49 protein-coding genes and 2 pseudogenes (1 of these 51 running past the window's edge) are annotated in these 55,628 nt (G+C 72.4%); 20 read left to right on the top strand and 31 right to left on the bottom strand.

Features of this window, described 5'->3' with window-relative positions; translation table 11 throughout:
• Nucleotides 1-310: the beginning of a bifunctional lysylphosphatidylglycerol synthetase/lysine--tRNA ligase LysX gene (lysX, locus tag ACSNOG_RS04895; RefSeq protein ID WP_436751266.1), read on the bottom strand. Its footprint begins 3,050 nt before the window's first position; only the first 310 of its 3,360 coding nucleotides appear in the window; its start codon is at nt 308-310; its stop codon lies beyond the left edge, outside the window.
• Nucleotides 311-464: 154 nt separating this feature from the next.
• On the opposite strand from lysX, the gene ACSNOG_RS04890 reads away from it, so the two are divergent.
• On the top strand, nt 465-659 hold the full coding sequence (locus ACSNOG_RS04890) for a hypothetical protein (RefSeq protein WP_436751265.1): 195 nt from the start codon (nt 465-467) through the stop codon (nt 657-659).
• A gap of 113 nt (nt 660-772) precedes the next feature.
• Here ACSNOG_RS04890 and ACSNOG_RS04885 read toward each other — a convergent pair whose 3' ends face one another.
• The 3 genes from ACSNOG_RS04885 to ACSNOG_RS04875 all read right to left on the bottom strand — a co-directional run bounded on the left by ACSNOG_RS04885 (nt 773) and on the right by ACSNOG_RS04875 (nt 5,078).
• Nucleotides 773-2,179 carry a family 2B encapsulin nanocompartment shell protein gene (locus ACSNOG_RS04885; RefSeq protein ID WP_436751264.1) on the bottom strand — a complete coding sequence of 469 codons (1,407 nt, stop codon included), beginning with the start codon at nt 2,177-2,179 and terminating at the stop codon, nt 773-775.
• A gap of 131 nt (nt 2,180-2,310) precedes the next feature.
• Nucleotides 2,311-3,723, bottom strand: coding sequence for a family 2B encapsulin nanocompartment shell protein (locus ACSNOG_RS04880; RefSeq protein WP_436751263.1), 1,413 nt, complete (start codon nt 3,721-3,723; stop codon nt 2,311-2,313).
• 134 nt (nt 3,724-3,857) lie between these two features.
• Entirely contained in the window at nt 3,858-5,078 is a 1,221-nt protein-coding gene (locus ACSNOG_RS04875) for a phosphodiester glycosidase family protein (protein WP_436751262.1), read from the bottom strand.
• 250 nt (nt 5,079-5,328) lie between these two features.
• Between ACSNOG_RS04875 and ACSNOG_RS04870 the strand changes: the two genes are divergently transcribed.
• Nucleotides 5,329-6,213: a phosphatidylinositol-specific phospholipase C/glycerophosphodiester phosphodiesterase family protein gene (locus ACSNOG_RS04870; protein WP_436751261.1), complete on the top strand. Its 885-nt coding sequence runs from the start codon at nt 5,329-5,331 to the stop codon at nt 6,211-6,213.
• 118 nt (nt 6,214-6,331) lie between these two features.
• Nucleotides 6,332-6,757 (top strand): hypothetical protein, encoded by a 426-nt coding sequence (locus ACSNOG_RS04865; RefSeq protein WP_436751260.1) that lies wholly within the window; start codon nt 6,332-6,334, stop codon nt 6,755-6,757.
• Between the two features lie 54 nt (nt 6,758-6,811).
• On the opposite strand, the gene ACSNOG_RS04860 is transcribed toward ACSNOG_RS04865, so the two are convergent.
• The 3 genes from ACSNOG_RS04860 to ACSNOG_RS04850 all read right to left on the bottom strand — a co-directional run bounded on the left by ACSNOG_RS04860 (nt 6,812) and on the right by ACSNOG_RS04850 (nt 12,008).
• Nucleotides 6,812-7,693 carry a YceI family protein gene (locus ACSNOG_RS04860; RefSeq protein ID WP_436751259.1) on the bottom strand — a complete coding sequence of 294 codons (882 nt, stop codon included), beginning with the start codon at nt 7,691-7,693 and terminating at the stop codon, nt 6,812-6,814.
• Nucleotides 7,694-7,794: 101 nt separating this feature from the next.
• Complete coding sequence (locus ACSNOG_RS04855; RefSeq protein WP_436751258.1) at nt 7,795-9,105, bottom strand: SWF or SNF family helicase; 1,311 nt, start codon at nt 9,103-9,105, stop codon at nt 7,795-7,797.
• A 20-nt stretch (nt 9,106-9,125) separates the two neighbouring features.
• Nucleotides 9,126-12,008 carry a DEAD/DEAH box helicase gene (locus ACSNOG_RS04850; RefSeq protein ID WP_436751257.1) on the bottom strand — a complete coding sequence of 961 codons (2,883 nt, stop codon included), beginning with the start codon at nt 12,006-12,008 and terminating at the stop codon, nt 9,126-9,128.
• 239 nt (nt 12,009-12,247) lie between these two features.
• Between ACSNOG_RS04850 and ACSNOG_RS04845 the strand changes: the two genes are divergently transcribed.
• Both ACSNOG_RS04845 and ACSNOG_RS04840 read left to right on the top strand, forming a co-directional pair.
• Nucleotides 12,248-13,279: a fatty acid desaturase family protein gene (locus tag ACSNOG_RS04845; RefSeq protein WP_436751256.1), complete on the top strand. Its 1,032-nt coding sequence runs from the start codon at nt 12,248-12,250 to the stop codon at nt 13,277-13,279.
• A gap of 81 nt (nt 13,280-13,360) precedes the next feature.
• On the top strand, nt 13,361-13,543 hold the full coding sequence (locus ACSNOG_RS04840) for a hypothetical protein (protein WP_058042796.1): 183 nt from the start codon (nt 13,361-13,363) through the stop codon (nt 13,541-13,543).
• A 79-nt stretch (nt 13,544-13,622) separates the two neighbouring features.
• On the opposite strand, the gene ACSNOG_RS04835 is transcribed toward ACSNOG_RS04840, so the two are convergent.
• The 4 genes from ACSNOG_RS04835 to ACSNOG_RS04820 form a co-directional block, all read right to left on the bottom strand.
• On the bottom strand, nt 13,623-14,639 hold the full coding sequence (locus tag ACSNOG_RS04835; RefSeq protein WP_436751255.1) for a TolB family protein: 1,017 nt from the start codon (nt 14,637-14,639) through the stop codon (nt 13,623-13,625).
• A gap of 31 nt (nt 14,640-14,670) precedes the next feature.
• Nucleotides 14,671-15,957 carry an MFS transporter gene (locus ACSNOG_RS04830; RefSeq protein ID WP_436751254.1) on the bottom strand — a complete coding sequence of 429 codons (1,287 nt, stop codon included), beginning with the start codon at nt 15,955-15,957 and terminating at the stop codon, nt 14,671-14,673.
• Nucleotides 15,958-15,959: 2 nt separating this feature from the next.
• Entirely contained in the window at nt 15,960-16,721 is a 762-nt protein-coding gene (locus ACSNOG_RS04825) for an alkaline phosphatase family protein (protein WP_436751253.1), read from the bottom strand.
• Between the two features lie 215 nt (nt 16,722-16,936).
• Entirely contained in the window at nt 16,937-17,200 is a 264-nt protein-coding gene (locus ACSNOG_RS04820; RefSeq protein WP_436751271.1) for a hypothetical protein, read from the bottom strand.
• A 124-nt stretch (nt 17,201-17,324) separates the two neighbouring features.
• On the opposite strand from ACSNOG_RS04820, the gene ACSNOG_RS04815 reads away from it, so the two are divergent.
• Nucleotides 17,325-18,239, top strand: a complete 915-nt coding sequence (locus tag ACSNOG_RS04815; RefSeq protein WP_436751252.1) for an oxygenase MpaB family protein — start codon at nt 17,325-17,327, stop codon at nt 18,237-18,239.
• Here ACSNOG_RS04815 and ACSNOG_RS04810 read toward each other — a convergent pair.
• A complete protein-coding gene (locus tag ACSNOG_RS04810; protein ID WP_436751251.1) occupies nt 18,222-18,749 on the bottom strand; it encodes a PadR family transcriptional regulator in 528 nt (175 codons plus the stop codon). The two genes, ACSNOG_RS04815 and ACSNOG_RS04810, sit on opposite strands and share 18 nt — an antisense overlap.
• A 102-nt stretch (nt 18,750-18,851) precedes the next feature.
• Between ACSNOG_RS04810 and ACSNOG_RS04805 the strand changes: the two genes are divergently transcribed.
• Nucleotides 18,852-19,622 (top strand): alpha/beta fold hydrolase, encoded by a 771-nt coding sequence (locus tag ACSNOG_RS04805; RefSeq protein ID WP_436751250.1) that lies wholly within the window; start codon nt 18,852-18,854, stop codon nt 19,620-19,622.
• An 86-nt stretch (nt 19,623-19,708) separates the two neighbouring features.
• Here the strand turns inward: ACSNOG_RS04805 and ACSNOG_RS04800 are convergent, their stop codons facing one another.
• Nucleotides 19,709-20,368, bottom strand: a complete 660-nt coding sequence (locus ACSNOG_RS04800; protein WP_436751249.1) for a class I SAM-dependent methyltransferase — start codon at nt 20,366-20,368, stop codon at nt 19,709-19,711.
• A gap of 125 nt (nt 20,369-20,493) precedes the next feature.
• Here ACSNOG_RS04800 and ACSNOG_RS04795 point away from each other — a divergent pair, with 125 nt between their 5' ends.
• On the top strand, nt 20,494-20,880 hold the full coding sequence (locus tag ACSNOG_RS04795; protein WP_436751248.1) for a roadblock/LC7 domain-containing protein: 387 nt from the start codon (nt 20,494-20,496) through the stop codon (nt 20,878-20,880).
• 150 nt (nt 20,881-21,030) lie between these two features.
• The gene (locus ACSNOG_RS04790) at nt 21,031-22,008 is read left to right on the top strand and encodes a DUF6397 family protein (protein ID WP_436751247.1); all 978 of its coding nucleotides are present in this window, start codon (nt 21,031-21,033) and stop codon (nt 22,006-22,008) included.
• Between the two features lie 27 nt (nt 22,009-22,035).
• Here ACSNOG_RS04790 and ACSNOG_RS04785 read toward each other — a convergent pair whose 3' ends face one another.
• Nucleotides 22,036-22,899, bottom strand: a complete 864-nt coding sequence (locus ACSNOG_RS04785; protein ID WP_436751246.1) for an acyl-CoA thioesterase — start codon at nt 22,897-22,899, stop codon at nt 22,036-22,038.
• A 49-nt stretch (nt 22,900-22,948) separates the two neighbouring features.
• Nucleotides 22,949-25,462 (bottom strand): DEAD/DEAH box helicase, encoded by a 2,514-nt coding sequence (locus tag ACSNOG_RS04780; protein WP_436751245.1) that lies wholly within the window; start codon nt 25,460-25,462, stop codon nt 22,949-22,951.
• 134 nt (nt 25,463-25,596) lie between these two features.
• Between ACSNOG_RS04780 and ACSNOG_RS04775 the strand changes: the two genes are divergently transcribed.
• Complete coding sequence (locus ACSNOG_RS04775; RefSeq protein ID WP_436751244.1) at nt 25,597-26,388, top strand: metal-dependent hydrolase; 792 nt, start codon at nt 25,597-25,599, stop codon at nt 26,386-26,388.
• A 40-nt stretch (nt 26,389-26,428) separates the two neighbouring features.
• Here ACSNOG_RS04775 and ACSNOG_RS04770 read toward each other — a convergent pair whose 3' ends face one another.
• Together ACSNOG_RS04770 and ACSNOG_RS04765 are read right to left on the bottom strand one after the other, a co-directional pair.
• Nucleotides 26,429-28,210: an ABC transporter ATP-binding protein gene (locus tag ACSNOG_RS04770; RefSeq protein WP_436751243.1), complete on the bottom strand. Its 1,782-nt coding sequence runs from the start codon at nt 28,208-28,210 to the stop codon at nt 26,429-26,431.
• Complete coding sequence (locus tag ACSNOG_RS04765) at nt 28,207-30,030, bottom strand: ABC transporter transmembrane domain-containing protein (RefSeq protein ID WP_436751242.1); 1,824 nt, start codon at nt 30,028-30,030, stop codon at nt 28,207-28,209. The genes ACSNOG_RS04770 and ACSNOG_RS04765 overlap by 4 nt, the downstream gene beginning before the upstream one ends.
• A gap of 149 nt (nt 30,031-30,179) precedes the next feature.
• Between ACSNOG_RS04765 and ACSNOG_RS04760 the strand changes: the two genes are divergently transcribed.
• Complete coding sequence (locus tag ACSNOG_RS04760) at nt 30,180-31,796, top strand: peptide-N4-asparagine amidase (protein ID WP_436751241.1); 1,617 nt, start codon at nt 30,180-30,182, stop codon at nt 31,794-31,796.
• 34 nt (nt 31,797-31,830) lie between these two features.
• On the opposite strand, the gene ACSNOG_RS04755 is transcribed toward ACSNOG_RS04760, so the two are convergent.
• Nucleotides 31,831-32,271: a MarR family winged helix-turn-helix transcriptional regulator gene (locus tag ACSNOG_RS04755; RefSeq protein WP_436751240.1), complete on the bottom strand. Its 441-nt coding sequence runs from the start codon at nt 32,269-32,271 to the stop codon at nt 31,831-31,833.
• A gap of 112 nt (nt 32,272-32,383) precedes the next feature.
• Between ACSNOG_RS04755 and ACSNOG_RS04750 the strand changes: the two genes are divergently transcribed.
• Nucleotides 32,384-34,210: an ABC transporter ATP-binding protein gene (locus ACSNOG_RS04750; protein WP_436751239.1), complete on the top strand. Its 1,827-nt coding sequence runs from the start codon at nt 32,384-32,386 to the stop codon at nt 34,208-34,210.
• 64 nt (nt 34,211-34,274) lie between these two features.
• Nucleotides 34,275-35,657, top strand: coding sequence for an MFS transporter (locus ACSNOG_RS04745; protein WP_436751238.1), 1,383 nt, complete (start codon nt 34,275-34,277; stop codon nt 35,655-35,657).
• Here ACSNOG_RS04745 and ACSNOG_RS04740 read toward each other — a convergent pair.
• From ACSNOG_RS04740 to ACSNOG_RS04720, 5 genes are all read right to left on the bottom strand, one after another.
• A complete protein-coding gene (locus ACSNOG_RS04740) occupies nt 35,636-36,853 on the bottom strand; it encodes a CaiB/BaiF CoA transferase family protein (protein WP_436751237.1) in 1,218 nt (405 codons plus the stop codon). The two genes, ACSNOG_RS04745 and ACSNOG_RS04740, sit on opposite strands and share 22 nt — an antisense overlap.
• Before the next feature lie 103 nt (nt 36,854-36,956).
• Nucleotides 36,957-37,625 (bottom strand): LutC/YkgG family protein, encoded by a 669-nt coding sequence (locus ACSNOG_RS04735; RefSeq protein WP_436751236.1) that lies wholly within the window; start codon nt 37,623-37,625, stop codon nt 36,957-36,959.
• On the bottom strand, nt 37,622-39,109 hold the full coding sequence (locus tag ACSNOG_RS04730; protein WP_436751235.1) for a lactate utilization protein B: 1,488 nt from the start codon (nt 39,107-39,109) through the stop codon (nt 37,622-37,624). Before ACSNOG_RS04730 ends, ACSNOG_RS04735 begins: the two co-directional genes overlap by 4 nt.
• A complete protein-coding gene (locus ACSNOG_RS04725; protein ID WP_436751234.1) occupies nt 39,106-39,903 on the bottom strand; it encodes a (Fe-S)-binding protein in 798 nt (265 codons plus the stop codon). Before ACSNOG_RS04725 ends, ACSNOG_RS04730 begins: the two co-directional genes overlap by 4 nt.
• Before the next feature lie 35 nt (nt 39,904-39,938).
• Complete coding sequence (locus ACSNOG_RS04720; protein WP_436751233.1) at nt 39,939-41,033, bottom strand: NAD(P)-binding domain-containing protein; 1,095 nt, start codon at nt 41,031-41,033, stop codon at nt 39,939-39,941.
• A gap of 86 nt (nt 41,034-41,119) precedes the next feature.
• Here ACSNOG_RS04720 and ACSNOG_RS04715 point away from each other — a divergent pair.
• From ACSNOG_RS04715 to ACSNOG_RS04705, 3 genes and pseudogenes are all read left to right on the top strand, one after another.
• Nucleotides 41,120-41,281, top strand: a pseudogene (locus ACSNOG_RS04715) (YjbQ family protein); the annotation flags it as partial.
• Nucleotides 41,282-41,359: 78 nt separating this feature from the next.
• Nucleotides 41,360-42,073, top strand: a complete 714-nt coding sequence (locus ACSNOG_RS04710; protein ID WP_436751232.1) for a recombinase family protein — start codon at nt 41,360-41,362, stop codon at nt 42,071-42,073.
• Complete coding sequence (locus ACSNOG_RS04705) at nt 42,049-42,294, top strand: hypothetical protein (RefSeq protein ID WP_436751231.1); 246 nt, start codon at nt 42,049-42,051, stop codon at nt 42,292-42,294. Before ACSNOG_RS04710 ends, ACSNOG_RS04705 begins: the two co-directional genes overlap by 25 nt.
• Before the next feature lie 1,356 nt (nt 42,295-43,650).
• Here the strand turns inward: ACSNOG_RS04705 and ACSNOG_RS04700 are convergent.
• The gene (locus ACSNOG_RS04700; protein ID WP_436751230.1) at nt 43,651-44,073 is read right to left on the bottom strand and encodes a YjbQ family protein; all 423 of its coding nucleotides are present in this window, start codon (nt 44,071-44,073) and stop codon (nt 43,651-43,653) included.
• 55 nt (nt 44,074-44,128) lie between these two features.
• Nucleotides 44,129-44,383, bottom strand: coding sequence for a hypothetical protein (locus ACSNOG_RS04695; RefSeq protein ID WP_436751229.1), 255 nt, complete (start codon nt 44,381-44,383; stop codon nt 44,129-44,131).
• A gap of 27 nt (nt 44,384-44,410) precedes the next feature.
• Between ACSNOG_RS04695 and ACSNOG_RS04690 the strand changes: the two are divergent.
• Nucleotides 44,411-44,650: pseudogene (locus ACSNOG_RS04690) on the top strand (YjbQ family protein); the annotation flags it as partial.
• 60 nt (nt 44,651-44,710) lie between these two features.
• On the opposite strand, the gene ACSNOG_RS04685 reads toward ACSNOG_RS04690, so the two are convergent.
• The 6 genes from ACSNOG_RS04685 to ACSNOG_RS04660 form a co-directional block, all read right to left on the bottom strand.
• The gene (locus ACSNOG_RS04685; RefSeq protein ID WP_436751228.1) at nt 44,711-45,631 is read right to left on the bottom strand and encodes a D-alanyl-D-alanine carboxypeptidase family protein; all 921 of its coding nucleotides are present in this window, start codon (nt 45,629-45,631) and stop codon (nt 44,711-44,713) included.
• A 138-nt stretch (nt 45,632-45,769) separates the two neighbouring features.
• On the bottom strand, nt 45,770-46,252 hold the full coding sequence (locus ACSNOG_RS04680) for an Lrp/AsnC family transcriptional regulator (RefSeq protein ID WP_436751227.1): 483 nt from the start codon (nt 46,250-46,252) through the stop codon (nt 45,770-45,772).
• A 70-nt stretch (nt 46,253-46,322) separates the two neighbouring features.
• On the bottom strand, nt 46,323-47,876 hold the full coding sequence (locus ACSNOG_RS04675) for an ABC transporter ATP-binding protein (protein WP_436751226.1): 1,554 nt from the start codon (nt 47,874-47,876) through the stop codon (nt 46,323-46,325).
• A gap of 130 nt (nt 47,877-48,006) precedes the next feature.
• Complete coding sequence (locus ACSNOG_RS04670; protein ID WP_436751225.1) at nt 48,007-48,870, bottom strand: ABC transporter permease; 864 nt, start codon at nt 48,868-48,870, stop codon at nt 48,007-48,009.
• The gene (locus ACSNOG_RS04665; RefSeq protein ID WP_436751224.1) at nt 48,867-50,114 is read right to left on the bottom strand and encodes an ABC transporter permease; all 1,248 of its coding nucleotides are present in this window, start codon (nt 50,112-50,114) and stop codon (nt 48,867-48,869) included. Before ACSNOG_RS04665 ends, ACSNOG_RS04670 begins: the two co-directional genes overlap by 4 nt.
• On the bottom strand, nt 50,111-51,664 hold the full coding sequence (locus tag ACSNOG_RS04660) for an ABC transporter substrate-binding protein (RefSeq protein WP_436751223.1): 1,554 nt from the start codon (nt 51,662-51,664) through the stop codon (nt 50,111-50,113). Before ACSNOG_RS04660 ends, ACSNOG_RS04665 begins: the two co-directional genes overlap by 4 nt.
• A gap of 353 nt (nt 51,665-52,017) precedes the next feature.
• Here ACSNOG_RS04660 and ACSNOG_RS04655 point away from each other — a divergent pair, with 353 nt between their 5' ends.
• The 3 genes from ACSNOG_RS04655 to ACSNOG_RS04645 all read left to right on the top strand — a co-directional run bounded on the left by ACSNOG_RS04655 (nt 52,018) and on the right by ACSNOG_RS04645 (nt 55,563).
• Nucleotides 52,018-53,010 (top strand): TauD/TfdA family dioxygenase, encoded by a 993-nt coding sequence (locus tag ACSNOG_RS04655; protein WP_436751222.1) that lies wholly within the window; start codon nt 52,018-52,020, stop codon nt 53,008-53,010.
• Between the two features lie 124 nt (nt 53,011-53,134).
• Nucleotides 53,135-54,181: an ornithine cyclodeaminase family protein gene (locus tag ACSNOG_RS04650; protein WP_436751221.1), complete on the top strand. Its 1,047-nt coding sequence runs from the start codon at nt 53,135-53,137 to the stop codon at nt 54,179-54,181.
• A complete protein-coding gene (locus tag ACSNOG_RS04645; protein ID WP_436751220.1) occupies nt 54,178-55,563 on the top strand; it encodes an alanine racemase in 1,386 nt (461 codons plus the stop codon). The genes ACSNOG_RS04650 and ACSNOG_RS04645 overlap by 4 nt, the downstream gene beginning before the upstream one ends.
• Nucleotides 55,564-55,628: the final 65 nt, after the last annotated feature.

Below are 55,628 nucleotides of genomic sequence, written 5' to 3'. Positions count from 1 at the left end.
TGACCCGCTTGCGGGCGGCCATCGCCGTCGCGAGGAGCAGCAGGAAGACCGCGTAGGCCAGGTTCGGCGCGGTGGGGACGGTCAGCGTGTCCAGCGCCTCCGTCAGCGGCAGCACCGCGCGCCGCAGCGGCATGATCAGCGAAGTGATCGCACAGAACAGTCCGAGGGCACCGAAGAAGATCGCGAATCCGTTCGGCACCCGGTGCAGCAGCCGCCGCCACGCGGACTCGCGCTCCCCGCTCTCCCGGCCCTGCTGAACCGGTGCGGGCCGCTCCGCGGAAGGCCTGCTGTCGGCGGCTGTGCGGCTCATTCCGCCAGCCTAGGCACCCCGCGGACGGCTTGCCTGCCGAGAGCACCGACCCGGATGGCGACGCTCGTACCTGAATGGAGTACACCCGGTGGCCCGGGCCGGGGCGCTCAGTGGGCCAGACTGACGCACAACCGCTCCGCCGAGGAGGTTCGCCATGGCCATTTCGATCTCCGTGGTCCTGTTGTTGCTCGTCCTGGTGGTCGTGTTCATGCGCAGCGGCTCGCTGCGCATGTCGAACGCCCTGGTCTGCGTCCTGCTCGGGTTCCTCCTCGCGAGTACGAGCGTCGCGCCGACGATCTCCGACGGGCTGTCCACCACCACACGCATCGTCAGCGGCGTACGGCCCTGACACGGGCTGCGGCTCCGTGACGCGGCCCGCGGCCCTGATGCGGCCCCGACGACGCCCGGGCCGGGCCCCCGCTGTCAGGGGGACCCGGCCCGGGATGCCGCCGTGCTGCGCGCTTAACGCCCGATCTCGACGTCCTCCAGGACACCGAGGGCGTCGGGCACCAGGATCGCCGCCGAGAAGTACGCGCTCACCAAGTACGAGGAGATCGCCTGCTCGTTGATGCCCATGAACCGGACGTTGAGGCTCGGCTGGAACTCGTCCGGGATGCCGGTCTGGTGCAGGCCCACGACACCCTGGTTGTCCTCGCCGGTCCGCATGGCGATGATCGAGCTCGTCCCCGACTCGCTCACCGGGATCTTGTTGCAGGGCAGCAGCGGCACTCCGCGCCAGGAGCGCACCGAGGAGCCCAGGACGTCGAGGGACTGCGGGTACAGGCCACGGCTGGTGCACTCGCGGCCGAAGGCGGCGATGGCGCGCGGGTGGGCGAGGATGAACTGGGTCTTGCGGCGGCGCGCGAGCAGCTCGTCGAGGTCGTCCGGGGTGGGCGGGCCGCTGCGGGTGTGGATGCGCTGGCTGATGTCGGCGTTGTGCAGCAGGCCGAACTCGCGGTTGTTGACGATCTCGTGCTCCTGGCGCTCGCGCAGCGCCTCGACCGTCAGGCGCAGCTGCTGCTCCAGCTGGCTCATGGGCTCGTTGTAGAGGTCGGCGACGCGCGTGTGCACCCGGAGCACGGTCTGGGCGACGCTCAGCTCATACTCGCGGGGGGAGAGCTCGTAGTCGACGAAGGTGCCGGTGATGGCGGGCTCGCCGGCGTGGCCCGAGGTGATGGCGATGTCGGCCTCACCGCGCTTGTTCTGCGGCCGCGCCGGGCGGGACGCGTACGCCGCGACGTGCTCGCGCAGCGCCTCCGACCGCTCGGCCAGCTGCTGGAAGGCCTGCAGAGGGAGGGCCAGGACCGTACAGCGCGTGACGGCCCGGACGGTGAACCCCCAGGTGCCGTCCGGCTCCAGGGGGACCTGCTCGCCGAAGTAGTCCCCGTCGGCCAGCACGCCGAGCACGGTCTCGTCGCCGTACTTGCCGGTGCCCGTCTTGTTGAGCTTGCCGTGGGCGACGAGGAAGATGTGGTCGGCCGGGGTACCGGCTTCGACGAGGGTGTCACCCGCGGCGTACTCGCGCTGGACGAAGCCGTCCGCCAGCGCCTCCAGCGTGTCGTTGTCGCCGAAGTCCCGCAGCAGCGGGAGCTCCCCGAGCTCCGGCGGGATGACCCGGACCTCCGAACCCGTGGAGATGAACTCGACCCGGCCGTCCCCCACGGTGTACGTGAGTCGCCTGTTCACCCGGTAGGTGCCGGCGGACACCTGCACCCAGGGCAGCACGCGCAGGAGCCAGCGGGAGGAGATCCCCTGCATCTGCGGTACGGACTTGGTCGTCGTGGCGAGCTGGCGTGCCGCTGTGGTGCCGAGGCTGAGCTGTGCCTCCGTGGCCGATGCGACCTGGCCGGACTCCACTGACGTGGTCATAGCTGGTGATCACCCATCTGTATGCGGTACGGGGCGCGGATTCGCGGTGCGGGACGTGCTGCGAGCGGTCCCCGGCTGCTGCGGCCGGGGACCGGCGGCCAGGGACCGGCGGCCGGGACGAGAGGCCGGGGTCAGTGGCCGATCTCGACGTTCTCCAGAATTCCGAGGGCGTCCGGCACCAGCACGGCGGTGGAGTAGTAGACGCTCACCAGATAGGACATGATGGCCTGCTCGCTGATGCCCATGAAGCGCACCGAGAGGCTCGGCTTGTATTCATCGGGAATTCCCGTCCGGTGTAGCCCGACGACGCCCCGGGATTCCTCTCCGGTGCGCATGAGGAGCACGGAACTGGTGCCGTTCTCGGAAATCGGGATCTTGTTGCACGGGAAGATGGGAATTCCACGCCAGGCGGGCACGGAGTGGCCGCCGACCGCGGCGTTGTCCGGATAGACCCCGCGGCGGTTGAACTCCCGCGCGATGGCCGCGATCGTGCGCGGGTGGGCCAGCAGGAAGCTCGGGTCCTTCCAGACCGTCGCGAGCAGCTCGTCGAGGTCGTCCGGGGTGGGCGGGCCGCTGCGGGTGTGGATGCGCTGCTTGAGGTCGGCGTTGTGCAGCAGGCCGAACCGGCGGTTGTTGACCATCTCGTGCTCCTGGCGCTCGCGCAGGGCCTCGATGGTCAGGCGCAGCTGCTGCTCCACCTGGTTCATGGGCTCGTTGTAGAGGTCGGCGACGCGCGTGTGGACGCGCAGCACGGTCTGGGCGACGCTCAGCTCGTACTCGCGGGGGGAGAGCTCGTAGTCGGCGAAGACGCCGGGCAGCGCCGGCTCGCCCGAGTGGCCGGAGGCCACGTCGATCGCGGACTCGCCGTGCTCGTTCTGCGGGCGGGAGGTGGAGCTGCGGAACGCCTCCACGTGGGACCGCAGCCCTGCCGCCCCTTCCAGGATTTCCTGGAACGCCTGGCGGGGCATGGTCAGCACGGTGCAGGCGGTGACGGCCTTGACGGTGAAGTCCCAGTTGCTCTCCGACGCCGCGGCCAGGGCGCGGTCGCCGAAGTAGCCGCCGTCGGCCAGGACGCCGAGGACGGCCGGGTCGCCGTACGCGCCCTCGCGGATCTTGTTGAGCTTGCCGTGGGCGATGAGGACCACCTGGTCCGCCGGCTGGCCGGCCTCCACGACGACGTCGCCCGGCCGGAACTCCCGCTGGGTGAAGCGGCCGGCGAGCGCTTCGAGGACCTCCGGGTCGTCGAAGCCGCGCAGCAGCGGGAGCTCGCCGAGCTCCGCCGGGATGACCCGGACGTCGGCACCGGTGGAGACGAACTCCACCCTGCCGTCGCCGAGGGTGTGCGTCAGGCGCCGGTTGACCCGGTACGTACCGCCCGGGACCTGCACCCAGGACAGCATCCGCAGGAGCCACCGCGAGGTGATTCCCTGCATCTGTGGAACGGACTTTGTCGTGGTCGCCAGATTCCGTGCGGCCTCGGTGCCCAGGCTCAGCCGGACGGCACCGTTATTGCCGTCGTTACCGGTCTCCACTGACGTCGTCATATGCGAATGCCCACCCATCCGTTATGGAAACAGGCCGCTGCGGACCTGCCGAAGAATTCCCCTGGCCGCCCCCGAAGTTATCAGTGGGATATCGGTGGGCGCAGTCACTCAAAAGGGTGGATTGATCGATGATGTTACGTTCGGAGGAAAACGCCGATGCCGTTCGCCACCGGCCGCTCCGCCCCGCCCGACGGATGATTGCGCACCGCCGTCCGGCCGCTGTCCGGATCGCGCGTGACCAGCGTGCTCGAGCCGCCGCCGTCCAGGTTGACGGCGTCGTCCGCGCCCAGGTCGCGCATCAGGTCGGCGAGCTCCGCGACCGTGAGACCCGTCCGGTAGTCGGCGGCGCCGTCCAGCGCCAGCAGGTAGAACAGACGCCCCTCGTCGCCCAGGCCCGCTGCGGTCCGCACGGCGGAGGTCGCACCGTCCAGCCCGGAGAGCGGCCGGCCGTCGCGCAGCACGGGGAAACCTCCGACGGCGAAGCGCAGCGCGCCACGGTGCGCCGCCTTCAGCCGGTCCTCGACGCGCACGGCGTCACCGACCTTGAACCTGCGCAGCTCCCGGGCCCCCGCGTCCCGCCCGACGAGCACCAGCGTGCCGGAGGCGATCGGACCCCCGCCGGGCTTGTGCGCCGCGGCCGTCACCTTGCCGTGGCGGACGGTCAGTTCGTGGGTCTCGTCCGTGCAGGGCGCGGCCCTGTTGGCGTCCGTACCGCAGGTGGCGCGCAGCCGTGAGGCCGAGCCCCAGGAGGGGGTGTACGCACCGATGCCGCCGACCGGAAGGGCGTACTGGTTGAGGCCGCGCAGCGGCAGCGTCCTGCCCTCGGCCGTCACCGTCCCCTCCAGCGTGAGCCGGTCCAGTCGGCCCCTGTCGTCGCTGCCGAGGCCGATGACGTCCCGGGTGGTCGCGCCCGGGGGCATCGCCGGCCCGAAGCGCTGCCCGTTCGGCACGGCCGCGCCGAGGCTGCGGCCGCCCGCGACGGACGGCCCGACCGGTGCGCCCGTCGCCTCGACCCCCGGGTGCTGGGTCTCCGTGATGTTGAAGAAGTCGCCGTTCACCCCGGCCACCGCGCCACGGGCACCCGCCATCCGGGAGACCGCCGACCTCGCGGCCACGGAGCCCGGGTGCAGCAGGTCGAGCGAGATACCCGGCCGGCTCAGATCGACCCTCAGCACGTGCCCGTACGCCGGGCCGTGGGAGGCCGGCAGGGAGAACTCCCGGTACTCCACACCCGGCGCGATCGGGTCCAGGGACCGGTACTGCAGGGCGGGCGGGTCGCTCGCGTCCGCCAAGGCGGTGCCGCCACCGCCGATCAGCGAAGTCCACGCCACCAGAACCGTCAGCACCGAGCGCATGCGTCTTCTGCGTCTCTTCACAGTCACCCCAGAGGTCCCGTCAACTCTGGCACGGTGCAGAACAGTTCACCATGCCCCGAAAGAACGACAGGGAACACGCCGACGTCGACGCGGGCAACTCTCGGCACATCCCTCCCCAGAGGCCCGCCGGGCCCGGATACTCACGGGTGCCGGCACGTGCGGACGGACCGCGGCCGCACACTGGCACCCACACCGACCCGGGACTGCCCGGAGAACGGGGAGAGCCGCCATGAGCCTTCGTACGCGCCGCGCAGCCGTCGTCGGCCTCGGAGCCGCCCTCGGCGGCGCGCTCACGGGGTCCTTCACCACCCGGGCCTCCGCCGGGGCGCAGCCCGCGGCGCGCGACGAGTCCGGCGCGCCGGGCATGCCGCCCCTGCGCCGCGCGCACGCCCACAACGACTACGAGCACACCCACCCCCTCGCCGATGCGCTCTCCCACGGTTTCGGCAGCGTCGAGGCGGACGTCCGGCTCGTCGGGGGACGGCTCCTCGTCGCACACGACGCCTCGGGCCTCGACCCGGCCCGCACCCTCGAAGCCCTCTACCTCGACCCGCTGGAGCGCCGGGTCAGAGCCGGCCACGGCCGCGTCTACCCGGGCCACGACCTCTCGCTGCAGCTGCTCGTCGACATCAAGACCGACGGCGCGGCGACGTACCGGGAGCTCTCGCGACGCCTGCGCCGCTACGGCACGCTGTTCACCTCCTGCGCTGACGGCCGGATCCGTCGCGGCGCCGTCACCGCGGTCGTCTCGGGCGACCGCGGCGCGCGGGGGCCGATGGCGCAGGAGCGGCTGCGGCACGCGTTCTACGACGGGCGGCTCGCGGACCTCGGTGGCGGTGCCCCCGCATCGTTCATGCCTTTGGTGAGCGACAACTGGAGTGCCACCTTCGGCTGGCAGGGCGTCGGCCCGATGCCCGCGTCGGAGCGGGCGCGGCTGCGGCGGATCGTGTCCGCCGCGCACACCGAGGGGCGGCGCGTGCGGTTCTGGGCCACGCCCGACCGGCCGGGCCCGGCCCGCGAGGCCGTGTGGCGGGAGCTGCTCTCCGCCGGTGCGGACCTGCTCAACACCGACGACCTGGCGGGGCTGGAGGCGTTCTTGCGCGCGGCCGGTTGAACAGCGATGGCGGAGCACAGAGCTGGGCGTCGGGCGGAATGTCCTGGTCCCGGGTGGAACGTGTGGCGGTTCCGTCACCGCCCGCCGGTGAGCCCGCCTCCAGCGGGAGGCTGGCCGCATGGCCACTCCACCTGGACCGCCGTACGGGCCGCCCGCGGGTCCGCCTCCGGGCGGCTTCGGGCCCGCCCAGCCGCCGTGGGGCGCGCCGCCGCCTCCGCCGCCTCGCCGGGGCGGCGGCGGACGGCGCGCCGTCCTGCTCGTCGCCGTGCTGGTGGCGGTGGCCGGGCTCGCCCTGGGCGCCGTCCTGTTCGTCGGAGGCAGGGGCGGGGAGACGGGCAAGCCGGGCGACGGGAGCGAGCCGGGCGGTCCGGGCGCGGCGACGTCGTCGCCTTCGCTCACCTTCCCGAGCGGATTCCCGTCGCAGTGGCCGAGCGGACTGCCGTCCGGTCTGCCCAGCGGCCTGCCCACGTCGTTGCCGACGAGCTTGCCGAGCGGCTTTCCTTCGGAGCTGATCCCGTTCGCCGGCGACGGCGGGCGGGGCTGACGGCCGGGCGTACGGAGCGGCGCGGGCCGCCCCGCGGGACACGTCTGCGGGGCGTCAGCCGGCCGGCTGCTGCTGGGGAACGGCCTGGATGTCCAGTTCGATCCTGATGGTTGCGCCGATCATGGCGATGCCCCGCCGGAGCATGGAGCGCCAGTCCAGGGTGAAGTCCTCGCGGTGCAGCTCGGTGGAGGCCGAGCAGGCCGTGCGGGTCTCGCCCATGATGCCGGTGCCGATCCCGAGGTAGCGGGTGTCGAGAGCGATGTTCCGGCTGACGCCGTGCAGGTTCAGCACGCCCTGCACCGTCCACCGGGAGCCGCCGCGGTGGACGAAGCGCTCGCTGGTGAACTGCATGTACGGGTAGTTGGCGACGTCCAGGAACTCCGGCGAGCGCAGGTGCTCGTCGCGCTGCGCGACGCCGGTGTCGATGCTGGCCGTGTCGATCACGACGTCGATGCGGGAGTGCCGGAGGTCCTCCGCGATCCAGAGGGTGCCTTCGAAGCGGTTGAAGCGGCCGTGCACCTCGGCGAGGCCGATGTGCCGGGCGATGAAGCGCACCGCCGTGTGGTCCGGGTCGATGCGCCACGCGCCCGGCGCGGGCATGGCCGGCGCCGGGGCGGGCTCCATCGCGAGCGTGCCGAGCGACGCACGGGTCTGCTCGGTGCAGGTGACGGAGCGCACGATGGGCAGGAAGCCGTCGGCCGTCACCGCGACGCTGTACTCGCCGGGGGCGACGGTGGTCGCGAAGCGGCCGTGCGGGTCGGTCTGCCCGCGCACGATGTCCCGGCCGCCCGCGTCCCGCACGGAGACCTCGGCTCTGTGCATCGGTGACTGCATCGGCTCCACGACGACGCATTCGAGAGCCCCCGCCCCGAGCGGAATCGGCGCGGTCTCCTGGCGGGAGGGGCGCGTGAACCGGCGGAGCAGGGCGAAAGCCATCCCAAAGGGCCTTTCGGTGACGAGAAGGTGATTGAACTGTAGATCACCCTATTCGGTCACTGATAGGCAAAACCCTTGGGGTGGTTATGAAAGGTCCCTTTTTATCCCTCGCCGTCTTCGAATCGTTGGTTATCGGAGAGGAGTGCGGCGAACGCGGCCGCCGGATCGTGGTCACACGGCCCCGCGGGCCACCAGCGGCCGCCCTCCTTGCGGTAGGGCCACCAGCGGCCGTCCCTCCCGTAGCGCAGCTGTGCGGGGGTGCCGACCGCGGTCCACCGGTTGCGCACGGCCCGCAGCTGCGGAGCCTCTTCCTCACCCCAAGCAGCGGCAAGCTGGGCCCGGGCGCGTGCGAGCCCCTCGCCCTGCGGGGTCCATTCCTCCTCCAGTACCGAGAGGGAGGCCCGGCCGCCGTGCTCCCAGGCGCGTACCGCTCGCGCGAGCTCGGCACGCTCCCGGTGGCAGCCCGCCGCGAGCCGCGCGGCGACGTGGTCGTCCGCGCCGGCCGCCGCGAGGCGCACGGCGTCCTCCCACAGCGTGAGCTCCCCGGCCGCGGGAGTGTCCTCGTGACCGGTGGTCAGCGCCTCGGCCAGCAGCTGCCGGGCCCGGGCCGCGGCGGCCGCGACCAGGAACTCCAGCGCCGAGGGATCCAGCCCGGGCGCGGGCGCCACGTCGCCGCCGAGCACCGGAGGGCGGCCCGGGCTCTCCACCATGGGCGGCGGATCCGGCAGCGGGGCTACGAAGGACGCCGTGGCGAACGCCTCTGCTGCGGACACCCCGGAGGGCCTTTCGGCTTCGGCGCCCTCTCCCGGAGCGCCACCGGATCCGCGTGCGGCGTTGCGTGCCTGCAGCTCCTCCAGCAGCTCGCGCTCCCCGCGGCCGCGCATCAGCAGCAGGACGAACGGGTCCTGGTCGAGCAGCCGTGCCATCCGGTGGCACAGCGCCGCCGTGTGTGCGCAGTGGTCCCAGCCCCCGCACGTGCACTCCGGCTCCAGGTCCCCGATGCCCGGCAGCAGTTCCACACCCGCCGCGAGCGCGTCCTCGGCCAGGTGCGGCGGCAGGTCACGATCGAGCAGCGCGGCTATGTACCCCGCCTGACCCGCCACCAGGTCCAGCAGGCGCTCCCAGTCGGCCGTGCCGAACTCCTGCACGACGACGTCGGCACGGTACGGCGTGCCGTCGCGGTCCCGTACGACGGCCGTGATGCGCCCCGGCCGCACCGAAACGGCGCCCACCGCGCCCGCGCGCGCGTGCCTGCGTCCGGCTTTCACCTGCTGTCCGTCCAGCGCCGTGTCCTCCAGCGCCTGCAGCCACGCCCGGCCCCACCAGGTCCGTGCGGAGCTCCCGCCGGGCTCGGGCGGCAGCGCCTCGAAGGTGCGCTCCGCCCGGCCGGTGACATCCTGTCCGCTCGACATCCGTTCCCCCTTGGCGTGACTCAACGTCCGTTCCCCCTCAGTGCGACGAGATCCGCCAGCTCGGCGTCGGTCAGTTCGGTCACGGCCGCGTCGGCCGTGCCGAGGACGGCGTCTGCGAGGGCCTGCTTGCGGGTGAGCATCTCGGCGATGCGGTCCTCGACCGTGCCCTCGGTGACGAACCGGTGTACCTGCACCGGCTGCGTCTGGCCGATCCGGTACGCGCGGTCGGTCGCCTGCGCCTCGACGGCCGGGTTCCACCACCGGTCGAAGTGCACGACGTGCCCGGCCCGCGTGAGGTTCAGGCCCGTGCCGGCGGCCTTGAGCGACAGCAGGAAGACGGGCACCTCGCCGTCCTGGAAGCGGCGCACCATCTCCTCGCGGCGCGGGACGGGCGTCCCGCCGTGCAGGAGCTGCGTGGGGACGCCGCGCGCGCCCAGGTGCTGCTCCAGGAGGCGGGCGGTCGCCACGTACTGCGTGAACACCAGCACGCTCGCGCCCTCGGCGAGGATGGTGTCGAGCAGCTCGTCCAGGAGCTCGACCTTGCCCGAGCGGCCGGCGATCTTCGGGGACTTCTCCTTGAGGAACTGCGCCGGGTGGTTGCAGATCTGCTTCAGGCCGGTCAGGAGCTTGACGATCAGGCCGCGCCGTTCGAAGCCGTCCGCGCCCTCGATCTCGGCGAGGATCTCCCGCACCACGGCCTCGTACAGGCCCGCCTGTTCCTTGGTGAGCGTGACCGCGCAGTCGGTCTCGGTCTTCGGCGGCAGCTCCGGCGCGATGCCGGGGTCGGACTTGCGGCGGCGCAGCAGGAACGGGCGGACCAGCGCCGCGAGGCGCTCGGCCGCGGCGGGGTCCGCGCCGCCTTCGACGGCCTGCGCATAGCGTTTGCGGAACCGGCTCAGCGGGCCGAGCAGCCCGGGTGTCGTCCAGTCGAGGATCGCCCACAGCTCGGAGAGGTTGTTCTCCACCGGCGTGCCGGACAGGGCGACGCGCGCCTTCGCGCCGATGGTGCGCAGCTGCTTCGCGGTGTCGGAGTACGGGTTCTTGACGTGCTGGGCCTCGTCCGCGACGACCAGGCCCCAGGTGGTCGCGGCCAGCCGCCGGGCGTCGAGCCGCATGGTGCCGTACGTCGTCAGGACGAACTCCCCGTCGGACACCCCCTCCAGGGTCCGTGCCGGGCCGTGGAAGCGGCGTACGGGGGTGCCGGGGGCGAATCGTTCGACCTCCCGCTGCCAGTTGCCCATCAGGGACGCCGGGCAGACCACCAGCGTGGGGCCGGCGGCCCCGGGCAGCGTCTGCCGGTGCAAGTGGAGCGAGATGAGAGTGATGGTTTTGCCCAGGCCCATGTCGTCGGCCAGGCAGCCGCCGAGGCCGAGGGAGGTCATCCGGTGCAGCCAGTCCAGGCCGCGCAGCTGGTAGTCGCGCAAGGTGGCGGCGAGGGCGGCGGGCTGGGGGACGGGCTCGCGGGACCGCTCGGGGTCGGCGATGCGGTCGCGGAGCGCCGCGAGCCAGCCGGTGGCCCGGACGTCGGCTTGGGGGCCGTCCTCGTCGCCCTCCTCCACGGGCGAACGGCCGGTCAGGGCCGCACCCAGAGCCTCGACCGGCGTGAGCTTGCGGTCCTGCCGCTCACGGGCGCGGCGCACCGCACCGGGGTCGACGAGCACCCACTGGTCGCGCAGGCGCACGGCGGGGCGGCCCGCTTCTGCGAGCCGGTCCAGCTCGGCCTGCGTCAGCTCCAGGCCGCCGACGGCGAAGCGCCAGCTGAAGGTGAGCAGCGCGTCGGCCGAGAGCAGCGAGGGCATGCCGGACCGCTCGTGGTCCGGCTCCGTGCCGTCGCCCTCCGGGGGCCCGACTTCGGCCCGCGCGGTGAAGTTGCGGACGAGTTCCTTGGGCCAGTGCACCTCGACCCCGGTCGCGTCCAGCGCCACGGAGGCCGGCCCCAGCAGCTCGCCGATTTCCTCGTCGGCGAGGTCGACGGCATCGGGGACCGCGGCGGAGAGCAGCGGCGTGAGGGGCTGCCAGGCGCGGGCGGCCCTGCGCAGCGCGAGGAGAGCCTTCATCCGTGCGTCCCGGCCGAGCGCGGCGGCCGCGGACGACTCTCCGGACCAGACCTCGGCGGCGTCGGCGACCAGCGCGGGGTCGGAGAGGCTGTGCAGCTGGAGCACGGCCCGGAAGCGGGGGGCCGCGTCCTCATCCGCCAGGGCTCCCAGCACCTCGACGCGCAGCGAGAGCCGTACACCCGCGTCGTGGCCCGCGGCGACGTCGGCGGCCCACGCGCGCTGCTCGGGCAGGCGGCGCGGTTCGGGCGCGGCGAAGGCGGGGCCGCCGGCGGCGAGGGCCGCTGCGGGCGAGCGAGGCAGCCCGTCGGCGACGGCGTCCAGGAAGGAGCGCACGAGCAGCTCCGGCTCCGGCAGCAGCAGGGGCCCGGGGCCCGGGAGCGGCACGGCGTGCGCCGCGGGCGGCATCGCCGCGGCCAGCTCGCGCACCCGGCCGAGGTCGTCGGCGGTGAGCGGGCCGACCCGCCACGCGTCGTGATCGGTCTCCGACAGTCCGGGCAGCAGGCGCCCACGCGCCGCCAGCTGCAGGGCGAGCACGGCTGCGGCACCCCAGAAGGCGGCCGCCTCGTCGGCCCGGGCGGCCCGGGCGCGGGTGAGGACGGGCAGGGCGTCGCGTACGGGCAGCACGGCGGCCCGCACGGTCGTGGTGGTGACGTCGGTGCCGTCCGGGACGGTGATGGTCAGCTCCTGGACGCCGCCGGGGGAGGCGGGCGGTTCCTCGTCCGGGAGCCAGAAGGCCACCCGGCCGGTGCGCGCGGGGTCTCCGGGGAGGAAGACGGCCGAGCAGCGGGCGAGCCGGGCGATTTCGGAGGGTGTTGCGGCAGAGGGCGGTGTCACAGCGCTGCGCATTCCTCAAATTTGACTAGTCGGGGTCCGGGCGCCCGAGGGTACAGGACGCGCGCTCCGGACGAAGGCCTCCGCAGAGTGAGCCGCGCCACACACAGGAGCCGGGGTGCGCTCAACCCCCCGGGCGTCACGGGGGCTTGCCCCAGCAGGAACCGGGTGGTGACTCCATGGCCCCGGACCGGCCCCCGTCCGTACGTTCGGTGAGGTCAGCCCAGCCTGCCTGCCGACCGTCCGGAGACCCCATGCCCCAAGCCGCCACTCTGCTCGCGGAACCCGCCGCAGGCAGTGACTTTGCCCCGCTCCTCCGCCAGGTCCGGGGACAGGGCCTCCTCGAACGCCGCAGAGGCTGGTACGCGCGCAGCATCGCCGTGAACCTCCTCGCGCTCGCCGCCACGGCCGCCGGGATCGTGCTCAGCGGCGACTCCTGGCGGACCGTCCTGCTGGCCGCCCCCGCCGCCCTGTTCTGGGCCCGCACCGCCTTCGTCGGGCACGACAGCGGGCACGCCCAGATAGCAGGCACCCGGCGCACCGGCCGGCTGATCGGCCTCGTCCACGCGGACCTGCTGCTGGGTATGAGCTACGGATGGTGGAACGACAAGCACAACCGCCACCACGCCAACCCCAACCACGTCGACAAGGACCCCGACGTCGGTGTCGGGGCGCTCGTCTGGACCCGGCACCAGGCCGCGCAGCGACAGGGCTTCACGCGGTGGCTCACCCGCAACCAGGCCCGCCTCTTCTTCCCGATGCTCCTGCTCGAAGGCATCAACCTGAAGATCTCGAGCGTGCGCGACCTCAAACGGCGCACCCCGGCCGAGCGGCGGACGGAAGCCGTGCTCCTGGCCCTCCACGCCGCCGGCTACGCGACCCTGCTGCTGTCCGCGATGTCCCCGGGCAAGGCCCTCGCCTTCGCCTTCGTCCACCACGCCCTCTTCGGCCTCCACCTCGGCATGGTCTTCGCCCCCAACCACAAGGGCATGGAGATGCCGGACCCGGACGGCCCGCGCTGGGGCCACCTCCGCCGCCAGGTGCTCACCTCGCGCAACGTGCGCGGGGGCCCCGTCACCGACTGGCTCATGGGCGGGCTGAACTACCAGATCGAGCACCACCTCTTCCCGAACATGCCGCGGCCCCACCTGCGCCTGGCCCGGCCGCTGGTCCGCGCGCACTGCCGCGCGTCGGGGCTCCCGTACACGGAGACTGGAATCGTCGACTCGTACCGCGAGGCGCTGCACCACATGCACGCGGTGGGCGCCCCCCTGCGGACAGGATGAGCCAAAACGAGCGAGGAACCAGGCGCAGCCGCCGGGCGTTCTCACGGACAGAGCGGCAGCCGTCGCGAAGGAGGCAGGGACATGAGCAACAGGACCAAGGTCGCCGTCGGAGGCGTGGCGGTCGGAGTCATCCTGCTGTGGCTGCTGCCCTTCTGGGCCGCACTGCTGGTGATGGTCGGTGTGCCGGTCGGCGCGTATCTTCTGCTGGACTCCTCGCAGCGCAAGAGGCTGCGCCGGGTCTCGCGCAAGGAGCTGGGGCGCTGAGCACGCCGAGGACGCCGAGGACGCAGAGGACGCAGAGGCTGCGGAGGACGCAGAAGACGTAAAGGCTTACGGGCCGGGGTCAGCCGGTGAAGGCCGGGGCCAGCGCCGCGGGCATCGTCAGCCGCGGGCTGCCGGATCCGTCCGCCGGCACGGACCACAGATCCGACCCGTAGTCGCCGGGCAGCGCGTAGACGAGGGTGTGCCCGTCCCGCCACACCGCCTGGTCGTCGATGTTGCGCCGCTCGGCCGTCGCCGTCTCGCGCAGGGTGCGCAGCTCCAGGACGTACAGCCGCCAGGGCGCGTCGTCGGGCGCGCCCTCGACGCGCTTCTTGTAGGCGATGCGCGTCCCGTCGGGGGACAGGGACGGGCACTCGACGTTGGCGTGCAGGGAGCGCAGCGTCCGGTCGGTGCGGTCACCGCGCACGAGGTACGTGTGCCCGCCCGTGGCCACGGTCGCGTAGAAGTGCGTGTCGTCGGAGAAGGTGACGCCCCAGACGTTGAGGTCCGCCGCCTTGTGGAGGCGGCCGTCCAGGAAGAACCGGTAGTCCTCCAGGTTGCGGTCCAGCGTCCAGCTGTCCAGGTCCACCACGGAGGTGCGGGTGGAGAAGTTCGTCCCCGCGTACGAGTCCCCGCTGACGAAGACGGTCCAGGCGGCGGAACGTCCGCTGGGGGAGACGCGGGCCCGGGTCGGCACGCCGGCCAGGTCGTAGCGGCGCAGCTCGCGCAGCCGGGCGTCCAGGACGACGGCCCGGTAGCCGTCCCGGAGCTTGCCGTGCACTGCCTGCAGGCAGATTCCCGTCCCGCCGGCCGAGTGGAAGCGCAGGCAGTGCACCCCGGACGAGGTGCGGGCCCCCGTCGGGTCGGCGGCCGGCACCGAGGCGATCTCGTCGCGGTGCGGGCCCCAGGCCATGTTCCGGAAGACGCTCCTGCCCGGTGCGTCCAGAATGACCTCGCCGCGGCCGACCCGCGGGCCGCCGGGCCGCGCCCGGTCCTTCTCGGCGGCCCGCCCGGCGGCGTGCAGCGTGGCGGCCAGCGCGACACCACCCAGGACCAGCACGGCCGTGAGGAGGATCAGGAGACGGTTCTTGCGGTTCATCAGGGCAGTCCTCGTGGTTCGGCGTCGCGGTTCAGCGGACGGGCGCCGCGGGGCCGTCCGCGGACCGGGGTTTCGCGGGGCGCAGCAGCAGGGCGCTGGCGGTGGCCGAGACGGCGAGACCGGCCGCTGCCGCCTCCAGCGCCGTGCGGTCGCCCCACGCCGTCCAGGCCGCCCCGAAGGCGATCGAGCAGGCGAAGCGGGCGGCGGCCTGCCCGGTCTGTACGACGGCGAGCCCGGTGCCGCGGACGGACTCGGGAACGGCGTCGGCGGTGGCGGCGGCCAGCACCCCGTCCGTGGACGCGTAGAAGCTGCCGTGCAGGGCGAGGACCGCGCCCAGCAGGACGGGCGAGTCGCCGAGCGGGGCCACGAGCAGGCCGTAGGCGCCCAGGAGCGCGAGGTGGCCGCAGAGGAACAGCCTCCGGCGGCCGAAGCGGTCGGCGACGGCTCCCAGGGGGACGGCCAGCAGGAGGAAGGCGGTGGCCGTCCCCAGCGGCAGGAGCGGGAACCAGGCCTCGGGCAGGTCCAGCCGGCGCTGCAGCGTGAGGTACAGGAACGAGTCGCTGACGGTGGTCAGCCCCAGCAGCGCCGCGCAGACGGTCAGCCGGCGGACCTCCGGGCGCCGCGCGACGGCTCGCAGGGGCGCCCTGGCGGCGGCTGTGCGGTGCCCGCCGGAGGCAGCACGGCCGGGCACGAAGAGCAGGAGGACCAGTACGCCGAAGACGGCCACGCAGCCGCTCACGGTGAACACGGCGTCGTATCCGCCGGCCGCCGCCCGCAGGATGAGGAAGGCGATCAGGGGACCGATCAGTGCGCCCGCGGTGTCCATCGCGCGGTGCACGCCGAAGGCCCTGCCCCGGACGGCCGGTGCGCAGGCCAGGGAGATCATGGCGTCGCGGGGTGCGGTGCGCAGGCCCTTGCCCGTGCGGTCGGCTGCGAGCACCGCGCCGATCAGGGGCACGCTGTGCACGGCGAGCAGCAGAGGCTTGCACAGGGCGGACAGGCCGTATCCGACGGCGGCCACGGCCTTGTGACCGCCCGGGCCGCGGTCGGCGAACCTCCCGCCGACCAGTCGTACGAGGGCGCTGACGCCGTTGTGGATGCCGTCCAGCAGGCCGAAGCCGAGAGGGGAGAGCCCGAGTTCGGCCACGAGGTAGAGCGGCAGGACGGCGGTGACCATCTCCGAGGAGACGTCCGTGACGAGGCTGACGGTGCCCAGGGTGAGCACGGTCGCGGGGACGGCGGCCCGCCGGCCGGGGGAGGGGGCCCGGCCGGCGGTGTCGGGGACGTCCGGGGTGGTGCGGCGGTCCGCGAGGTACACGGTCAGCTGTTCCAGATGCCGGTGATGTCCTTGGCGTCCGCTGCGTTCCCGGCATGCCCGGTGCCGTACATGTCCTCGATGGTGCGCAGGACGTCGTAGTGGTTGTAGGTGGTACCGGAGGTGGAGCCGGCCTTGACGGGCTGTCCGTAGACCACGGTCGGGATGCGGTTGCCGCTGAGCCTGTTGTCCTCGTCGAAGGTGATGAGGAGGAGGCTGTTGTGGGACTTGGCCCAGTCCGCGTAGCCCTTGAGGTTGTTCTTCAGCCAGGTGTCACCGGTGCCCACGGAGCAGTCGTGCATGTCACTGCAGAGGTTCGGCACGACGAAGGAGACGGTCGGCAGCGCGGTGTAGTCGGAGGGGAAGGCGCCCATCGTGTGCGCCGTGCTGGTGGGTACGTTGCTGAAGCCGAACCACGGGTTGTGCTTCTGCGCGTACTTGCCGCTCTTGCACGTGGTGGACCCCTCGGAAGGCAGCGATTCGTTGTAGCTGGCCCAACTCCTGCCCTTGGCCACCAGTTCGGAGGCGAGGTTGGGCTCGTCGCTGAAGCCCGGAGTGACGCAGCTGTCGTCGGTGACGCCCTGGGTGTCCCCGGAGAACAGGGCGTAGTAATTGGGCTGGCTGGGGTGCGTCTCGGCGTACGACGCGGTCAGGCTGGCCCCGCCCGCGGCGAGGGAATTGATGTAGGGGGCGCTGGAGCTGCCCATGACCTGCCCGTAGGCGTGGTTCTCGAAGACGACGACCACGACGTGGTCCGGGGTGGGCACTGCCGTTGCGGCGGTGGAGTCCGAGGCCCACAGGCCGAGGGAAGTGGCGGCGAGGCCGAAAGCCGCGGCCAGGGCGCCGAGGTTACGGCGGCGGGGGCCGCCTTCGAGGTGACGGCTTCGGGAACAACAACCCAGCGGAATGCGACGACCGGCAGCCGGGGGAGGCGTAGGAAGGCGCCCCGCGCGCGTATGTGCGTGCGCGAGGCGCGTGCGCCTCAGGCGGCGGGCAGGCCCAGCAGTTTGCGCGCCACGTGCTGGGGCGTCTCGTCGTGCTCACGGGCGAGTGCGATCACCGCCCGGCACGCGAGCTCGTTCACCCCGAAGCAGAGCGCTTCGGGGGAGACCCAGCGGGCCGCCTCGGCGCTTCTGTCGTGGTCGTCCTCGGCGCACGCCGCCACGTAGGAGGCTGCGGCCTCGAAGAGATTGGGCTGCCGCCCGGCGGGCGGCGGGGGCTCCGGCAGCTGCCAGGCCTCCTCGATGCGCTTGCGGAGCTTGTCGAACACCGATCGTCACCTGCCTCCGCGAGCCGTCCGGCCGTGGTCGTTCAAGTGTGCCCGCCACCCGTAGAGTTGAACCTCCGACGAACGAAGGGGCGACCGCCGAGTGAAGCGCTATGACCGGCTCAAGGAGATCCGGGGGATGGACCCCGAGCGGGACTTCTTCAAGATCTACCGGATGATGGCGACCCTGGAGTTCCCCTGGGACATCACGCGCGCCTTGGAGCTCGCCCTTTACAGGACCTATGCAGTGCCCGGCATCGGCCGTCTCCTGGCCGACACGGGCGAGTTCTGCGACCGCACGCAGAAGCGGTACGACGACACCGCCCTCCTGCTCGACGCCGTCGTGGAGCACGGGTTCGATAGCGAGAGCGGCCGGACGGCGATCCGCCGAATCAACCAGATGCACCGCAGCTATGACATCAGCAACGACGACATGCGCTACGTCCTGTGCACCTTCGTCGTCATCCCGGGAAGGTGGGTCGACGCGTACGGCTGGCGCCGCTTCTGCGGGCACGAGCGGCATGCGATCGCGGCGTACTACCGCACCCTCGGCGAGCACATGGGCATCCGGGATATCCCGGGGTCCTACACGGAGTTCGAGCGCTGCATGGACGACTACGAGGCCCGGCACTTCGGCTGGGACGAGGGCGGCCGGCGCGTGGCCGACGCCACGCTCGACCTGATGGCCTCCTGGTATCCGCGGCCGCTCGCCCCGCTCGTGCGCGGTGCGAGCCGGGCCCTGCTGGACGACTCCCTGCTGCGGACGTTCCGCTACGACCAGCCGCATCCCGCCACCCGCGCCCTGGTCCGGGGCGCCCTGCGGACGCGCGCCAAGGCCGTACGCCTCCTCCCGCCGCGCCGCACCCCGCACTTCGTGCGCCAGAACCCCGAGATCAAGGGCTATCCGAACGGCTACGCGGTCGCAGAGCTGGGCACGTTCCCGGCCGTCCGGCGGGGCGCGCGGCCGGGCGCCTGCCCGGTGCCGCACGGGCAGGCCGCCTCAGGCGCCGCGGAGTGAGCCGATCGTCTCGCGCAGCCAGGCCAGCTCCGCGCGGCTGGTGGCGCGGGCGATGGTGAGCACCCCACGCCGGAAGGGGTCCTCGATCTCCTCGGCGCACAGCGGCCGGTCGCCGGCGTAGAAGAAGCTGGCCGGCTTCTGGAGGAACGCGAGCCGCCGTTCCAGGACGGCGGCCTGACCCGCCGGCTCCCCCAGGTGACGCAGGAACGCGAGCACCGTGAACCAGCGGTTCTCGTCCGTGATGTCGTTGTCGGCCGGCTGCGCGAGCCGGTGTCTCAGCTCCGCGCGGCCGTGCGCCGTCAGGGAGAGGACGTGCCGCGGGGCGGCTCCGGACCCCGGCCGGGTCTCCCGGGCGAGCAGCCCCGCCGACTCCAGGCGCTTGATCGCCGGATACAGCGAGCCCTCCGCCACGGGCTTGACGTGCCCGGTGAGCGCAGCGATGCGCTTGCGCAGCTCGTAGCCGTGCAGCGAAGCGTCGTAGAGGAATCCGAGGATGGCGAGTTCAAGCATGGCGGTATTCAACCCGACGGCCGGTGTACATCGCTATGGCAGTACATCGAGATCGATGTATGGTGATGATCCAGTACGGAATCGCTGGAGGGGAGATTGGGCATGCGACAGGCGGAGTTCGGATCCACGGGGGCCTGTGTGCGATGGACCGAGGCTTCCGGAGGCGGCCCCGCGCGGGTCTACCTCCACGGCCTGGGATCGGCCTCGGCCGTCTACCACGCGCACATCGCCGCCGCCGCAGCGCTGTCCGACCGGCGCTCACTCTTTGTCGACCTGCCGGGACACGGCATCAGCGACCGTCCCCTGGACTTCGGTTACACGCTCGAGGAGCACGCCGACGCGGTGGCGGCCGCCCTGCACTCGGCCGGGGTCAAGGGGGCCGAGGTCGTGGGCCACAGCATGGGGGGATCGGTCGCCATCGTGCTGGCCGCGCGGCGGCCCGAGCTGGTCTCGCGACTGGTCCTCGCCGAGGCCAACCTCGACCCGGACCCGCCCCGGACGGCCGGCAGCAGTGGCATCGCCTCCTACACGGAGGAGGGGTTCGTCCACGGCGGGGGGTTCACCGACACCCTGCAGCGGGTGGGACCCCTGTGGCGCGCGACGATGCGGCTCGCCGACCCGACCGCCCTGCACCGCAGCGCGATCGGCCTGGTGCGCGGGACCCGGCCGACCATGCGTCGCATGCTGCTGGACATGACCATTCCGCGGACGTACCTGATGGGGGAGCTCAGCGGAGAGCTGCACGGGCGCGAGGAACTGGAGGCCTCCGGGGTGACCGTGGAGACCGTGCCCGGTGCCGGACACAACATGATGTTCGACAACCCCGCCGCTTTCGTCGAAGCGGTGGCCGCACGGTCTCTCCTGCCTTCCTGATCCTCTGCTTTTCGACCCTCCTGCAGTCTTGGCCGGCTTCCCGGCCTGCTGGTGTGGGTGACGTGTCAGCCGCGTGCCGCGGTGTGTCAGCCGTGGAGCACTGTGTCCGGCCCCGGCCCCGGCCGGTCCGTCCGGCTCGCGAGTGCCAGGAACCGGGTGTCCTCGTCCGTGTACGAGTCGAGGTGCCAGCCGCCGCGCGCCAGCAGGGGGCGCAGGTTGGGCTCGGCGCGCTCGTCGTCGGGCGTCACCTGACGTCCGTGACGGGCGGCGAGCGCGGCACGGCCGACGGGGTGGAAGAGCGCGAGCCGCCCGCCGGGCCGCACGACGCGGGCCAGCTCGCGCAGCCCGGCCACCAGGTCCGCCAAGTGCGAGATGAGGCCCGCCGCGAAGACGGCGTCGACCGAACCGTCCCGCAGGGGCAGCCTGGTGACGTCGGCCAGGAGCAGCCGCCCGTCGTGCTGCCGGCCCGCCCGCACGGCGGCGTCCAGCATCGCGGGCGTGAGGTCCGCGCCGAGCACGACGCCCCGCGGCCCGACCGCGGCGCGCAGGGCCGGAAGCGCCCGGCCGGTACCGCATCCCGCGTCCAGGACGACGTCGCCGCGGCCCAGCCCGAGATCGGCGACGGCGGCCTCGTAGGCGGGCCCGTCATCGGGGAAGCGGGCGTCCCAGTCGCCCGCCCGCTCGGTGAAGAACTCCTGTACGTGGGCGGGATCCCGCCACTGCTCCTTGGTCGTTTGCTGTGCCATGTCCCCATCATGTGCCAACTTGCGCACGGACCCGTGCCGACGGGCCGGGACGGGTTGCCGACGGCACGCCGGTGAGCAAGGCTGGCACGGCAGTTACGGGGAACAGCGGAACGGGGAGGCGGGACATGACAGTCGGCAAGGGGCTCGACTGGATGCTGGACGACCTGACCGAGCGCATCGAGCACATACGTCACGCACTGGTGCTCTCCAACGACGGGCTGGTGACGGGGGCCAGCACGAGCCTGCAGCGGGAGGACGCCGAGCACCTGGCCGCGGTCGCGTCGGGGCTGCACAGCCTCGCGAAGGGAACGGGCCGTCAGTTCCGGGCGGGCCGGGTGCGGCAGACGATGGTCGAGTTCGACGAAGGCGTGCTGTTCGTGACGGCGGCGGGCGACGGCAGCTGTCTGTGCGTACTCGGGGGAGCGGAGGCCGACATCGGCCAGATCGGCTACGAGATGACGCTGCTGGTCAACCGCGTCGGCGAGCACTTGGGCGTCGAGGCCAGGCAGTAGGGCGCGAGGGGGGCGGGACCGGGGCGAAGCGCGACGCGGAGTCCTCCGAGCGAGAGTTATCCACAGGGCGGGCGGCCTGTCGCACTCCATCGCTATCGTCGTCACTGTCAGTGATCGGGCAGTGATCGAGCGATGACGGGGGAGAGTTCCATGGCGGTGCAGGAATGCCGGGAGCGGAGCGCGACGGCCACGGTGGCGTGTGGGAGGGCTGCGCGGGAGCTGGGCCTCAGGCCACGCGAATTCGAGCTGGCCGTGCAGCTGGGCCACGTGCGGACGGTGTCCGCGCCCGGCGGCAGACCACGGGTCGCGCGGGAGGAGATCGAGCGGCATCGCTCCGGCGAGGGCTTCCCCGGATCGCTGCGCAACCGCCTGTGGGCGGTGGGCACGGCCGAGGCCGCCCAGCTGATGGGGGTGAGCCCCGCTCGCTTCGCACGCCTTGCCAAAGGGGGCTGCTTCGCCCCGGTGGCGTTCTACGTCAACCGGTACCGCGCGGTGGTCTGGCGCTATCTGGCCGCCGACCTCGTGGAGTTCGCCGACGCCAACCCCGAGCTCCTCACGGGACGCACGCCTGCCGCACTCCGCCTGGAGCTGGAGGGGCGTGACGACCAGCGGGCGCGGAGCTGGCGGGCCCGCCGGCTCGACCAGCTGACCGGACAGGCGGCGGACCCCTGGGAGCGGGCGGCGGCCGTCGCGGCTGTGCTCGCCTCCGACCAGCTGGCGGATGCCGTGCCCGATCCGTACGAGCGGGCGTACGTCAGCTCGCTGCGCCCGGACCTCGCCGGGATCCGCACGGACTCCGAGGCGGCGCGGGAAGTCATCGAGAGGGTGACGCTCGCCGCCGGCGCCGATGAGATCGGGCGCCACCGGGAGCGGCTCGCCCTGGCTTTGTCCGCCGCCCGGGCTGTCCGGTCGGCTCCCGGGCCCGTGGGGCATGCGCTCGCGCCTGTCGTGCAGGAGCCGGGCGGAGGTGCGGGGGGAGACGGGCCACCGGATCGTGTGCCGGAGCCGGAGCCGGAGCCGGAGCCGAAGGGGACGGAGCAGGTGATTCCTCCGCGGGCCGGGCAGGAGCCGGAGGAGGCTCCGGCCGGGCTGCGGGCCTGGCTGCGCCGGCTGCGGCGCGTGGCCTGATGCCCGGCCGGACCGGGCCCCGGGTGGTCAGCCCACCTTGCGGAAGAGTCCCTCCTGCATCACCGACACCAGCAGGCGCCCCTCGCGGTCGAAGATCTGACCGCGGGCCAGGCCCCGGGCGCCCGTTGCGATGGGCGACTCCTGCTGGTAGAGGAACCACTCGTCCGCCTGGAAGGGCCGGTGGAACCACATCGCGTGGTCCAGCGAGGCCATGTCGAAGCCGCGCGGCCCCCACAGGGGCTCCACCGGGATGCGCACGGCATCGAGGAGCGTCATGTCGCTCGCGTACGTGAGGGCGCAGGTGTGCACGAGCGGGTCGTCGCCCAGCGGCCCCAGCGCGCGCATCCACACCGCGCTGCGCGGCTCGGTGCCCGCCAGCTCCTGCGGGGTCCAGCGGAGCCGGTCCACGTAGCGGATGTCGAAGGCCAGTCGGCGCTCCATGTGGCGCAGGGCGCTGGGCAGCTCACCGAGGCGGTCGCGGATCTCGTCGGCGAGCCGGGGCAGTTCCTCGGGCGCCGGCACGTCCGGCATGGGCACCTGGTGTTCGAAGCCCGGCTCGGGTTCGTGGAAGGAGGCGGTGAGGTTGAAGATCGTGCGGCCCTGCTGGACGGCCACCACGCGCCGCGTGGTGAAGGAGCGGCCGTCGCGCACCCGCTCCACCTGGTACACGATCGGCACCCCGGGCCGCCCGGGGCGCAGGAAGTACGCGTGCAGCGAGTGGACCGGGCGGTCGCCGTCGGTGGTCCGCCCGGCCGCGACCAGTGCCTGCCCGGCCACCTGCCCGCCGAAGACGCGCTGCAGCGACTCGTCGGGACTGCGGCCCCGGAAGATGTTCAGGTCGATCCGCTCCAGGTCGAGCAGACCCACCAGACGGTCGGTCGGTGTGGTCATCGGGCCTCCTTCGCCGCCGGGGCCCGACGCGTGGGCCGTGCCTCGGAGGCTACAGCTGACCGACGTCCACGACGCGGACCACCGCGCGGCCCTCCTCGTCGGAGGCGGTGAGGTCCACCTCAGCGGTGATGCCCCAGTCGTGGTCCCCGCTGGGGTCCGCGAAGGTCTGGCGCACCCGCCACAGGCCGTCCTGCGGCTTCTCCTCGATCCGCAGCAGCTTCGGGCCGCGGGCGTCGGGCCCGGTGCCCAGGTCGTCGTACTCGTCCCAGTACGCGTCCATGGCCTCGGCCCAGCGGTCCTCGTCCCAGCCGGACTCGGCGTCCATCTCGCCGAGCTCGTCCACCTTGTCGAGGGCGGCCAGCTCGACCCTGCGGAAGAGGGCGTTGCGCACGAGGACCCGGAAGGCGCGGGCGTTCGCCGTGACCGGCTTGACCTGGTCGGCGCGGTCCTGCGCCTGCTCGGCCGTCTCCTCCTCGGGGTTGGCCAGCTGCTCCCACTCGTCCAGCAGGCTGGAGTCGACCTGGCGCACCATCTCCCCGAGCCAGGCGATCAGGTCCTCGAAGTCCTCCGACTTCAGGTCGTCGGGGACGGTGTGGTCCAGGGCCTTGTACGCACCGGCGAGGTAGCGCAGGACGATGCCCTCGGTCCGCGCCAGGTCGTAGTGGGAGGTGAACTCCGTGAAGGTCATGGCCCGCTCGTACATGTCGCGGATGACCGACTTCGGCGACAGCGGGTGGTCGCCGACCCACGGGTGGCTCTTGCGGTAGAGGTTGTAGGCGTGCGTCAGCAGCTCTTCCAGCGGCTTGGGGTAGGTGACGTCCATGAGCCGCTCCATGCGGTCCTCGTACTCGACGCCGTCCGCCTTCATCACGGCGACCGCCTCGCCGCGCGCCTTGTTCTGCTGCGCCGCGAGGATCTGCCGCGGGTCGTCCAGCGTCGACTCCACCACCGAGACCATGTCCAGGGCGTAGGAGGGCGACTCCGGGTCCAGCAGCTCGAAGGAGGCCAGCGCAAAGGTCGACAGCGGCTGGTTGAGCGCGAAGTCCGACTGCAGGTCCACGGTCAGGCGCACGATCCGGCCCTCGGCGTCGGGCTCGTCGAGCCGCTCGACCACGCCGCCGTCCAGCAGGGAGCGGTAGATCGCGATGGCGCGGCGGATGTGCCGCAGCTGGTTCCGGCGCGGCTCGTGGTTGTCCTCCAGCAGGCGGCGCATCGCCTCGAAGGCGTTGCCCGGGCGGGCGATGACCGCCAGCAGCATCGCGTGGGTGACCCGGAAGCGGGAGGTGAGCTGCTCCGGCTCGGAGGCGATGAGCTTCTCGAAGGTGTTCTCGTTCCAGTTGACGAAGCCCTCGGGAGCCTTCTTGCGGACGACCTTGCGCCGCTTCTTGGGGTCGTCACCGGCCTTGGCGAGGGCCTTCTCGTTCTCGACGACGTGGTCGGGAGCCTGGGCGACGACGAACCCGGCCGTGTCGAATCCGGCCCGCCCGGCCCGGCCCGCGATCTGGTGGAACTCCCGGGCCCGCAGCGTGCGCACCCGCTGGCCGTCGTACTTGGTCAGGGCGGTGAACAGCACGGTGCGGATCGGCACGTTGACGCCGACGCCGAGGGTGTCCGTGCCGCAGATGACCTTCAGCAGCCCCGCCTGGGCGAGCCGCTCCACGAGCCGGCGGTACTTGGGCAGCATGCCCGCGTGGTGCACGCCGATGCCGTGCCGCACGTAGCGCGAGAGGTTCCGGCCGAACTTGGTGGTGAAGCGGAAGTTGCCGATGAGCTTGGCGATCTCGTCCTTCTCCTCGCGCGAGCACATGTTGATGCTCATCAGCGCCTGTGCCCGCTCCACGGCCGCGGCCTGGGTGAAGTGCACGATGTAGACCGGGGACTGCTGCGTCTGCAGCAGCTCGGTGAGGGTGTCGGTCAGAGGCGTCGCGCGGTACTCGTAGGAGAGCGGCACGGGGCGGGTCGCCGAGCGGACGACGGCCGTGGGGCGGCCCGTGCGCCGGGTCAGGTCCTCCTCGAACCGGGACATATCGCCCAGAGTGGCCGACATCAGGATGAACTGCGCCTGGGGCAGCTCCAGCAGCGGGATCTGCCACGCCCAGCCGCGGTCCGGCTCCGCATAGAAGTGGAACTCGTCCATCACGACCTGGCCGATGTCGGCGTCCTTGCCGTCGCGCAGCGCGATGGAGGCGAGCACCTCGGCGGTGCAGCAGATGACGGGCGCGTCGGCGTTGACCGAGGCGTCGCCCGTGAGCATGCCGACGTTCTCCGTGCCGAAGATCTTGCACAGGTCGAAGAACTTCTCCGACACCAGCGCCTTGATGGGCGCGGTGTAGAAGGTCACCTGGTCGTTGGCGAGCGCGGTGAAGTGCGCTCCGGCCGCGACCAGGCTCTTGCCGGAACCCGTGGGCGTCGAAAGGATCACGTTCGCCCCGGAGACCACCTCGATCAGCGCCTCCTCCTGCGCGGGGTACAGCGAGATGCCCCGCTCCTCGGCCCAGGTCGAGAAGGCTTCGAAAAGGGCATCGGGGTCGGCATGGCTCGGCATCTGATCGATAAGGGTCACCCCTCCATACTGCCTGGCCCCGGACCGGATCAGGGAACCGGCCGGTCGAATGGTGATCATCCGGGCGCTACGCTGAGTCGCCGACCCCGCGTCAGAAAAGCCGGGGCCGGCCGGCACGAGGAGGGGAATCGACCATGATGGGACCGGCGCACTCGCTCTCGGGAGCGGCCGCCTGGCTGGGGGTGGGGGCCGCGGTGGCCGCCGCCGGTCATCCGATGCCGTGGCCGGTGCTCGTCGTCGGTGCCCTGATCTGCGCCGGAGCGGCCCTCGCCCCCGACCTCGACCACAAGTCGGCGACGATATCGCGGGCCTTCGGCCCGATATCGCGCGTGCTGTGCGGCGTCATCGACAAGCTCTCGCACTCGGTCTACAAGGCCACCCGCGGCCAGGGTGACCCCCGTCGCAACGGCGGTCACCGCACCCTCACCCACACCTGGCTCTGGGCCGTCCTGATAGGTGGCGGGGCCTCGGCGCTGGCCATGACCGGCGGCCGCTGGGCCGTGCTCGGCATCCTCTTCGTCCACCTGGTGCTCGCCGTCGAAGGTCTCCTGTGGCGCGCGGCCCGCACCTCCAGCGACGTCCTCGTCTGGCTCCTCGGCGCCACCAGCGCCTGGATACTGGCCGGCGTCCTGAACGAGCCGGGCAACGGAGCCGACTGGCTCTTCTCCGACCCCGGCCAGGAGTACCTGTGGCTGGGCCTGCCGATCGTCCTGGGCGCCCTGGTGCACGACATCGGCGACGCGCTCACCGTCTCCGGCTGCCCGATCCTGTGGCCCATACCCGTCGGCCGCAAGCGCTGGTATCCGGTCGGGCCGCCGAAGGCCATGCGCTTCCGGGCGGGCAGCTGGGTGGAGCTCAAGGTCCTCATGCCCGCGTTCCTGGTGCTCGGCGGCCTGGGCGGACTGGGCGCCCTGGAGTTCATCTGACCCCGGGGTGCCGGGGGCGTCGCTCCCGTGCCCACCGCGGCTACCGGTGCCAGGAGCGCCACAGGGCCGCGTACGTACCTTCCGCCGCCACCAGCTCGTCATGGCTGCCCAGCTCGGAGATCCGGCCGTCCTCCGCCACCGCGATGACATCCGCGTCATGGGCCGTGTGCAGCCGGTGCGCGATGGCCACCACGGTGCGTCCCTCCAGCACCGTCGCCAGCGAACGCTCCAGGTGCCGGGCGGCGCGCGGGTCCAGCAGGGAGGTCGCCTCGTCCAGCACCAGCGTGTGCGGATCCGCCAGGACGAGCCGGGCCAGTGCGATCTGCTGTGCCTGGGCCGGGGTGAGCGCGAGCCCGCCCGAGCCCACCTCCGTGTCCAGCTCGCCCTCGAGCGCACGCGCCCAGTCGGCGGCGTCCACCGCCGCCAGGGCCGACCACAGCTCGTCGTCCCCGGCCCCGGGCCGCGCCAGCAGCAGGTTGTCGCGCAGGGACCCGACAAAGACGTGGTGCTCCTGGTTGACCAGGGCCACGTGGCGGCGCACCCGTTCCGCCGGCATCCGTGCGAGCTCCGCGCCGCCCAGCGTCACCGCACCCGAGCGCGGTGCGTAGATCCCGGCCAGCAGCCGGCCCAGTGTCGACTTCCCCGCGCCCGACGGCCCCACCAGCGCCACCCGGCTCCCCGGCGGGACCGCCAGGGAGACGCCGTGCAGGACGTCGTTGCCCTCCAGGTAGCCGAACCGCACCTCGTCCGCCCGCACCTCCCGGCCCTCGGGCTCGCGGCCGTCGTCCGCGCCCTCCGCGCCGATCTCGCGGACCCCCACCAGCCGGGCGAGCGACACCTGCGCGATCTGGAGCTCGTCGTACCAACGCAGGATCAGGCCGACCGGCTCGACGAGCATCTGCGCGAACAGCGCGCCGGTCGTCAGCTGCCCCACGGAGACCCACCCCTGGAGCACGAAGACCCCGCCGATGATCAGCACCGAGCCGAAGACCAGTGAGTGGGTCACGTTGATCACGGGGAAGAGGACCGAGCGCAGCCACAGGGTGTACCGCTCCCACTGGGTCCAGGAAGCGATCCGGTGGTCGGAGAGCGCCACGCGGCGCTCGCCCAGCCGGTGCGCCTCGACGGTCCGCCCCGCGTCGACGGTCTCCGTGAGCGATGCCGCGACCGCCGCGTACCCCGCGGCCTCCGAACGGTAGGCGCCGGGCGCCCGGCGGAAGTACCAGCGGCAGCCGATGACGAGCACGGGCACCGCGACCAGCACGCACAGGGCGAGCGGCGGCGCGGTCACCGTCAGCGCCCCCAGCAGCAGCGCCGCCCACACGAAACCGATCGCCAGCTGGGGCACGGCCTCGCGCATGGCCTCGGCCAGCCGGTCGATGTCGGTGGTGATCCGCGACAGCAGGTCGCCGGTGCCGGCCCGTTCCAGGACGCCCGGCGGCAGTCCCACCGAACGCACCAGGAAGTCCTCGCGCAGGTCCGCCAGGATCTCCTCGCCGAGCATCGACCCGCGCAGCCGCACCATGTGCACGAACACCGTCTGCACGGCGAGCGCGACGGCGAACAGTGAGAGGGTGCGCCCCAGATGAACCTCTCGCGCACCCGCCGCCAGGTCCTCGACCATGCCGCCCAGCAGGTAGGGACCCACCATTGAGGCGGTCACGGCCACGGCGTTGACCACGACCAGCATGACGAACGCATTGCGGTGTCTGCGGAGCAGAGTGCGCACGTAGGCCCGGACGGTCGCGGGCCCCGCGACCGGGAGAGTGGTCGCCGACTCCGGTGCCGCGGGGTCGTACGCCGGTGGTGCCACGCCGATCATGCCGACTCCTCGATCTGTTCGCTCTCGCCGAGCTCGGTGAGCTCCGCGTCCAGTTCCCCCGCGGGCCGTACGACGGGGTCCGGCTCACGCGTGACCACCGCGCGGTACGCGGCGTCGTCACGCAGGAGGCCGCGGTGCGTTCCCACCGCCACCGCCCGGCCCTCCTGCACGAACACCACGCGGTCCGCCCGGTCGAGCAGCAGCGGGCTGGAGGAGAACACCACGGTCGTACGGTCCTGCCGCAGTGCCCGCAGCCCGTCGGCGATCCGGGCCTCGGTGTGCGAGTCCACCGCCGACGTGGGCTCGTCGAGCACCAGCACCTGCGGGTCGGTCACCAGCGACCGGGCCAGCGCCAGCCGTTGCCGCTGCCCTCCCGACAGCGAGCGCCCCCGCTCGGTGATGCGGGTCCGCATGGGGTCCCCGGAAGCGTCCGGGCAGGCCTGCGCGAGAGCGGTCAGCACGTCGTCGCACTGGGCCGCCGCCAGAGCGGCCTCGGCCGGTACGGCTCCGGAGGCGGGCACGTCCAGCAGCTCGGCGAGCGTCCCGGACAGCAGCACCGGGTCCTTGTCCTGAACGAGCACCGCGGTGCGGGCCGTCTCCAGCGGCAGGCCGTCCAGTGCGACGCCGCCGAGCAGCGCCGAGGGCGCGCCCTCGGCTCCCGCCGCGGCGTGCCCGCCCAGCCGGTCGGCCATCCGGCCGGCCGCGTCCGGGTCGCCGCACACCACCGCGGTCAGCCGGCCGGCCGGCGCCGACAAACCGCTCTCCGGGTCGTACAGGTCACCCGACGGCACCTCCCCGGGGCCTTCGCCCTCACCGGCCCGCGCGGTACGCCCCAGCGAGAGCACACGGGCCGCGCGGACCGCGGACGGCCGGGAGAAGGAATAGGCCATGGCGATCTCCTCGAACACCCTGAGCGGGAAGAGGAGGAACGTGACCAGGCCGTAGACGGTGACCAGTTCGCCGACACCCACCCGGCCGTCCTGCACCAGCCCGACCCCGTACCCGACCACCGCGATGAGCAGCAGGCCCGGCAGCAGCACTTGCACCGCCGCGATCAGTGCCCACATCCGGGCGCTGCGCACAGCTGCCCGGCGCACCTCCTGGGAGGCGCGCCGGTAGCGGTCCAGGAACAGCTCTTCACCGCCGATACCGCGCAGTACGCGCAGCCCCGCCACGGTGTCCGAGGCCAGTTCCGTGGCGTATCCCGCCTTGTCGCGCTGCTCGTCGGCCCGTTTCGTGGCGGGCGGCAGCAGGGGGAGCACGGCCAGGACGAGGGCGGGCACCGCCAGCGCGATGACCGCGCCCAGGGCAGGCTGGTAGACCACCAGAGCCACGCACACGGCGAGCGTCGTGAACAGCGCGGAGCCGAAGCGCGACAGTGCCTCCACGAACCAGCCGATTTTCTCGACGTCGCCCGTCGACACCGCGACGACTTCGCCGGCCGCGACCTGACGCGTCAGCGTGGCGCCCAACTCGGCCGTCTTGCGGGCCAGGAGCTGCTGCACGCGCGCCGCCGCCGTGATCCAGTTGGTGACGGCCGTGCGGTGCAGCATCGTGTCGCCCAGCGCCACGAGGCAGCCCAGCAGCACCATCAGGCCGCCCGCCAGGGCCAGCCGGGCGCCGGAGCGGTCGACCACGGCCTGGACGGCGATGCCGAGGGCGACCGGCAGCGCGGCCACGGCGGCCATGTGCACCACGCCCCACGCCGTGGCCTTGACCTGGCCGGCCAGTTGATTCCGCCCCAGCCAGAGCATTAATCGCGGCCCCGACCTGGTGTCGGGGCGGCCGGGATCGGTATACGGAAGGTCGCGGATCTGCATGTCATCCCAGGGGTGCGGGCGGGCCGGCAGGAGAAGTGAAAGGTTCGCGCCACTGGAGTGCCGCATTCAACCGGTTTTCGCACCCCGGCGCCGGATCAGGCCAACGGGGCTCTGGCGCACTGGAGTACGAACCGCTTCACTCCTGCCTCATGAGACGACTGTTGCTCGCGCTGTGCGCCGCGGCCACCGGTCTGGTGCTGGGCATGGGCCCGGCCGTGGCCGCGGGCCCGCCGACCGAGTTCGGCACCGACTGGCATGACCCGATCACCGCCGGGCCACCGGTGGCCACACCCGGCACCAAGGCCTGCACGGCCACCGTCGCCGACACGGAATTCCGCGACTACACGCCCTACAAGGGCACTTACGTGCCGCCCAAGGGCTGCGGCGACCGCTGGAACAAGGTCGTCCTGCGGCTCGACGGGGCCGTCGCCGGACGGCAGTACGACCGCCTGGGCTATCTGCAGGTCGGCGGGGTCGAGATCCTGCGGACCTCCACCCCTGAACCCTCCCCCGAGGGCATCACCTGGCACGTCGAGAAGGACGTCACCCGCTACGCGGCCACCTTCCGGGACAAGCAGCCCGTCGAGATGCTCATCGGCAACCTGGTGAACGAGACCTACACGGGCGTCATCAAGGTCAAGGCGACTCTGACCTTCTACGCCGCCGAAGGGCGTACCGGGGCGGCACATACGCCGGACAAGGTGCTCACCCTGGACGGTGCGCACACCACGGGTACGTCCTATGAGGGGCTGCTGACCACACCGCGCAACAGCGAGCGCATCGTCGCCGAGGTGTACGCGACCGGCTCGGGCGGCGGCTGCGAGGAGTTCTGGTACCTGACCGTGCCGGACGCGGCGCCGTACTCGTGCAAGGCCAAGGACGGCCCGTACCGCGAGGTCCAGGTCTCCGTGGACGGCAGGCTCGCCGGGATCGCCGCGCCCTTCCCCACCGTCTGGACGGGCGGCTGGTCCAACCCCTTCCTGTGGTACGTCATTCCCGGCCCGCGGGCCTTCGACGTCCGGCCGGTGGAATACGACCTGACGCCCTTCGCGGGGCAGCTCAACGACGGCAGGCCGCACCGGATCACGATCGCGGTCGCCGGTGTGCCGGAGGGACAGAGCGGCTGGAGCACGCCAACGAACATCCTCGTCTGGCAGGACGCCGAAGCGAAGCAGGTCACCGGGGCCCTCACCACGCACCGGGCGGGTGCGCCCGCGAACGCGGTCGCCTACGAAGCGGGCAAGGAGCACCAGCTGAAGGCCGACGGCGGGCACTCCCTGACGGTCGCCGGCTACGTGGACACCTCGCGCGGCAGGGTGACCACCACCGTCAGCCGCACGGTCGGCGCCGCGTCCACCCACAGCTGGACCGACGGCGAGTCGAAGGACGCCCTCCGGGCCCGCTGGACCGACGACGAGAACGTAACGGTGGCCGGCCACGGACCCGCCACGACGACCCGTGCGCACCGCGTTTACAGCATGGACGGTGCCATCACCATCGGCGCGGGCGACCGACTGCGGACCGTGATGACGATGGGCGACCGCTCCGACAGCGTCACCCTGCGTGCCGGCAAGCGGCTCGGATGGTCGCTGACGGACGACACCTATACGGGCGACGCGGCGTACAACCAGAACGTCCCGAGGGACCAGCGGCACGCCACCGGCGTCTCGCGTGAGCACTACCGCGTCCTCGGGCCGGGGACCTGCTACGACCGGACCCTGGCCACCGCCCAGGGAGAGCTGACGGAGGACAGGCGCTTCTGCTGATCCTTCCGGCGGAGGCGAGCCCGGGACACGCGGATCAGCAGGCGGGGCCCGGGCCCGCCATCAGCTCGTCCAGCAGGCTGCCGAGCTGATCGCGCTGCTGCGCCGACAGGGGGGCGAGGATGTCCTCCACCGCGGCGCGCCGGGCCTCCCTGAGCTTCCTCAGGATCCTGCGCCCCTCGTCGGTCAGCTCGATGCGGATGACCCGCCGGTTGGACGGATCCGGCACCCGGCGCACCGAACCGCCCGCCTCCAAGGCATCGACGAGCGTGGTCACGGCCCGCGGCACGACCTCCAGGCGCTGCGCCAGATCCGCCATCCGCGGCGGGTGGTCGTAGTGCGCGACGGTGCGCAGCAGCCGTGACTGGGCAGGGGTGATACCGACCGGGTCCAGATAACGCTTCTGGGCCCGGTGGAGCCTGCGGGTGAGCCGCAGCAACTGCTCGGCGAGCTGTCCGGACGTGTCGGGGGCGGTCATGATCAGAGGTTACCAGGACGGAATTCATTGTGAGCTTAGGTAACAGTGAGCTAAGCTCGGTGATCGGCCGTTCCGCCTCTGAAAAGCGACCGCCTCTGAAAACCAGGAGCCCATGCACCACGACGAAGAGAACCGGACCCCACCGCCCGCCGATCCGGAGCAGCCCGCCCAGGTGCGGCGCATCCTCCGGCTGTTTCGCCCCTACCGCGGCAGGCTCGCCCTCGTCGGCCTGCTCGTCGCGGCCTCCTCGCTGGTCTCCGTCGCCTCGCCGTTCATGCTGCGCGAGATCCTCGACACCGCGATCCCCCAGGGGCGCACCGGGCTGCTGAGTCTCCTCGCGCTCGGGATGATCGCCGCCGCCGTCGTCAACAGCGTCTTCGGCGTCGTGCAGACGCTGCTCTCCACGACCGTGGGCCAGCGCGTCATGCACGACCTGCGCGCCGCTGTGTACGACCGGCTCCAGCGCATGCCGCTCGCTTTCTTCACCCGCACCCGCACCGGCGAGGTGCAGTCCCGCATCGCCAATGACATCGGCGGCATGCAGGCCACCGTCACCTCGACGGCCACCTCGCTCGTCTCCAACCTCACCAGCGTCGTCGCCACCGTGGTCGCGATGCTCGCCCTCGACTGGCGGCTGACCGTCGTCTCGCTGCTCCTGCTGCCGGTGTTCGTGGCGATCAGCCGCCGCGTCGGCCGCGAGCGCAAGAAGATCACGTCGCAGCGGCAGAAGCAGATGGCGGCCATGGCGGCCATGGTCACCGAATCGCTCTCCGTCAGCGGCATCCTGCTCGGTCGTACGATGGGCCGGGCCGACTCGCTCACCCAGGCCTTCGCCAAGGAGTCCGAGCGGCTCGTCGGCCTCGAAGTGCGGGCGAGCATGGCCGGGCGCTGGCGGATGTCCACCATCGGCGTCGTCATGGCCGCGATGCCCGCCGTCATCTACTGGGCCGCGGGCGTCGCCATGCAGTCGGGCGGCCCGGGCATCTCCCTGGGTACGCTGGTGGCCTTCGTCTCTCTGCAGCAGGGCATGTTCCGGCCCGCCGTCGGCCTGTTGTCCACGGGCGTGCAGATGCAGACGTCCCTCGCGCTCTTCCAGCGGATCTTCGAATACCTCGACCTCCCGGTGGACATCGCCGAGCCGGAGAAGCCGGTGCGGCTGGAGAAGGTGCGCGGCGAAGTGCGCTTCGAGGAGGTCGTCTTCTCCTACGAGGCCCCGGGCCCGCGCGAGCCCTCGGCCCCGACGCTCCGCGGGATCGATCTGAGCGTGCCGGCCGGAGGGAGCCTCGCCGTCGTCGGACCGACCGGCTCCGGCAAGAGCACGCTCAGCTATCTCGTGCCCCGCCTCTACGACGTCACCGGCGGCCGCGTCCTGCTCGACGGGGTCGACGTCCGAGACCTGGACTTCGACACCCTGGCCCGGGCGGTCGGCATCGTCTCGCAGGAGACCTATCTCTTCCACGCCTCCGTCGCGGACAACCTCCGGTTCGCCAAGCCCGACGCGACGGACGAAGAGATCAGATCGGCGGCCCGCGCCGCACAGATCCACGACCACATCGCCGCCCTCCCCGACGGGTACGACACCGTCGTCGGCGAGCGGGGCTACCGCTTCTCCGGCGGGGAGAAGCAGCGCCTTGCCATCGCCCGTACGATCCTGCGCGACCCGCCCGTGCTGATCCTCGACGAGGCGACGAGCGCCCTGGACACGCGCACCGAGCACGCCGTCCAGGAAGCCATAGACGCCCTCTCCGCCGGGCGGACCACGATCACCATCGCGCACCGCCTCTCCACCGTCCGCAACGCGGACCGGATCGTCGTCCTCGACCGCGGGCGCGTCACCGAGCAGGGCACCCATGAGGAACTCCTCGCGGAGGACGGGCACTACGCCGCACTCGTGCGCAGGGACGCCGGTCGTGTGACGGCCGATGCCGTGGCCCGGTAGCCCGCGCCGGACCGGGCCGCTCGTACGGGTGTGCGGGAGCGTTGGCGCGGGGATCCAAGGGATCATGAAGCACACCGAGCCCCTGTCCACCGGCGGCGATACCGGCATCGGCAATGGCACCGGCGCGGATGGCGCCGGCCCCGGAACCGTGAGCGTTCCCGCGCCGCCGTCCCGTTCCTCCCTGCGCCAGCTCGCTGCGGCGTCCGTGGGCAACGCCGCTGAGTGGTACGACTGGTACGCCTATTCGTTCCTGGCGGTCTACTTCGCCGACCAGGTCTTCCCCAAGGGCTCCGGCAACTCCCTCGTGCCGCTGCTCTCGACCTTCGCCGTCTTCGCGGTCGGCTTCTTCATGCGCCCGGTCGGCGGCCTGCTCATGGGCGCGGTCGCCGACCGGCGCGGGCGGCGGGCCGCCCTGACGGTCACCATCCTGCTCATGGGCGCGGGCAGCCTGCTGCTCGCGCTGACCCCGACCTATGCCGCCACCGGCGTCCTCGCCCCGGTGATCCTCGTGATCGCCCGGCTGATCCAGGGGCTGTCGGTCGGAGGAGAGTTCGCCGCATCGACGACGTTCCTCGTGGAGTCCGCGGGCCCGGGCCGCAGAGGGCTGTTCTCCAGCTTCCAGTACGTGTCCACGACCATCGGCCAGCTCCTCGCCTCGGGCATCGCGGCCCTCCTCGCCCACCTCCTCACCGAGGGACAGATGGGCGACTGGGGCTGGCGCGTGCCGTTCCTCATCGGCGCGGTCATCAGCCTGGCCGGATTCTGGATCCGGCAGGGCGCGGAGGAGACGCACGACGTGCCGGGGAAGGACGCCGAGCGGCCGGCACTCTTCGAAGCCGTGCGACGGCACCCCCGCCAGTCCCTCCTGATCTGCGGCATCACCGCCGGCGGCACCCTCGCCTACTACACCTGGACCACCTACCTGCCGACCTACGCCCAGATGAACGCCGGATTCGACAAGGGCGACGCGCTCGCCGTCGGCACGATCTCGCTGGCCTTCTTCGCGGCGCTCCAGCCCCTCGGCGGACTGCTGTCCGACCGCGTCGGCCGCAAGCCGCTGCTCATCGGCTTCGCGGTGGGGTTCGCCGTCCTGGCCGTCCCCCTGCTGCACGCGATCGGCAGTTCCTTCGGCTCCCTGCTGCTCGTGCAGTGCGCCGGCATGGTACTGCTCACCGGTTACACCTCGATCGCGGCCGCCGTGAACGCCGAGGTGTTCCCCGCGCGCGTACGGGCTGCGGGGATCGGCTTTCCCTACTCGCTGACCGTGGCACTCTTCGGCGGCACCGCCCCCTACCTGGGCACCTGGTTCAAGGACTCGGGTCATCCGGGGGCATTCCCCTGGTACGTGGCGGGCCTCTGCCTGGTCTCCGCGTGCGTCTACGTGATCCTGCCGGAGACGGCGAAGCGCCCGCTCGACCGGGCCGTTCAGCCCGCCGCCGGTCGCTGATCCCCGCCCCGGCGCCCGGCCGCCGGCCCGGGCCCGGGGGCGTCTGCCGCGGCGGGCGCCTGCTCGGCGAACTCCGCACGGACGGCGTCCGTGTGTTCGCCCAGTGCCGGTACCGCTCGCATGGCCGCTTCCCGCCCGCGCACCTCCACCGGCGGGAGCAGCCCGCGCAGCGGACCGGCGGGGGAGCCGAACTCGCGCCACCGGTCGCGCGCCGCGAGCTGCGGATGGTCCGTGAACTCGGCGACCGTGCGCAGCCGGGCGTTCGCGATGCCCACTCCGTCGAGCAGGGCGGCCACGCCGTCCGCGGTGTGCGGGGCGAAGTGCTTCTCGATGACGGCGGTGAGGTCCTCGTCATGAGCCCGGCGCAGGGGGTTGTCCGCGAAGCGGGGATCGCGGATCAGCGCGGGCTGCCGGAGCACCCGTTCGCACAACGCCACCCATTCCCGGTTGTTCTGCACGCTCAGGAACACTTGCCCGCCATCGCCGCAGCGGTAGTGGCCGTAGGGGGAGATGGACGGGTGCCGTGCGCCGCTGCGGGTGAGCGGGGCGCCGCCGTAGGCTTCCGCGAAGTACGGCTGGCCCATCCACTCGGCGAGCGCGTCGAAGAGGGAGACCGACAGCGCCGTGCCCTCGCCGGTGCGTTCGCGCTCGTAGAGAGCGGTGAGGATGCCCGTGTAGGCGTACATGCCGCCTGCTATGTCGGCGACGGAGATGCCGGGGCGGGCGGGGGCACCGGCATCGCCGGTGAGCGAGACCAGTCCGGCCTCGCACTGCACGAGCAGGTCGTAGGCCTTCTTGTCGCGGTACGGGCCCTCCGCGCCGTACCCGGAGACGTCGCAGGTGATCAGGCGGGAGTGCCGGGCGCGCAGCGTCTCGCAGCCGAGCCCCAGCCGTCCGGAAGCGCCGGGGCCCAGGTTCTGGATGAAGACGTCGGCGCGGGCGAGGAGGCGGTCGAGCAGCGCGCGGTCGGCCTCGGTCCGGAGGTCGAGCGCGACGCTTTCCTTCCCGCGGTTGACCCAGACGAAATAGGCGGAGAGCCCCTTCGTCCTGCGGTCGTAGTCGCGGGCGAAGTCACCGCGCTCCGGACGTTCGATCTTGATCACGCGGGCGCCGAGGTCGGCGAGCTGACGGGTGGCGAAGGGTGCGGCCACGGCCTGTTCGAGAGCGACGACCGTGATGTCGTGCAGAGGCAGCATCAACTCGGCTCCTTCCGCCGGGCAGTTCATATGACCGGGGTTGTGGATGGCCCGACGCGCCGGGCACCGGTCCCGGCGTAGCGTCGTGGCCATGAACAGCAGCTCACAGCTCGCGTGGATCGCCCGTCACCAGGATCACCTCCAGGGTGCGCGGCCCGTGCACGCCCTCCACCCGCTCCAGCTCGATGTCGCTCGTCGCCGAGGGGCCCGAGATCCAGGTGAGGGGCCGGGCCGGGGCCAGCCGCCGGAGGGCCTGCGGCACGGAGCCGACCACTTGATCGTCGGCCCGCACCACACAGAGGTGGTGGTCCGGCACGAGGGTGATGCGCCGGGTGCCCTGGTCCGGGCCCGCGTCGAGCACGACGGTCCCGGTCTCGGCGATCGCCAGCGCACAGCCGGTCACCACGCTGTCGACTTCCTCCAGTTGTCCGGCCGTCAGGGCGGGGGAGTCGCGGACGAGCTCGACCGTGGCCGCGGCGAGCCAGCCGGCCGGAAGACCGGGCGGTACGACCACCCGGCGGGCGCCGTGCTCGCCGAGCAGGCGGGCGAGGAGCGCGGGCAGTCCGGGCGCTTCCGTGCGGTGGACGCGGGCGCGGTAGTCCTCCAGGTTCTCCGCCAGAAGGCCGAGGGTCGCGGAGCGGCTGCGCTCACCATGCTGCGCGGCGTAGTCGCGTGGCACCGGGTGGTCCTCCGGCTGCTCCGACGGGGGCACGTCGGCGAGGGCCCGGCGCACCCGGCCGAGGATCCGTTCCCTGCTCGTCCCGCTGCTCATGACGGCTCTTCTCCCCGGCCGGGGCCGCCGCGGGTGCGGGCCCACCAGTCGCGGAAGGACTCCGGCGGCACCTTCGGCACATCGCGCGTGTCCGACCAGGCGCGGCCCGGTCCGGGCAGCCGCCCGGGGTGCAGTCCGCGGGTGCGGGCCAGCAGCCGCTGGCCCCGGCGCAGCACGCCGGGGTGGTCGAAGGCCCAGCCCGCGGCCCGCATCAGGGTGCGCTCGGTGGCGTGCCGCTTCGCCGGCTTGATGACGGTGCGGGTGCCGCGGATCGTCACCGGGCCTCCTTCGACGACCCTCTCCCGCAGATGGACGAGGATTTCGGGGATGTCGATGGCCACCGGGCACGCTTCGAAGCAGGCCCCGCACAGGGAGGATGCGTACGGGAGCGATTCCTCCAAGGGCGAGGAGAGGCCCCGGAGCTGGGGGGTGAGGACGGCCCCGATGGGCCCCGGGTACGGTGATCCGTACGCATGGCCCCCCGCCCGCTCGTACACGGGGCAGACGTTCAGGCAGGCCGAGCAGCGGATGCAGCGCAGGGCCCGGCGGCCGGTCGCGTCCGCGAGGGTGTCGGTGCGGCCGTTGTCGAGCAGGACCAGGTGGAAGGCGCGGGGGCCGTCGCCGTCGGTGGTGCCCGTCCACATCGAGGTGTACGGGTTCATCCGCTCCGCCGTCGACGAGCGCGGCAGCAGCTGGAGGAAGACCTCCAGGTCCCTCCACGTCGGCACGACCTTCTCGATCCCGACCACCGAGATGAGGGTCTCCGGGAGGGTGAGGCACATCCGGCCGTTGCCCTCGGACTCCACGACAACCAGCGTTCCCGTCTCCGCCACGGCGAAGTTGGCCCCGGAGACGGCCACTTTGGCCCGCAGGAACTTCTCCCGCAGGTGCAGCCGCGCGGCCTCGGCCAGATCGGCGGGCCGGTCGGTCAGCCCCTCAGGAGCGGGGAGCCCCCAGTCGGCCATCCGCCGGCGGAAGATGTCGCGGATCTCGGCGCGGTTGCGGTGGATGGCGGGCACCAGGATGTGTGAGGGGAGGTCGTCGCCGAGCTGCACGATGAGTTCGGCGAGGTCGGTCTCGTACGCCCGGATACCGGCCGCCGCGAGGGCGCCGTTGAGCCCGATCTCCTGCGTGACCATGGACTTGACCTTGACCACCTCGCGTTCGCCGGTGGCCAGGACCAGACTGGTGACGATGCGGTTGGCCTCGGCGGCGTCGGCCGCCCAGTGCACGGTGCCGCCTGCCCGTGTCACCGACTCCTCCAGCTGGAGGAGGTAGTGGCCGAGGTGGCGCAGCGTGCGGTCCTTGATCGCGGCGCCGGCGGCTCGCAGCTGTGCCCAGTCGTCCAGTTCCGCGACGGCACGGTCGCGTTTGGCGCGGATGGTGCGGGTGGCGCGCCGGAGGTTGCCGCGCAGCCGGTGGTCGCGGGTCGAGGCGTCGGCGGCGCGCGGGAAGGAGGGCATTCCCAGGTAGGTGCCGGTCACCGGCCGGCCCTCCTGCCGGGAAGGTCGCCCGCCGGGTTCCCTTCGGCTCCGTCCGCCTTGGTGCCGGCCAGGATCTCGGCGATGTGCACGGGGGTGACCGGCGAACCCTCGCGGGCGAGGATTCCGCCGATGTGCATGAGGCAGGAGTTGTCGACGGCGCACAGGGCACGGGCTCCGGTGGAGGTGACGGCACGGGCCTTGTCGGAGCCCATGGCGGTGGAGACGGCGGGGTTCTTCACGGCGAAGGTGCCGCCGAAGCCGCAGCACTCCTCCGCCTCCGGCAGCTCGCGCAGCTCCAGGCCGTCCACGTGTTCCAGGAGCCGTCTCGGCCGGTCGCCGAGCCCGAGGACCCGCAGTCCGTGGCAGGTGGGGTGGTAGGTGACCGTGTGCGGGTAGTGGGCGCCGACGTCGGTCACTCCGAGGACGTCGACCAGGAATTCCGTGAGTTCGTACGTCCTGGCCGCCGCCTCGGTCACGGCGCCCGGGAGGGCTCCGGGGCGTCCCTCGGAGGCCGCCTTCGCCGCGATCCGGGGGTAGTTGTCGCGGACCATGGCCGCGCAGGAGCCGGAAGGGGTGACGATGTAGTCGTGGTCACGGAAGGCGGCCGCGTAGCGGCGCAGCAGCGGTTCGGTGCGGTGCCGGTAGCCGGTGTTGAAGAAGGGCTGGCCGCAGCAGCTTTGTCCGGTGGGGAAGTCGACCTGTACGCCGAGCCGTTCGAGGAGGGTGACGACGGCCCGGCCCGTCCGCGGGTAGAGCGTGTCGTTGACGCACGTCACGAACAGCCCCACGCGCATGGGCCCCTCCTCGCGTCGTGATCATCCGCAGGGCCTCATACTGCCGCAGGGACCCGCGGCTGTGAAGAACCGAGCAGGGCGCGGATCTCCCGTACGGCCGCGCGGCCCGCCCGGTTCGCGCCGATGGTGCTGGCGGACGGCCCGTAGCCGACGAGGTGGACGCGGGGGTCGCGCGCCGCGCGCGTTCCCTCCATGCGGATGCCGCCGCCGGATTCGCGCAGCTTCAGCGGGGCGAGGTGGTCGACGACGGCCCGGAAGCCCGTGGCCCAGAGGATGACGTCGGCGTCGACGGCGCTGCCGTCGGCCCACGCCACGCCGGTGGGGGTGACGTGGTCGAACATGGGCCGCGGGACCAGGACGCCGGCGGCCCGGGCCCGCTCCATGGCCTCGGTCATGGGCAGCCCGGTCACGGAGACGACGCTCTGCGGCGGCAGGCCCCGGCGCACCCGCTCCTCGACGCGGGCCACCGCGGCGCGCCCCCACTCCTGGTCGAAGGGGCCCTCGCGGAAGACCGGGGGCCTGCGCGTCACCCAGGTGGTCGTGGCCGCCACCTCGGAGATCTCCAGCAGGTGCTGCACGGCGGAGGTGCCGCCGCCGACCACGACGACGCGCTGCCCGGCGAACTCCTGCGGGCCGGGGTAGTGGGCCGTGTGCAGCTGGCGGCCGCGGAAGGTCTCCTGGCCGGGGTAGCGGGGCCAGAAGGGGCGGTCCCAGGTGCCGGTCGCGTTGATCAGGGCCCGGGCCGACCACAGGCCCTCCGAGCTCTCGACCGACAGTCGTCCGCCCTGCCCCGGCCGTACCGCGCGGACGTCGACCGGGCGGTGGACGCGCAGGTCGAAGGCGCGCTCGTAGTCGGCGAAGTAGTCGCCGATCACCGCGGAGGAGGGCCGTGAGCCGTCGGCGCCGGTCAGTTCCATGCCGGGCAGGGCGTGCATCCCGTGCACCTTGCCGTAGGTGAGCGACGGCCAGCGGAACTGCCAGGCTCCGCCCGGGCGCGGGGCGTGGTCCAGGACGACGAAGTCCCGGTCCGGCTCGTACCCCGCGCGCCGCAGGTGGTAGGCGGCGGACAGTCCCGCCTGCCCGGCGCCGATCACCACGACCTCGGTCTCCCGCACCCCAAGATTGTTCATGATTCTACTAACGCGGGAGGCGGGCCGTATCTTCCCGGTCTTGCCGGTCTTCCGGACCTTCCCCGGGGCCGTACGAAAATGGAGTCATGGCAGACACCCAAGGCACCTTCCGCACGCACGTCCTCGACATCGCCACCGGCTCCTCGGAGACGGTGTACGACCTCACCCACGACTGTGAGGCGTTCCTGCGCGACGCGGCCGCCGGCCGCGACGGGCTGCTCAACGTCTTCGTCCCGCACGCGACGTCGTGCGGCTTGCAACTGTCACGTCCCCCAGTGAACGCGATCAGAGGCCCCTAGACCTGGGGCCCTGATGGAGGGCCCACAGTGAGCACAGCAACGCTTGAGCGGGCGGCGACCCGCGAGAACCCTGGGACGTCCCACGTGGTCGGCGTGGACTTGACCCAGTTCCTGGACGATATTCAAGGGTGTGCACCGGAGGATCTAGCGGACATCTACGTCCGGCGATCCAAGCCGAAAGAAGACCTGGCGCTGTTGGTGAAACACGCCTGGGACATGGTGGAGGCGGCCCATCGCGAGGATCGGAAGATCCGGGCCGTTTGGTGGGAGCAGCGGAGTGCGTCCAAGTCCTACGTTCGGCGGGACGAGCTGGAAGCGGGCATGGCGGCCGTCCTGGAGGGGCACGCCAAGACGCTGTACGTGCGTAAGCTTGACCGCTTCGACCGGCGAGGTATGGGCACTGTGGGCTCCATGCTGGACGCACTGGATAAGCGGAAGGCGCGTCTCCGGGTTGTGAAGGAGGGGCTGGACTCCAGCGTTCCGGGTCAGCGAATCATCTTCGCGGTGTTGGCCGAGCGGGCCCGCGAAGAGGCGCAAGACATTGCATGGCGCACCCAGGAGGGCAAGGACACCCACAAGGCGCTGGGGGAGTGGCAAGGGGGAGTCGTCCCTTACGGTCTGGAGCGCGACCCGGACCAGAAGGGGTGCATTCGGCACCGGGCCGATGAGTATCCGATCGCGAGGGAGCGGCCGATCCGGACACCGTCCAGGTGGTCATGGCCGGGGATGCCCTGGTGGTGAGCGCCACGGTGACCACGGCCACCCCGCCCGGCCACGCGGCCACGACCAGCTTCATGGCCTCTCGGGCCGTTCCGGACACAGTGGCCACGGACAGCGTGGACATCATCCTAACCGTGGAGAACCCGACCACGGCCACCCCAACGGATCCGGCCACGGTCACGGTCACGGCCGTGCCCACCGAGACGCTCGACGCGGAGCCGGTCACGGTCACAGCGGAGTGACCGCCCCGACCACCGTGGAGACCGTGGCGGGGGACATCGTGGCCACGGCCGTGGAAGACACGGTTGGAGAGCTGACTGTCAGCGGGTATTGCCATGCTGCATGCAGGAGCAGGCCGCTACTGGCTGCTCGGCGAGCGAGACCCAATGAAGCTGGCTAGTTCGGCTGTGTCCTGGACCCCGCGAGCGTTAGGGCCATAGTCCCTAAGCCTGTCCAAAGGGTGGGTGGCCTCGCAGCCGCCGTTGCGATGACAGCCGTGATCGAAGACTGCCGCTCGCCACTTGACCTGCTGAGGCAGCCCCTCGATGCGCCAACGAACCCGCCACTGACCACTCTTGTCCACTGTCGCCGAGGGCGACACGAGCCAGTGTCCTCGGATCGGGGGCGCAGACGGTATCGGAGTAGGGTGCGGTGATTCGCTGAACTTCGTTGGTGAGATCACTCTAGGAACATCAGGGTTCGGGTTTTCGACCATCACGTACACGCCCCAGTGCCTCGGGAGGCCGGACACTCGCCCGATGAACTCGAATTCTCTGGCGGGTGGGGTAGCCGATTTCTCGCTCATCGAAGTGATAGTTAATGAAAACAGCGAGGTACTCTCAAGCCCTGCCGGTGACGCACTACTCTCTGGCTTTTTGCTTCACTCTCATTGGGTGAGCTGATCAGAGCGCCGATGATGGTGGCAATCAGGGTTAAAACGGCTGTGATAATTGCTCCGACGAGCGCTTGCCATGGGCGCAGACGTTGAAGACGTGACCTAATATCGACCATGTCGCCCCCCGGTTCGCGAACTCCAACCAAGGGTGCCGCTAGAGTGCGTGCCACCCAAGCTGTTCCACGGAACCTTCACGCCCTGCGGCTGACCTGAGTGCAAACGTGCTGGTAGACACTGCGGCGGGAGGCGTGCGCAACGGAATGTCTCCCTCCTCGTCGGTGGAGGTGGGAGGCGATGATGTGATTCGACATGCTTCAGCGGGTCGGCCTACAGGATGAAGAAGATCCATCCCAAGCCAGCCAGGATGAGCAGCATCCAAATCGTGAGCACAACTGTCGGCCACCGAGGAGTGGGCTCGTAGTGCGGATCCCACCCCCCCCATTCGAGTGGTGCGACGCTGGATAGCTCGGTGGTGGCGGTGTTGGTGCTGGTGGAGTGTTGTACTGGAATCCGAGCCCTGGGCCAACAGATCCATCCGGACGCATCCCATAGCCGCCCGATCACCAGTTCGACATGGCTCCCCTTCCCCCGTTACTAATTGGACGTGAGAAGGGGAGCAATGGTTCCCGGGCTGACCGTCAGGCGGTCAGGAGCTTCAAGTCCCGGCGGTCAGTCCGGGCGGACACGCTCCGCCGGCTCAAACTCAGCCGAGGAAGGAGAGACGTACCCTCCGGTCCGGGTTGTCGACATTCGTGTCCACCAGGACAACTGACTGCCAGGTCCCCAACTCCAGTGTTCCCCCGATCACCGGAAGCGTGGCGTGCGGAGGGACCAGCGCGGGGAGGACATGGTCCCGACCGTGACCGGGCGTACCGTGCCGGTGCCGCCAGCGGTCATCAGCCGGAAGGAGATCATGGAGGGCGGCCAGCAGGTCGTCATCACTGCCTGAGCCAGTCTCGATTACGGCGAGGCCCGCAGTTGCGTGCGGGGTGAAAACATTGAGGAGCCCGTCCCGCCCACCGGCCACATCTCGAAGGAACTGCACGCACTCCTCCGTGAGGTCGTACACCGTCTCTGTGGACCCGGTGGCGATGTCGAGCATGCGGGTTGCGAACGTGTTGGTCATACCCCACCCCCTATCACGTGGCCTTGGCCCTCAGCGAGAACCAAGGCCACTGGAGTTAGGCGGCCAAGAGTTGCAAGTCCCGCCGACCGGTCCGGGCGGACACGCCCACTAGGCGGCCGTACGTCGTGCCGTTGACTTCCTGGCCGTCCGCCTTCAGCTTGGCCACGGCCGCTCGGATCGCGGTCGCCGGCTCCTGGACGTCCGGGGTGAAATCCGCGGCGGCCTCCGGCTCCTCCACGCTGGCCTCCTGGGTGGGAAGGCCCACGGCCCACTTGGCCAGCTCCCCGGCCATTGCTCGGGTCTCCGGCATTGCCCGGGTGACCATGTGCAGCACGTGAGCCACCACGACCTGCTGGCCGCCCTGCACGACCTGCTGCCGGCGGACGACCGCTGGCGCCACCGCCATGGCAGCCGCGGCCACGGGCGCGACCACGTGCTGCCTGCCCTCGTGCCTCCGCACGCGACCCTTCCGGTCATCGGCGGGCGGCTGGAGCTGGGCACCTGGCAGTCGGTGTGCCTGGTCGACACCAACAGGGACAACCCTGACCGCCAGGTGCGGCTGACGTTCCTCGGCTGAGCGCCCGGCCGTGCCCGGCCCAGCCCGGCCGTGCCCGGCCGCGTGCGCTCCGCCCGGGGGTCAGTCCTGCTGGGCCGATTCGGGCAGCTGCCGGAGCTTGACGCTGGTCTTGGTCCGGTAGGCCCAGTCCAGCATCTTCACGGCGTCCGGGTAACGGTTGGCGCCGTCGTTGAGGATGACGCCCACCACCGTGCGGCCGCCGCGCTCGGCGGCGAAGACCAGGCAGGCGCCGGCCGCCGTGCCGGTGCCGGTCTTGATGCCGATCGCGCCCTTGTACGAGCCGAGCAGCTTGTTGGTGTTGTCCCAGTAGTACGTGCGGTTGACGTTCGACGCCTTCTGGCGGGTCGCCGTCGTGCTGACGACCGTCTTGAACGTGCCGTTGCCCAGCGCGTGCCGGGCCAGCTGCGCCGAATCGCGCGGCGTCGTGTAGTTGTTCCCGGCCCTCGATATGCCGTCGAAGGAGTCGTACTTGGTGTTCTTCATGCCGAGGTCGGCGGCCTTCTTGTTCATCTTGGCGATGAACGACTTCGTCCGCGCGGCCTCGGTGCTGCCGCTGCCGAAGGTGTCGGCGAGCGCGTAGGCGGCGTCACAGCCCGACGGCAGCATGAGGCCGTACAGCAGCTGACGTACGGTCATCTTGTCGCCGGTGCGCAGATCCGCCGTGCTGGCGCCGTTGCGCGCGACGTAGTCGCGGTACGACTGCTTGATGGTGACCTTCTTGTCGAGGTCCGCGCCCTTGGTGTCCAGGACGGTCACCGCGGTCATGACCTTGGTGGTGCTGGCCATCTGCCGCTTGGTGTCGGCGTCCTTGCCCCACAGCTGGCGGTTGCGGTTGCCGTCGAGCAGGAACGCGCCCTTCGCGCTGACCGACGGGCCGCTCGCGGCCTCCGCGCCCGCAACCGGGAGGACGACGGCGATCGCCGCGGTCGATGCGACCGCGGCCGCGCCCCAGCGGCGGACCGGTCTTCCGGATCGCTCCATATGTGCCTCTGATTCTCGTGTGTCGAGATGAGCGAGTCGTCTCGCTTGTACTGCTGAGCGAGCCGATAATCGCACCGGTTTCCCGACGGGGAGAACCTGGGGGCGCGTCAGTTGTCCTGCTCCGGTGGGCGGTCCGGCTCACGCACCGCGCCGGGCGGCCCGGCCCACCGCGTCCACCAGGGGAAGGACCCGGTACGGGACCCGTTCGCGCAGCACCATCTCCGTACGCGTGCGCACGACTCCCGGCGTCTGCACCAGCACCTGGATCACGTCCTCCAGGTGCCCCGCGTCCCGCGCGACCACCCGGGCCATCAGGTCGCCCCCGCCGGTGATCGAGAACGCCTCGATGATCTCCGGGACGTCCGCGAGCGCCTCCGCGACCGTGTCGAGGTGCCCCTGGGTGACCTCGATGTGCACGAACGCCAGCACGGGATGGCCCAGAGCCGCCGCCGACAGGCGCGGTCCCGTACCCGTGATCACGCCCTCGCGCTCCAGCCGGTCCAGCCGGGCCTGCAGCGTGCCGCGGGCGACGCCCAGCACACGCGCGTACTCGCGCACGCTCGTGCGGGGCTGCTCCAGGAGCAGCCGGAGGATCTTCGCGTCCAGTGCGTCGACAGCCATGGGCCGGCGCCCTCCTCGTGGTCGGCGTCTCCGGCCGGAAACTGTACCAATGGCCCTGCGGCAGGGCCTGCTACCGAGCCATTGGAGGGAAACGGCCCGTCGCGAGCAGGCGGCGGCTCGGTCCGGTGCCGGTGACCCGGCCCGCTTCGAGGACGTGGACGGTCTCGGTGCAGGACGCGACGAGGCGCAGCTCGTGGCTGACCACGACCAGTGTCAGCCGGCGCTCGGCCCGGAGGCGGGTGAGGAGGTCCATGACGGCGGCGGCGGTGCCGGGGTCGAGGGCGGACGTGATCTCGTCGCACAGCAGCACGTCCGGCCCGGGGGCCAGGGCACGGGCGATGGAGACGCGCTGACGCTGCCCGCCCGAGAGCTCGCGGGGGTAGCGGCCGGCGAAGTCGGCCGGCAGACCGACGTCGTGGAGCAGCCCGGCCACGCGTTCGGGGATGTCCGCCTTCGCCGCGGTCTTGTGGAGGCGGAAGGGGCGGGCCAGCGTGGCGCCCACGGTGCGGGCCGGGTTGAGGGCGCCGAGGGGGTTCTGGGGGATCAGCTGGATGCGGCGCTGCTGTGCGCGGTCTCGCCTGCGCGCCCCGGCGGGCAAGGGCAGGCCGTCGAGGGTGAGGACGCCGGCGTCCGGTCGCTGCAGCCCGGCGAGCACGCGCAGCAAGGTGGTCTTGCCGGAACCCGAGGGGCCGATGATCCCGGTGGAGCTGCCGGGCGCCGCGGAGAACCCGGCCGCGTCCAGGGCGAGGTGCGGGCGCCCCTGCCGCGTGAAGGTCACGGTGACGTCCCGGGCGGCCAGCCGGGGGCGGCTCGCGCCGTCAGGGGGAGGCGGCGCGCCGACGGGCACCTCCTTGGCCGCCCTCGCGTGTGCGTCTGCGGCTCCGCGCGCATACGTCTGGCGCGGCGCAACCGCGGCCGGACCCGTCCTCGCCATGCCCGAGAGCACCGCTGCCGGGCCGAGGTCGACGACGTCGTCGGCGCAGCGGTCGACGAGTGCGGGGTCGTGGCAGGCGAGGGCGACGGCGATGCGGCGGGTGACGGCGAGCCGGTGCAGGAGGTCGGAGATCTCGTCGCGCAAGGCGGCGTCCAGTCCCGCGGTGGGTTCGTCCAGCAGGAGGACGTCGGGGCGGCGGGCGAGCGCCCGGGCCAGCGCCACCCTGCGCTGCTGCCCGCCGGAGAGGGCTCCCGGGCGGCGGTCGGGCAGCCCGTCGCCGACGGGCAGGCGGCACTCGGCGAGCAGGTCCCGTACGGCGCGTGGAGAGGGGTCCGCGGCGGTCTCGGCCACGAGCCGGCGGACCCGCATGCGGGGGTCGAGGGCGGAGCCGGGGTCCTGGCCCACATAGGCGACGCGGTGGCGGCGCAGGTGCCTGAGCCGGTCGGCGGAGAGGGCGAGGACGTCGTGGCCGAGGACCTCGACCGTTCCGGACGCGACGTGGGCGCCGCCCGGCAGGTCGCCGACGACGGCACGCAGCAGAGTGGACTTTCCGGAACCGGAGGGGCCGGTGAGGGCGGTGATGCGGCCGCGCCGGAGGGAGAGGCCGGTCTTGGCGAGGAGAATGGGACCGCCGGGTATGCCTATCTCCAGATCGGTGACACTCACTGCGGTGGGACTGTCGGTCGTCATGGCCGGACGGCTCCCTCTGAAAGACGGGGGCGGGGGACGAAGACGGGGACGAAGGCTGGCCCGCGGGCGGGGGCAGGGGAGAAGGCGGATAGGGACGTCGGCGGCGGGCCGTCCCGGCCTCCCGCCGTCGTCACGCCCCCACCCCCGTACGCCGCCCTGCGGCTCCCGCGGAGCCCGCAGGCGGCGTGAGGGCCTCCGCGGCGAGGTTGACGCTCACGGCCAGGAGGCCGATGGCGATGCTGGGGGCGACGACGGCCCAGGGGTTGAGGAGGGCGCCGGGGGCGTTCTCACGGATCATCAGTGCCCAGTCGGCGGCCGGTGGCTGGGGCCCGAGCTGCAGGAAGCCGGCCATGGAGATGACGTAGACGGCGGCGACGAAGCGCAGGCCGAACAGGGCGAGGACGGTGGACCGCAGGTTGGGCAGGATCTCGCGCAGGGCGAGGTGCCACAGTCGTTCGCCGCTCGCGTGGGCGGCCTCGACGAAGCCCGACGCGGCGACGGGCGCGGCCGCGCTCGCCACCACGCGCACCGCGTACGGCACGCCGAGCGCGGTGGCGGCGGCCATGACGGCCAGGCGCCCGCCGCCGGGCCAGGCCAGGGCGAGGAGCATCATGCCCAGTACGGGCGGCAGCAGGATGGCGACGTCGGCGCTGCGCTCCACGAGCCGGCCCAGGGCCGGGGTGAGCACGGCGAAGCAGCCCAGCACGGCGGCCAGGGCGGTGACGAGCAGGGCGACGGCGAGCGCGCTGCCGATGAGGGCGCTGCCGCCGTGCAGCATCCGGCTCAGCACGTCCCGGCCGAGCTGGTCGCCGCCCAGGAGCGCGTCCCGGCCGGGCGGGGCGTAGGGGGCGGTGACGGGGGAGGCCACCGTCCGCGGGGCGAGGAGGGGCCCGGTCAGGGCGAGCAGGGTGAGCAGGAGGCCGGGCGCCACGGCGAGCAGCACGCGGACCGGCGGGCGGCGGGAGCGGTACGGGGCGAGGGCGGCAGAGCTCATGAACGGTCTCCCGGGGCGCGGTCTCGCAGGACGCGGTCACCTGGGGTGCGGTCCTCCAGGGCACAGCCTCCCGGGGCGCGCCCTCGGAGGATGCGGCCTCGCAGGACGCGGCTTCCCAGGGCACGACCCAAACCACTGCCTCCCAGGGCACGGCTCCGCAAGGCAAGGCCTCCCCAACCACGATCCCCCAGGGCACGACCACGATCCCCCAGGGCACGACCGCGACCCCCCAGGGCACGACCACGACCCCCCAGCGTCCGGCCCCGGACGAGGTCGGCGCACAGCAGGACGAGGCTGATGACGGCTCCGGTGCAGGCCACCACTCCCGCGATGACGGGGGTGTCGCGGTCGGCGACGGCGCCGGACAGGACGGTGCCGAGGCCGGGGTAGTTGAAGAGGGTCTCGACGACCACCGCCCCGCCCAGCAGCATGCCGGTGGACGTGGCGGCCCCGGTGGCGACGGCGGGCCAGGCGCCGGGCAGGGCGTGGCGCAGCAGCACGCGGCGCGGCGAGAGGCCGTCGAGCCGGGCGGCCGCCACGTGCGGTGCCTCCGCCTGGTCGGCCAGTGCTCCGCGGACGATCCGGGCGTTCCAGCCGATCTGCGGGACGGCGAGGGCAAGGACCGGCATGACGAGCATGGTCCAGGAGGCGGGCGAGCCGTCGGGGGCGGTGAGCGTGACGGCGGGCAGCCAGCCGGTCCACAGGGACAGGACGAGCAACAGGCCGACGGAGACGACGAATTCCGGCAGGGCCAGGGCGATGCCCGTGGTGAGGCCGATGATCCGGTCGGCCGTGCCGCCGGGGTGCAGGGCCGCCCGGCAGCCCAGGGCGAGCGCTGCGGCGAGGGTGACGGCGAAGGCGGTGGCGCCGAGCAGGAGCGTGTTGGGAAAGGGGGCGGCGAGGAGGCCGGCGACGGGTTCGCCCCGCGCGGAGGTGCCGAGGTCGCCGGTGGGCAGTGCGGTCATCCAGTCGCCGAACCGCTCCCACACCGGCCGGTCCAGGCCCAGCAGGTGCCTGCGCGCCGCGGTGCCGGCGGCGCTCTCGCCGCGTTCGGCCGTGGTCGAGGCCGCGTCGCCGGGCAGCAGCTCGATCGCGGCGAAGACGACGGCGAGCAGCACGCCCAGCATCAGGGCCCGTTCGGCGAGCGCCGCGCAGGCGCGGAGGGCGGCCGTCGCGGCGCGGTGCAGGGCCGGGGCCGCCGTACCGACGGCGGCCCCGGCCCGCTCTGCGGTTGCCCGGCTCAACGTGCCAGCCAGACGTGCTCCAGCTGCACCCGCCCGTAGCCGGGCAGCTCGGGCAGGTTGCGCACCTTGGGCCCGGCCAGGTCGATGCCGTCGGCCATGCCCCAGAGCAGGTAGCCGGACTTCTCGTGCTCGATCCGCTGGAGTTCGTGCAGGGCGGCGGCGCGGGCCTTCTTGTCGGGGGTGCTCGTGACCTTGCGGTACGCGGCGTCGAACTGCGGGTCCGACCAGCCCGCCTCGCCCTGCCCGGCGCCGGTGACCATCGTCTTGGAGGCGAAGAACACCACGGAGTCGTTGGTGCCCCAGTAAGTGGTGTAGAGCTGTCCCTTGAGCCAGGTCTTGTCGTAGAAGGCGCCCGACTCCTGCTTGACGACCTTGATCCGGACGCCCGCCTCGCGGGCCTGCTCGGCGAAGAGCGTCGCGGACTCGGCGAGTCCGGGGACGTCCTCGGTGGTGACGAGCTCGTAGGTCCTGGAGAGGTCGAAGCCCGCTTCCGCGAGCAGCTTCCCGGCCTTCGCCAGGTCGCGTTTGCGCTGCGGGATGTCCTTGGCGTAGGCGGGGTCGCCGGTGCCCAGGATGTCGTTGGCGACGGTGCCGTAGCCCGAGAGGACCTGCTTGACCATGGTCTCGCGGTCGACTGCGAGCTTCATGGCCTCGCGGACCCTGACGTCGGCGAAGGGCCCGTCGGCGGCGCGCATGACGACGGGCATCGCCATGTCGTTGGGGCGGCGCACGAGCTGGATGTCCTTGCGCGAGGCGGCGCTGCGGGCCGCGACCGCGCCGACGTTGGAGGCGAGGTCGATCTGACCGCCCAGCAGGGCGTTGGCCATGGCCTGGGGGCTTTCGAACATGGTCACTTCGACGGCATCGAGGTGGACCGGCCCGCCGTGCCACTTGTCGTTGCGCAGGAGGCGGGCGTTGCCGCTGCGGAACCAGTCGAGCTTGAACGGGCCCGTGCCCGGTGCCCCGGCGATCGCCTTGTCGGCTGTGTCCTTCTTCAGGACGAACGTCGACAGGCGGGTGAGCAGGGGCAGTTCGGCGTTGGGCTGGTCGGAGACGAGGACGACGGTGTCCTTGCCGCCGACGGTGATGTTCTCCGCCTTGATGCCGGGCAGCCGGGCCGCTCCGGCGGGGGTGTTGCGCAGTCTGCGCAGCGACCAGACGACGTCGTCGGCGGTGACGGGGGAGCCGTCGTGGAAGGCGGCACCCTCGGCGAGGGTGAAGCGCCAGGTCTTCAGGTCGTCCGACGGTGTCCACCGAGAGGCGAGGCGTCCGACCGTGTTGTCCTTGAGGCCGGGCGCGGTGAGGGTGTCGTAGACGAGCGCGATGATCAGGTAGTCGCTTTCGTTGGCCTGGGTTCCGTGCGGGTCGCGAGTGGTGGCGGAGGCGCGCCCGAGCGCGCCTATGCGGAGCGTGCCGCCCCTCCGGGGGGTGCCGGCGGAGTCCGCCGGCGAGGAGGCGGGATCGTTCTTGCCGCCTCCGCAGGCGGAGAGCAGCGCGGCCGCGCCGATGCTTCCGCCGGCCCACAGCGCCTGGCGCCTTGTCCAGTTCACGTCGTCCCCGTTCCGCTGCAGTTGCTGGTTCTTAGGTTTGCCTACCCTCATTTGGACGGTGATCGCAATGTTGCGTGGACGGTGAAGCGAAAGGTGAAGCAATGTCAACCTCCGCTTCCGATAGGGGAGTTGGGCGGAAACCGGGAGGAGTGGGACTACTCTTAGGTAAGGTTTGCCTAACCTAAGTTCGGTGGTACGTTTCTCGGCGTCCGCTGCCGACAACAGCCGGATTTCCGCCACATGTTGCCGCCCCCCACAGGCAGCCGTCCGCGCACCGCCATGCCCTGCGGCCGCTTCCCGGGCATGCCCGGAAACTCTCCTCCGCCCCTGCACACGGAACGGATGACCTTGCCATGAGCACGGGAGCCCCACCCGTACGCCCCCTCGACGCCGCCTCCGCCGCCGAGCTCCACCGCACCGCCGGAGAGATCCTCGCCGCCTTCGGCACCTCGGCCGCCTCCCCCGGACTCCTCGGAAGGGTCGCCGAGTCGGCCGCGGCCCTCGCCCCGGCGATCCGCGAGCACCTGCGCCCCGTCGACACCGACGACGGCCTGTTCGTCCTGCGCGGCCTGACCGTCGACGACGCCCGCATCGGCCCCACCCCCGCGAGCTGGGCCGAAGCCGGGGACAGTGCGGCGGCGCACGACATCGTGATGCTGCTGATCGCCACCGCCATGGGCAACCCCATAGCCTGGAAGGGCCAGCAGGGCGGGCGGTTCGTGCACAACATCGTCCCCGCCGCCGGCCAGGAGCAGGCGCAGACCGGCGCCGGCAGCGACGTCCTCCTCAGCCCGCACACCGAGGACGCCTTCCACCCCGGCCGCGCCCACCTGCTGATGCTCGGCTGCATGCGCAACCACGACCGCGTCGCCACCACCGCCGCGAGCATCCGCAAGGTGCGTCTGGAGGACGCCGACATCGCGGCGCTCTCGCGCCCCGAACTGCCGATCTTCCCCGACGACGCCTACTTCGAAGCGCAGGGCTTCGTGGGAGAGCCGCCGGACGTGCCCACCCTGTGGAACGCAGGGGGCGGCCTCACCCTCCGCTTCGACCCCGCCTACACCCCGCTGGAGAAGGCCGGCCCGGCCTTCCGGGCCGCGTACGAGCGACTGCAGGCCGAACTCGCCCGGGTCTCGGTGGCGGTGAGCCTGAGCCCCGGCGAGGTCCTCGTCGTCGACAACGACCTCGTCGTGCACGGCCGCGTCCCCTTCAAGGCCCGCTACGACGGCACCGACCGCTGGCTCAAGCGCGCGTCGGTACGCGTCCCCGGGCGCGACACGCGCTCCCCGGCCGAGGCCGCCGAGCACGGCTACGGCCAGGCCGTCACCGAGGCGTACGCCGCCTGACCGCGGCGCGAGGCGTACGCCGCCCGACCGCCGGCCGCCGACCGCAGGCGTACGCGCGCGCCCCGTCGCCGCCCGAAGACGACCGCCGCCCGACCACCCATCACCAGTGGACGAGGAGCGAGACATGACCCGTAACGCCCCAGACCCCAACGCCGCGGACCCCTGCATATCCGGCCCGCCCGCCCCCGCCGACGACACGACCCTGCGCCTGCTGTCCGCGGGCGACCTCGCGGGCATCGACATCGGCCTCGCCGACGTCGTCGGCACGGTCGAGGGCGCCTACCGCACCCTGGCCGCCGGCCTCTCGGACAACCCGCGCAAGCTCACCGTCAAGCCCGCCGACGGGCACTCGGTCTCGTACGCCATGCTCGGCCGCGACGGCTCCCGCGATGTCGTCGCCGTCAAGACCTCGTACAAGCACGGCCTGGACCGGGGACGTCAGGAGCAGCACTACTACACCACCCTCACCCTCTACGACGACCGCACCGGCCTGCCCGTCGCGATGATGGACTGCGGCCGCATCGGCTCCCTGCGCACCCCGGCCGTGTCCGCCCTGCTGGCCCGCGAGTGCGCCGCCCCCGGGGCGCGCAGCGCGCTCGTGATCGGCACCGGAACCCAGGGCCGGCTGGCCCTTCCGTTCCTGCTGACCACGCTGCCCGGCCTGGACCGGCTGATGCTCTTCGGCACCCATCCGCAGGGGATCGAGGCCGTACGGGCGCGGCTGCACGCCCACTTCCCGGGCCGTGACGTCGAGGTCGTCGGCGACGCGAGGGCCGCGGCGGCCGACGCCGACGTCGTGGTGGCCACGGCGGGCGGGCACACCCCCGCCGCGGTCGAGGCCGGCGACCTCCGGCCGGGCGCGCTGGCGGTCCTGGTCGGGCACGGCCTGGCCCCCTCCACGCTGCACCACGCGGACCGCGTCGTCGCCACCAGCGAGGCCCAGATGCACGTCACCGGCACGGACATGGCTGACGCCGACGGCAAACTCCCCGCCGTCGACACCGAGTTCCCTCAGGTTCTCGCCGGCAGGGCGAAGGGCCGCACCGCGCCGGGCGAGCGGATCTTCGCCTACAACAGCGGTCTGGTCGTCACCGACATCGCCCTCGGCCACCGCTTCGCCGAGCTCGCCCTCGGCAGGGGCCTCGGAACGCAGGTGCCGCTGTGGCGGTGAACGACAGGCCCGTGCCCCCTCCCCGCCTGCCCGTACACCCCGACCCCGCGACGGAGGCGGTCCTTGGCAGCGGCCTCCTCCACGAACTGGCGCACGCCTTCGGCGGCCCCTTCCACTTCCTCCTCCCGGACCGCTTCGACGCCAACCTCGCCGCGTTCCGCGCGGCACTGGCCGACGCCGGAGCGGACGGGCGCGTGTACTACGCCAAGAAGGCCAACAAGGCCGCCGTGTGGATCGAACGCTGCGCGGCGACCGGTACCGGAGCGGACGTCGCGAGCCCCGGCGAGCTCCGCGAGGCGCTGGGGCACGGCGTCCGCGGCGAGAACATCGTGGTGACCGGCCCGGCCAAGAGCGAGGAACTGCTGCGCGTGGCCGCCCTCCAGGGCGCCCTGATCGCGGTCGACTCCCTCGACGAGCTCGACCGCCTCACCGCCGCGCCCCGGGCGGGCGGGGGACCCCCGCCCCGGCTGCTGCTCCGCGTCCTGCCCCCGGCACAGCCCGACAGCCGCTTCGGCCTGGACGGCGCGGAGCTCGAAGAGGCCCTCGCGCACTGCGCACGGGCCGGTGACGCCGTCCGGATGGAAGGCTTCGGCTTCCACCTCTCCGGCTACGCCGTCCAGCCGCGCGCCGACCTCGCCGGTCACCTCCTCGACCTCTGCCTCAAGGCCCGCGTCATGGGCCTGCGAGCCGACCGGATCAGCATCGGCGGCGGCTTCGCCGTCGACTACGCGGCAGCGGACGACTGGCACTCCTTCCTCGCGGCGCAGCAGCCCCGTCACTACCACGCGCGCAGGAGGTTCACGGCCGCCGACTTCTACCCGTACCACTCGCCGCTCGCCGGGGCGGACGCGCTGCGCGCCGTGCTGGCCGCCGTCCCCGCGGGCGGCCGGAACAGCCTCGCGGGCAGGCTCCGGGCGACCGGCACGCTCCTGCTGATGGAGCCCGGGCGCGCCCTGCTGGACCGGGCCGGTTGCTCCGTCTTCCGCATCCAGGGCGTCAAGGACCGCGACGGCTACGCGATCCTCACCGTCGACGGCACGAGCCTCAGCCTGTCCGAGCAGTGGTTCAACAGCGAATTCCTCCCCGACCCCGTCCTGGTCACCCCGGCCGGGCGGGCCGCCGGCACCGGGGTCCACCCCGCGTGCGCGGGCGGTGCGACCTGCCTGGAGTCGGACCTCCTCACCTGGCGGAAGATCCCCTTCCCCGTCCGGCCCTCGGTCGGCGACCTGCTGGTCTACCCGAACACGGCGGGCTACCAGATGGATTCGAACGAGTCCCCGTTCCACGACCTGCCGCTGCCTCCCAAGGTCGTGATCGACGCCGCTGCCATGGCCATCGGCGGCCGCCCGCGCTGGCGGCTGGACCGCCGGCCGGCCTGCTGACCGCCGCCCCCACCCGCGCCCCGCTCACCGGCCCGTTCCCGCTCACCGGCCCGTTCCCGCTCACC

This window comes from Streptomyces sp. URMC 124 (assembly GCF_051386455.1).
Taxonomy (GTDB): Bacteria; Actinomycetota; Actinomycetes; order Streptomycetales; family Streptomycetaceae; genus Streptomyces.
The sequence above is the reverse complement of the archived record's forward strand: the minus strand, read 5'-3'. Positions and strand labels throughout refer to the sequence as shown.

Bases quoted from the DNA above. Each gene is read 5' to 3' on its own strand.
- ACSNOG_RS04890 (WP_436751265.1), top strand. From the start codon at position 465: ATGGCCATTTCGATCTCCGTGGTCCTGTTGTTGCTCGTCCTGGTGGTC.
- ACSNOG_RS04885 (WP_436751264.1), bottom strand. From the start codon at position 2,179: ATGACCACGTCAGTGGAGTCCGGCCAGGTCGCATCGGCCACGGAGGCA.
- ACSNOG_RS04880 (WP_436751263.1), bottom strand. From the start codon at position 3,723: ATGACGACGTCAGTGGAGACCGGTAACGACGGCAATAACGGTGCCGTC.
- ACSNOG_RS04875 (WP_436751262.1), bottom strand. From the start codon at position 5,078: ATGCGCTCGGTGCTGACGGTTCTGGTGGCGTGGACTTCGCTGATCGGC.
- ACSNOG_RS04870 (WP_436751261.1), top strand. From the start codon at position 5,329: ATGAGCCTTCGTACGCGCCGCGCAGCCGTCGTCGGCCTCGGAGCCGCC.
- ACSNOG_RS04865 (WP_436751260.1), top strand. From the start codon at position 6,332: ATGGCCACTCCACCTGGACCGCCGTACGGGCCGCCCGCGGGTCCGCCT.
- ACSNOG_RS04860 (WP_436751259.1), bottom strand. From the start codon at position 7,693: ATGGCTTTCGCCCTGCTCCGCCGGTTCACGCGCCCCTCCCGCCAGGAG.
- ACSNOG_RS04855 (WP_436751258.1), bottom strand. From the start codon at position 9,105: ATGTCGAGCGGACAGGATGTCACCGGCCGGGCGGAGCGCACCTTCGAG.
- ACSNOG_RS04850 (WP_436751257.1), bottom strand. From the start codon at position 12,008: ATGCGCAGCGCTGTGACACCGCCCTCTGCCGCAACACCCTCCGAAATC.
- ACSNOG_RS04845 (WP_436751256.1), top strand. From the start codon at position 12,248: ATGCCCCAAGCCGCCACTCTGCTCGCGGAACCCGCCGCAGGCAGTGAC.
- ACSNOG_RS04840 (WP_058042796.1), top strand. From the start codon at position 13,361: ATGAGCAACAGGACCAAGGTCGCCGTCGGAGGCGTGGCGGTCGGAGTC.
- ACSNOG_RS04835 (WP_436751255.1), bottom strand. From the start codon at position 14,639: ATGAACCGCAAGAACCGTCTCCTGATCCTCCTCACGGCCGTGCTGGTC.
- ACSNOG_RS04810 (WP_436751251.1), bottom strand. From the start codon at position 18,749: ATGCTTGAACTCGCCATCCTCGGATTCCTCTACGACGCTTCGCTGCAC.
- ACSNOG_RS04805 (WP_436751250.1), top strand. From the start codon at position 18,852: ATGCGACAGGCGGAGTTCGGATCCACGGGGGCCTGTGTGCGATGGACC.
- ACSNOG_RS04800 (WP_436751249.1), bottom strand. From the start codon at position 20,368: ATGGCACAGCAAACGACCAAGGAGCAGTGGCGGGATCCCGCCCACGTA.
- ACSNOG_RS04795 (WP_436751248.1), top strand. From the start codon at position 20,494: ATGACAGTCGGCAAGGGGCTCGACTGGATGCTGGACGACCTGACCGAG.
- ACSNOG_RS04790 (WP_436751247.1), top strand. From the start codon at position 21,031: ATGGCGGTGCAGGAATGCCGGGAGCGGAGCGCGACGGCCACGGTGGCG.
- ACSNOG_RS04785 (WP_436751246.1), bottom strand. From the start codon at position 22,899: ATGACCACACCGACCGACCGTCTGGTGGGTCTGCTCGACCTGGAGCGG.
- ACSNOG_RS04775 (WP_436751244.1), top strand. From the start codon at position 25,597: ATGATGGGACCGGCGCACTCGCTCTCGGGAGCGGCCGCCTGGCTGGGG.
- ACSNOG_RS04770 (WP_436751243.1), bottom strand. From the start codon at position 28,210: ATGATCGGCGTGGCACCACCGGCGTACGACCCCGCGGCACCGGAGTCG.
- ACSNOG_RS04765 (WP_436751242.1), bottom strand. From the start codon at position 30,030: ATGCAGATCCGCGACCTTCCGTATACCGATCCCGGCCGCCCCGACACC.
- ACSNOG_RS04760 (WP_436751241.1), top strand. From the start codon at position 30,180: ATGAGACGACTGTTGCTCGCGCTGTGCGCCGCGGCCACCGGTCTGGTG.
- ACSNOG_RS04755 (WP_436751240.1), bottom strand. From the start codon at position 32,271: ATGACCGCCCCCGACACGTCCGGACAGCTCGCCGAGCAGTTGCTGCGG.
- ACSNOG_RS04750 (WP_436751239.1), top strand. From the start codon at position 32,384: ATGCACCACGACGAAGAGAACCGGACCCCACCGCCCGCCGATCCGGAG.
- ACSNOG_RS04745 (WP_436751238.1), top strand. From the start codon at position 34,275: ATGAAGCACACCGAGCCCCTGTCCACCGGCGGCGATACCGGCATCGGC.
- ACSNOG_RS04740 (WP_436751237.1), bottom strand. From the start codon at position 36,853: ATGCTGCCTCTGCACGACATCACGGTCGTCGCTCTCGAACAGGCCGTG.
- ACSNOG_RS04735 (WP_436751236.1), bottom strand. From the start codon at position 37,625: ATGAGCAGCGGGACGAGCAGGGAACGGATCCTCGGCCGGGTGCGCCGG.
- ACSNOG_RS04725 (WP_436751234.1), bottom strand. From the start codon at position 39,903: ATGCGCGTGGGGCTGTTCGTGACGTGCGTCAACGACACGCTCTACCCG.
- ACSNOG_RS04720 (WP_436751233.1), bottom strand. From the start codon at position 41,033: ATGAACAATCTTGGGGTGCGGGAGACCGAGGTCGTGGTGATCGGCGCC.
- ACSNOG_RS04705 (WP_436751231.1), top strand. From the start codon at position 42,049: ATGGCCGGGGATGCCCTGGTGGTGAGCGCCACGGTGACCACGGCCACC.
- ACSNOG_RS04700 (WP_436751230.1), bottom strand. From the start codon at position 44,073: ATGACCAACACGTTCGCAACCCGCATGCTCGACATCGCCACCGGGTCC.
- ACSNOG_RS04695 (WP_436751229.1), bottom strand. From the start codon at position 44,383: ATGCCGGAGACCCGAGCAATGGCCGGGGAGCTGGCCAAGTGGGCCGTG.
- ACSNOG_RS04685 (WP_436751228.1), bottom strand. From the start codon at position 45,631: ATGGAGCGATCCGGAAGACCGGTCCGCCGCTGGGGCGCGGCCGCGGTC.
- ACSNOG_RS04680 (WP_436751227.1), bottom strand. From the start codon at position 46,252: ATGGCTGTCGACGCACTGGACGCGAAGATCCTCCGGCTGCTCCTGGAG.
- ACSNOG_RS04675 (WP_436751226.1), bottom strand. From the start codon at position 47,876: ATGACGACCGACAGTCCCACCGCAGTGAGTGTCACCGATCTGGAGATA.
- ACSNOG_RS04670 (WP_436751225.1), bottom strand. From the start codon at position 48,870: ATGAGCTCTGCCGCCCTCGCCCCGTACCGCTCCCGCCGCCCGCCGGTC.
- ACSNOG_RS04655 (WP_436751222.1), top strand. From the start codon at position 52,018: ATGAGCACGGGAGCCCCACCCGTACGCCCCCTCGACGCCGCCTCCGCC.
- ACSNOG_RS04650 (WP_436751221.1), top strand. From the start codon at position 53,135: ATGACCCGTAACGCCCCAGACCCCAACGCCGCGGACCCCTGCATATCC.